The sequence below is a fragment of the Rhodococcus sp. IEGM 1318 genome, assembly GCF_033142465.1.
Classification (GTDB): domain Bacteria; phylum Actinomycetota; class Actinomycetes; order Mycobacteriales; family Mycobacteriaceae; genus Rhodococcus_F; species Rhodococcus_F qingshengii_B.
Genome location: NZ_JAWLSC010000001.1, coordinates 1 through 57,671, shown reverse-complemented (window position 1 = coordinate 57,671; position 57,671 = coordinate 1). Strand labels below are relative to the sequence as shown.

51 protein-coding genes and 1 pseudogene (1 of these 52 running past the window's edge) are annotated in these 57,671 nt (G+C 62.6%); 29 read left to right on the top strand and 23 right to left on the bottom strand.

Annotated features, from left to right (window positions below; all coding sequences use genetic code 11):
• Positions 1–926 carry the 5' portion of a dipeptidase gene (locus R4P65_RS00260; RefSeq protein WP_230816857.1) on the bottom strand. The gene continues 61 nt to the left of window position 1, outside the view, so 926 of the gene's 987 nt are visible here — the first part of the coding sequence; its start codon is at positions 924–926; its stop codon lies beyond the left edge, outside the window.
• A gap of 232 nt (positions 927–1,158) precedes the next feature.
• Between R4P65_RS00260 and R4P65_RS00255 the strand changes: the two genes are divergently transcribed.
• From R4P65_RS00255 to R4P65_RS00245, 3 genes are all read left to right on the top strand, one after another.
• Positions 1,159–2,208, top strand: a complete 1,050-nt coding sequence (locus R4P65_RS00255) for an alpha/beta hydrolase (protein WP_070159955.1) — start codon at positions 1,159–1,161, stop codon at positions 2,206–2,208.
• Positions 2,209–2,451: 243 nt separating this feature from the next.
• Positions 2,452–3,468 carry an alpha/beta hydrolase gene (locus tag R4P65_RS00250; RefSeq protein ID WP_230816855.1) on the top strand — a complete coding sequence of 339 codons (1,017 nt, stop codon included), beginning with the start codon at positions 2,452–2,454 and terminating at the stop codon, positions 3,466–3,468.
• Between the two features lie 84 nt (positions 3,469–3,552).
• Positions 3,553–5,604 carry a prolyl oligopeptidase family serine peptidase gene (locus R4P65_RS00245; protein ID WP_317825062.1) on the top strand — a complete coding sequence of 684 codons (2,052 nt, stop codon included), beginning with the start codon at positions 3,553–3,555 and terminating at the stop codon, positions 5,602–5,604.
• Between the two features lie 4 nt (positions 5,605–5,608).
• On the opposite strand, the gene R4P65_RS00240 is transcribed toward R4P65_RS00245, so the two are convergent.
• Both R4P65_RS00240 and ppk2 read right to left on the bottom strand, forming a co-directional pair.
• Complete coding sequence (locus R4P65_RS00240; RefSeq protein ID WP_054827775.1) at positions 5,609–6,442, bottom strand: alpha/beta fold hydrolase; 834 nt, start codon at positions 6,440–6,442, stop codon at positions 5,609–5,611.
• 51 nt (positions 6,443–6,493) lie between these two features.
• Complete coding sequence (gene ppk2 / locus R4P65_RS00235; protein WP_007733731.1) at positions 6,494–7,408, bottom strand: polyphosphate kinase 2; 915 nt, start codon at positions 7,406–7,408, stop codon at positions 6,494–6,496.
• 145 nt (positions 7,409–7,553) lie between these two features.
• Here ppk2 and R4P65_RS00230 point away from each other — a divergent pair, with 145 nt between their 5' ends.
• The gene (locus tag R4P65_RS00230; protein ID WP_003941534.1) at positions 7,554–7,757 is read left to right on the top strand and encodes a PspC domain-containing protein; all 204 of its coding nucleotides are present in this window, start codon (positions 7,554–7,556) and stop codon (positions 7,755–7,757) included.
• 290 nt (positions 7,758–8,047) lie between these two features.
• Here the strand turns inward: R4P65_RS00230 and R4P65_RS00225 are convergent, their stop codons facing one another.
• The 4 genes from R4P65_RS00225 to R4P65_RS00210 form a co-directional block, all read right to left on the bottom strand.
• Positions 8,048–9,493: a wax ester/triacylglycerol synthase domain-containing protein gene (locus R4P65_RS00225; RefSeq protein ID WP_283310018.1), complete on the bottom strand. Its 1,446-nt coding sequence runs from the start codon at positions 9,491–9,493 to the stop codon at positions 8,048–8,050.
• A gap of 282 nt (positions 9,494–9,775) precedes the next feature.
• Positions 9,776–11,401 carry a chaperonin GroEL gene (gene groL / locus R4P65_RS00220; protein WP_003941476.1) on the bottom strand — a complete coding sequence of 542 codons (1,626 nt, stop codon included), beginning with the start codon at positions 11,399–11,401 and terminating at the stop codon, positions 9,776–9,778.
• Between the two features lie 273 nt (positions 11,402–11,674).
• Positions 11,675–12,232: a DUF6764 family protein gene (locus tag R4P65_RS00215; RefSeq protein WP_317825058.1), complete on the bottom strand. Its 558-nt coding sequence runs from the start codon at positions 12,230–12,232 to the stop codon at positions 11,675–11,677.
• Between the two features lie 81 nt (positions 12,233–12,313).
• A complete protein-coding gene (locus R4P65_RS00210) occupies positions 12,314–13,099 on the bottom strand; it encodes an HAD-IIA family hydrolase (RefSeq protein WP_317825056.1) in 786 nt (261 codons plus the stop codon).
• Between the two features lie 82 nt (positions 13,100–13,181).
• Between R4P65_RS00210 and R4P65_RS00205 the strand changes: the two genes are divergently transcribed.
• A complete protein-coding gene (locus R4P65_RS00205; protein WP_007733721.1) occupies positions 13,182–14,330 on the top strand; it encodes a PucR family transcriptional regulator in 1,149 nt (382 codons plus the stop codon).
• A gap of 1,428 nt (positions 14,331–15,758) precedes the next feature.
• Positions 15,759–17,219: a wax ester/triacylglycerol synthase domain-containing protein gene (locus R4P65_RS00200; protein ID WP_317825053.1), complete on the top strand. Its 1,461-nt coding sequence runs from the start codon at positions 15,759–15,761 to the stop codon at positions 17,217–17,219.
• Positions 17,220–17,430: 211 nt separating this feature from the next.
• Here R4P65_RS00200 and R4P65_RS00195 read toward each other — a convergent pair whose 3' ends face one another.
• The gene (locus R4P65_RS00195; RefSeq protein ID WP_147307994.1) at positions 17,431–18,138 is read right to left on the bottom strand and encodes a hypothetical protein; all 708 of its coding nucleotides are present in this window, start codon (positions 18,136–18,138) and stop codon (positions 17,431–17,433) included.
• Between the two features lie 786 nt (positions 18,139–18,924).
• On the opposite strand from R4P65_RS00195, the gene R4P65_RS00190 reads away from it, so the two are divergent.
• Complete coding sequence (locus tag R4P65_RS00190; RefSeq protein WP_317825050.1) at positions 18,925–20,178, top strand: NAD(P)/FAD-dependent oxidoreductase; 1,254 nt, start codon at positions 18,925–18,927, stop codon at positions 20,176–20,178.
• Here R4P65_RS00190 and R4P65_RS00185 read toward each other — a convergent pair.
• A complete protein-coding gene (locus tag R4P65_RS00185; RefSeq protein WP_317825048.1) occupies positions 20,150–21,541 on the bottom strand; it encodes an amino acid permease in 1,392 nt (463 codons plus the stop codon). The genes R4P65_RS00190 and R4P65_RS00185 overlap by 29 nt on opposite strands.
• 189 nt (positions 21,542–21,730) lie before the next feature.
• On the opposite strand from R4P65_RS00185, the gene R4P65_RS00180 reads away from it, so the two are divergent.
• From R4P65_RS00180 to R4P65_RS00145, 8 genes are all read left to right on the top strand, one after another.
• Positions 21,731–22,201: an SRPBCC family protein gene (locus R4P65_RS00180; protein ID WP_230816847.1), complete on the top strand. Its 471-nt coding sequence runs from the start codon at positions 21,731–21,733 to the stop codon at positions 22,199–22,201.
• Positions 22,202–22,235: 34 nt separating this feature from the next.
• Positions 22,236–22,688 carry a hypothetical protein gene (locus tag R4P65_RS00175; RefSeq protein WP_317825045.1) on the top strand — a complete coding sequence of 151 codons (453 nt, stop codon included), beginning with the start codon at positions 22,236–22,238 and terminating at the stop codon, positions 22,686–22,688.
• Complete coding sequence (locus tag R4P65_RS00170; protein WP_317825044.1) at positions 22,678–23,682, top strand: MerR family transcriptional regulator; 1,005 nt, start codon at positions 22,678–22,680, stop codon at positions 23,680–23,682. The genes R4P65_RS00175 and R4P65_RS00170 overlap by 11 nt, the downstream gene beginning before the upstream one ends.
• A 110-nt stretch (positions 23,683–23,792) precedes the next feature.
• A complete protein-coding gene (locus R4P65_RS00165) occupies positions 23,793–24,506 on the top strand; it encodes a phosphatidylserine decarboxylase (RefSeq protein WP_003941540.1) in 714 nt (237 codons plus the stop codon).
• A 59-nt stretch (positions 24,507–24,565) separates the two neighbouring features.
• Complete coding sequence (gene pssA / locus R4P65_RS00160; RefSeq protein ID WP_317825531.1) at positions 24,566–25,396, top strand: CDP-diacylglycerol--serine O-phosphatidyltransferase; 831 nt, start codon at positions 24,566–24,568, stop codon at positions 25,394–25,396.
• 21 nt (positions 25,397–25,417) lie between these two features.
• Complete coding sequence (locus R4P65_RS00155; RefSeq protein ID WP_317825042.1) at positions 25,418–27,595, top strand: AAA family ATPase; 2,178 nt, start codon at positions 25,418–25,420, stop codon at positions 27,593–27,595.
• Positions 27,596–27,604: 9 nt separating this feature from the next.
• Complete coding sequence (locus R4P65_RS00150; protein ID WP_317825040.1) at positions 27,605–29,227, top strand: amidohydrolase; 1,623 nt, start codon at positions 27,605–27,607, stop codon at positions 29,225–29,227.
• Positions 29,228–29,292: 65 nt separating this feature from the next.
• Complete coding sequence (locus tag R4P65_RS00145) at positions 29,293–30,531, top strand: HNH endonuclease signature motif containing protein (RefSeq protein ID WP_317825038.1); 1,239 nt, start codon at positions 29,293–29,295, stop codon at positions 30,529–30,531.
• 88 nt (positions 30,532–30,619) lie between these two features.
• Here R4P65_RS00145 and R4P65_RS00140 read toward each other — a convergent pair whose 3' ends face one another.
• Genes R4P65_RS00140 through R4P65_RS00130 form a run of 3 tightly spaced genes read right to left on the bottom strand, consistent with a single transcriptional unit; the run spans position 30,620 to position 33,709 of the window.
• The gene (locus R4P65_RS00140) at positions 30,620–31,639 is read right to left on the bottom strand and encodes a DUF2804 domain-containing protein (protein WP_317825036.1); all 1,020 of its coding nucleotides are present in this window, start codon (positions 31,637–31,639) and stop codon (positions 30,620–30,622) included.
• Positions 31,640–31,641: 2 nt separating this feature from the next.
• Positions 31,642–32,394, bottom strand: coding sequence for an isocitrate lyase/phosphoenolpyruvate mutase family protein (locus R4P65_RS00135; RefSeq protein WP_317825035.1), 753 nt, complete (start codon positions 32,392–32,394; stop codon positions 31,642–31,644).
• A 46-nt stretch (positions 32,395–32,440) separates the two neighbouring features.
• Positions 32,441–33,709, bottom strand: a complete 1,269-nt coding sequence (locus tag R4P65_RS00130; protein WP_003945041.1) for a cytochrome P450 — start codon at positions 33,707–33,709, stop codon at positions 32,441–32,443.
• Between the two features lie 128 nt (positions 33,710–33,837).
• Here R4P65_RS00130 and R4P65_RS00125 point away from each other — a divergent pair, with 128 nt between their 5' ends.
• The 4 genes from R4P65_RS00125 to R4P65_RS00110 are packed head-to-tail and all read left to right on the top strand — an operon-like array spanning position 33,838 to position 38,752.
• The gene (locus R4P65_RS00125) at positions 33,838–34,473 is read left to right on the top strand and encodes a TetR/AcrR family transcriptional regulator (RefSeq protein WP_317825033.1); all 636 of its coding nucleotides are present in this window, start codon (positions 33,838–33,840) and stop codon (positions 34,471–34,473) included.
• A 9-nt stretch (positions 34,474–34,482) separates the two neighbouring features.
• Complete coding sequence (locus R4P65_RS00120; protein WP_317825031.1) at positions 34,483–35,898, top strand: hypothetical protein; 1,416 nt, start codon at positions 34,483–34,485, stop codon at positions 35,896–35,898.
• A 13-nt stretch (positions 35,899–35,911) separates the two neighbouring features.
• Positions 35,912–37,324, top strand: a complete 1,413-nt coding sequence (locus R4P65_RS00115) for a hypothetical protein (RefSeq protein ID WP_317825029.1) — start codon at positions 35,912–35,914, stop codon at positions 37,322–37,324.
• A 48-nt stretch (positions 37,325–37,372) separates the two neighbouring features.
• Positions 37,373–38,752 carry a hypothetical protein gene (locus tag R4P65_RS00110; RefSeq protein WP_317825028.1) on the top strand — a complete coding sequence of 460 codons (1,380 nt, stop codon included), beginning with the start codon at positions 37,373–37,375 and terminating at the stop codon, positions 38,750–38,752.
• Here R4P65_RS00110 and R4P65_RS00105 read toward each other — a convergent pair.
• The gene (locus tag R4P65_RS00105; RefSeq protein WP_317825027.1) at positions 38,709–39,134 is read right to left on the bottom strand and encodes an NUDIX domain-containing protein; all 426 of its coding nucleotides are present in this window, start codon (positions 39,132–39,134) and stop codon (positions 38,709–38,711) included. The two genes, R4P65_RS00110 and R4P65_RS00105, sit on opposite strands and share 44 nt — an antisense overlap.
• Before the next feature lie 190 nt (positions 39,135–39,324).
• Here R4P65_RS00105 and R4P65_RS00100 point away from each other — a divergent pair, with 190 nt between their 5' ends.
• From R4P65_RS00100 to mnhG, 6 genes are read left to right on the top strand one after another with little or no spacing between them, the layout of a single operon-like run.
• Positions 39,325–42,162, top strand: coding sequence for a Na+/H+ antiporter subunit A (locus tag R4P65_RS00100; protein ID WP_317825026.1), 2,838 nt, complete (start codon positions 39,325–39,327; stop codon positions 42,160–42,162).
• Positions 42,159–42,791, top strand: coding sequence for a Na(+)/H(+) antiporter subunit C (locus R4P65_RS00095; RefSeq protein WP_230816834.1), 633 nt, complete (start codon positions 42,159–42,161; stop codon positions 42,789–42,791). Before R4P65_RS00100 ends, R4P65_RS00095 begins: the two co-directional genes overlap by 4 nt.
• Positions 42,788–44,473, top strand: a complete 1,686-nt coding sequence (locus R4P65_RS00090) for a Na+/H+ antiporter subunit D (RefSeq protein WP_317825024.1) — start codon at positions 42,788–42,790, stop codon at positions 44,471–44,473. The genes R4P65_RS00095 and R4P65_RS00090 overlap by 4 nt, the downstream gene beginning before the upstream one ends.
• Positions 44,470–45,042, top strand: coding sequence for a Na+/H+ antiporter subunit E (locus tag R4P65_RS00085; protein WP_230816832.1), 573 nt, complete (start codon positions 44,470–44,472; stop codon positions 45,040–45,042). Before R4P65_RS00090 ends, R4P65_RS00085 begins: the two co-directional genes overlap by 4 nt.
• Entirely contained in the window at positions 45,039–45,308 is a 270-nt protein-coding gene (locus tag R4P65_RS00080) for a monovalent cation/H+ antiporter complex subunit F (protein WP_269068655.1), read from the top strand. Before R4P65_RS00085 ends, R4P65_RS00080 begins: the two co-directional genes overlap by 4 nt.
• Entirely contained in the window at positions 45,305–45,649 is a 345-nt protein-coding gene (gene mnhG, locus R4P65_RS00075) for a monovalent cation/H(+) antiporter subunit G (protein WP_058038511.1), read from the top strand. Before R4P65_RS00080 ends, mnhG begins: the two co-directional genes overlap by 4 nt.
• On the opposite strand, the gene R4P65_RS00070 is transcribed toward mnhG, so the two are convergent.
• From R4P65_RS00070 to R4P65_RS00050, 5 genes are all read right to left on the bottom strand, one after another.
• Positions 45,615–46,982 (bottom strand): phosphatase PAP2 family protein, encoded by a 1,368-nt coding sequence (locus R4P65_RS00070; protein WP_317825023.1) that lies wholly within the window; start codon positions 46,980–46,982, stop codon positions 45,615–45,617. The two genes, mnhG and R4P65_RS00070, sit on opposite strands and share 35 nt — an antisense overlap.
• A gap of 107 nt (positions 46,983–47,089) precedes the next feature.
• Positions 47,090–48,214: a glutamate--cysteine ligase gene (locus R4P65_RS00065; RefSeq protein WP_230816830.1), complete on the bottom strand. Its 1,125-nt coding sequence runs from the start codon at positions 48,212–48,214 to the stop codon at positions 47,090–47,092.
• Between the two features lie 89 nt (positions 48,215–48,303).
• A complete protein-coding gene (sodC, locus tag R4P65_RS00060) occupies positions 48,304–49,005 on the bottom strand; it encodes a superoxide dismutase[Cu-Zn] (protein ID WP_230816829.1) in 702 nt (233 codons plus the stop codon).
• A 95-nt stretch (positions 49,006–49,100) separates the two neighbouring features.
• The gene (locus R4P65_RS00055; protein WP_317825021.1) at positions 49,101–49,697 is read right to left on the bottom strand and encodes a LytR C-terminal domain-containing protein; all 597 of its coding nucleotides are present in this window, start codon (positions 49,695–49,697) and stop codon (positions 49,101–49,103) included.
• 53 nt (positions 49,698–49,750) lie between these two features.
• On the bottom strand, positions 49,751–50,101 hold the full coding sequence (locus R4P65_RS00050; protein WP_007730120.1) for a DUF3263 domain-containing protein: 351 nt from the start codon (positions 50,099–50,101) through the stop codon (positions 49,751–49,753).
• A 244-nt stretch (positions 50,102–50,345) separates the two neighbouring features.
• On the opposite strand from R4P65_RS00050, the gene R4P65_RS00045 reads away from it, so the two are divergent.
• The 3 genes from R4P65_RS00045 to R4P65_RS00035 are packed head-to-tail and all read left to right on the top strand — an operon-like array spanning position 50,346 to position 52,714.
• The gene (locus tag R4P65_RS00045; RefSeq protein WP_230816827.1) at positions 50,346–50,945 is read left to right on the top strand and encodes a peptide deformylase; all 600 of its coding nucleotides are present in this window, start codon (positions 50,346–50,348) and stop codon (positions 50,943–50,945) included.
• A 40-nt stretch (positions 50,946–50,985) separates the two neighbouring features.
• Positions 50,986–51,897: a GNAT family N-acetyltransferase gene (locus R4P65_RS00040; protein WP_317825019.1), complete on the top strand. Its 912-nt coding sequence runs from the start codon at positions 50,986–50,988 to the stop codon at positions 51,895–51,897.
• A gap of 16 nt (positions 51,898–51,913) precedes the next feature.
• Positions 51,914–52,714 (top strand): exodeoxyribonuclease III, encoded by an 801-nt coding sequence (locus R4P65_RS00035; protein WP_317825018.1) that lies wholly within the window; start codon positions 51,914–51,916, stop codon positions 52,712–52,714.
• Between the two features lie 44 nt (positions 52,715–52,758).
• On the opposite strand, the gene R4P65_RS00030 is transcribed toward R4P65_RS00035, so the two are convergent.
• Positions 52,759–53,190 (bottom strand): GNAT family N-acetyltransferase, encoded by a 432-nt coding sequence (locus R4P65_RS00030; protein ID WP_317825017.1) that lies wholly within the window; start codon positions 53,188–53,190, stop codon positions 52,759–52,761.
• A 167-nt stretch (positions 53,191–53,357) separates the two neighbouring features.
• Between R4P65_RS00030 and thiD the strand changes: the two genes are divergently transcribed.
• Positions 53,358–54,200 (top strand): bifunctional hydroxymethylpyrimidine kinase/phosphomethylpyrimidine kinase, encoded by an 843-nt coding sequence (gene thiD, locus R4P65_RS00025; RefSeq protein ID WP_317825016.1) that lies wholly within the window; start codon positions 53,358–53,360, stop codon positions 54,198–54,200.
• 18 nt (positions 54,201–54,218) lie between these two features.
• Here the strand turns inward: thiD and R4P65_RS00020 are convergent, their stop codons facing one another.
• The 4 genes and pseudogenes from R4P65_RS00020 to R4P65_RS00005 all read right to left on the bottom strand — a co-directional run.
• A complete protein-coding gene (locus R4P65_RS00020; RefSeq protein ID WP_317825015.1) occupies positions 54,219–55,070 on the bottom strand; it encodes an adenylate/guanylate cyclase domain-containing protein in 852 nt (283 codons plus the stop codon).
• Between the two features lie 121 nt (positions 55,071–55,191).
• Positions 55,192–56,643, bottom strand: a complete 1,452-nt coding sequence (locus tag R4P65_RS00015; protein WP_317825014.1) for a M28 family metallopeptidase — start codon at positions 56,641–56,643, stop codon at positions 55,192–55,194.
• Positions 56,644–56,775: 132 nt separating this feature from the next.
• Positions 56,776–57,546 carry an ABC transporter permease gene (locus R4P65_RS00010; RefSeq protein WP_317825013.1) on the bottom strand — a complete coding sequence of 257 codons (771 nt, stop codon included), beginning with the start codon at positions 57,544–57,546 and terminating at the stop codon, positions 56,776–56,778.
• Positions 57,546–57,671: pseudogene (locus R4P65_RS00005) on the bottom strand (ABC transporter ATP-binding protein); the annotation flags it as partial. The gene R4P65_RS00010 and the pseudogene R4P65_RS00005, both read right to left, overlap by 1 nt.

Below are 57,671 nucleotides of genomic sequence, written 5' to 3'. Positions count from 1 at the left end.
TCGATCGAAGGCTCGTCGAACCCCCGGTCACGCAATATCTGATCAAGTGTCAGCACGTCCTCCGGAGGAGTCCACTGCAACGGCCCCCACGCGGTGTACGCCTCGGAGAACGACGACGGGTTCTGCTCGATCTCTTCTCGGAAGTCGTCGGCGTCGAAGGAGAAGTCGGAACCGATCCCGACGTGATCGATGCCGACGAGTCCGACAGCCTCTTCGATGTGCTCGGCCATCGCGGACAGCCGAGCCTGGTTGTCATCCGGTCCGTTGACGCCGAGGAATATGCCCACGCCGTTGATCCCGATGACGCCGCCGGTCTCCGCACACGCTCTGGCCTGATCGTCGGTGATGTTGCGCGGATGCTCCCACAACCTTCGGAGGTTCGAGTGGCTGTAGATCATTGCTCGCTGGGTGATAGCTGAGATGTCCAACCCCGTCTGTACCGAACAATGTGAGCCGTCGACCGTCATTCCGACGCGATTCATCTCGGCAACCAGGTCACGACCGTATCCGCTCAACCCCGTGTCCGCCAGATCCAAGCAGCCGCAGCCGGCAGCGTTCATGTAGTTGTACGTCGGCAACATCGAGCGGACTCCGAGGTCGTAGAAGTACGAGACGTTGACTAGGTCTCCCTCCAGCGGATTCGAGTCCTCCAGGTCGAAGGCCAGGGCAATTCCGCCGGACTCCTGAATCTCGACGACGTCGTCGACAGTGAAGACAGGGGTTATCTCCGGAAACTCGACCCGCGCCTGCCACGCGAAACTCTTGGCGATTGCCGTCGAGTCCGCGCGAGTCTGCGGCGAGTAACCGACGTTCACCGAAACGTAACTCCCCGCTGGGCGCTGATATCGGAGAAGATCTTCGACAGACGCGTTCGACTGCAGAGGTAGGCAACAGTGTTGTTCCCATAGTGGATATGTCCGGTTCACTCACTAATCCCGTCGATGATCAGGGAAATTCACCTGAAACTGGTCGTACGTTCAGCAAATCTCTGGTTCACTGGCGGATAACGCACCGATGCGGTAGAACTTACAAGACTCACACGCCCTGTATCTATCGGCAGAGCATGTACCAGCAGGAATTCCCGCACGGGAACAGCAACAAAGGACCGTTCACTCCTGGGCGGATTCGAAGGAATTTTAGGTGGAGGTTTCTGAACGTATGCGTGCTCGCACTTTCAAGCGTGGCCGTCTGGTCGCCGCTGTAGCCGCAGTATCCGTGCTGCCGATGCTGATCAGCCCTGCCGTCTCATCCGCAGGTGGAGATCCGTCGACCACCACGGCAACTGTAGCCAAGGCAAACACAACGGGTTCCAAGCTCTCGAGCCGCACGGACAACGGGCGCATCGCCACCATCAAGGTGTACTCCCCTTCCATGGAACGCGATATTCCGCTCGAGGTCATCGTCCCAGCAGACGGCAGCGAACCCCGCCCGACGCTCTACCTGCTCAACGGTGCAGGCGGCGGCGAAGACCGGGCGACCTGGCAGCGTCAGACCGACGTCAACGAGTTCTTCGCTGACAAGAACGTCAACGTCGTGACCCCGCTCGAAGGCGCATTCAGCTACTACACCGACTGGGTGAACGACGACCCGTCCCTCGGCCGTCAGAAGTGGCAGACGTTCCTGACCCAGGAACTCCCGCCCGTCATCGACGCCGAGTTCAACACCAACGGCGTCCAGTCGATCTCCGCGATCTCCATGACCGCGACCTCGGTCCTCAACCTCGCCATCGCAGCTCCGGGCCTCTACAAGGGCGTCGGCGCGTACAGCGGATGCGCTGAGACCAGCACACCGGTCGGCCAGTCCTCCATCGAACTGGTCGTGGGCATGCGCGGCGACGCTGACGTGACCAACATGTGGGGCCCCCTCGACGGCCAGGGCTGGATCGACAACGACCCCGTCGTCAACGCCGAGAAGCTCCGCGGCACCGAGCTCTTCATCTCCACCGGCTCCGGACTCCCCGGCCCACACGACACCCTGAACAACGAGGCGATCAACGGACAGGTCGGCACACTCGCCAACCAGGTGATCGTCGGCGGCATCATCGAGGCAGCAGTCAACTACTGCACCCACAACCTCGCCTACCGCCTCAACGATCTCAAGATCCCGGCCACCTTCGACTTCAAGCCGACCGGCACCCACTCGTGGGGCTACTGGGAAGACGATCTTCACAACTCCTGGCCGATGCTCGCTCGTTCGATGGGCATCTGACCGAAATCGTTCCGGCTCGACCCCGCTCCCTGCACTTCCGGGAGCGGGGTCGAGTCCTTGTCTGGGCCGATTCGGGGGTTAATTCCGGGGCCAATTCAATTGTCAGGCAATCGAATCGCGTCACTTTCTGCGCCCGCTCTGCTTTACTGACACATAACAAAAAGTGAACCTGTTCCAGTAAGGGCTCACAGGCACTTCGATCCGTTCCGGATCCGAAGACATTCAGGTGGAGGATCCGAACGTATGCGTGCTCGAATTTTCAAGCGTGGCAGTGTGATCGCAGCTCTCGCAGTGGCCACGGTGCTGCCGATGCTGGTCAGTCCGGCGACAGCTTCTGCGGGCGGTGACACGTCCGGATCGCACGTCGTGAGCAACACCAAGACCGGCGACCGCAAGGTCACCATCTCGGTCTTCTCCCCGGCGATGGATCGCAACATCCCGCTCGAGGTCATCCTCCCAGCGGATGGCAGCGAACCCCGCCCGACGCTCTACCTGCTCAACGGTGCAGGCGGCGGCGAGGACTCGGCGACCTGGCAACGCAAGACCGACGTCATGAACTTCTTCCAGGACAAGAACGTCAACGTCGTCACACCGCTCGAAGGCGCATTCAGCTATTACACCGACTGGGTGAACGACGATCCGGTTCTCGGTCGTCAGAAGTGGCAGACGTTCCTGACCAAGGAACTCCCGCCCGTCATCGACGCCGAGTTCAACACCAACAAGGTGCAGTCCATCTCCGCGATCTCCATGACCGCGACCTCGGTCCTCAACCTCGCCATCGCGGCTCCCGGCCTCTACAAGGGCGTCGGTGCATACAGCGGATGCGCCGAGACCAGTACTCCCGTCGGTCAGAGTGCGATCGAACTTGTCACAGGTACCCGCGGCGGAGCTGACATCACCAACATGTGGGGCCCGCTCGACGGTCAGGGCTGGAAGGACAACGATCCGGTCCTCAACGCCGAGAAGCTCCGCGGCACCGAGCTCTACGTCTCCACCGGCTCCGGACTCCCCGGCCCACACGACACTCTCGCCAATCCCGCGATCAACGGTCAGGTCGGTGCGCTCGCCAACCAGGCGATCGTCGGCGGCATCATCGAGGCAGCGGTCAACTACTGCACCCACAACCTCGCCTACCGCCTGAGCGACCTGAAGATCCCGGCCACCTTCGACTTCAAGCCGACCGGCACCCACTCGTGGGGCTACTGGCAGGACGATCTCCACAACTCCTGGCCGATGCTCGCTCACTCCCTGGGCGTCTGACCCGATTCGTTCTCACTCGACCCCGCTCCAGTGTTTCGGGAGCGGGGTCGAGTGCTGTCGGGAGCGAGCAGTAAGAATGGACGTATGACTTCCGATCAGCAGCCCACCACCGGCGACGACCCCTACCTCTGGCTCGAAGACGTGACCGGTGAGTCTGCACTCGATTGGGTCCGTCAGCACAATGCCGTGACCGAGGAGCAGCTCACCGACAACGAGCGCTTCGATCGACTGCAGAGCGACGTGCGCGAGATCCTCGATACCGACGCGCGAATCCCCTACGTCCGCCGTCGAGGTGAGTTCCTCTACAACTTCTGGCGCGACAGCACCCACGTTCGCGGATTGTGGCGACGCACGACGTTCGATCAGTACGTCACCGACGACCCGGAATGGGACGTCCTGGTCGACCTCGACGCCCTGGCCGAGGCCGAGGGCGAGAACTGGGTCTGGAAGGGCACGCAACTTCTACGGCCACACCGCAACCGTGCATTGATCAGTCTCTCCCGCGGTGGGGCAGACGCGGCGGTCGTTCGCGAGTTCGACATCGACAAGCGCGAGTTCCTCGCTCCCGAGGGCGAGAATCCCGGCTTCTACCTTCCCGAGGCCAAGACCGACATCGACTGGATCGACATCGATACCGTCTACGTCGGAACGGATATCGGACCGGGGTCGCTCACCGATTCCGGATATCCCCGTCTGGCCCAGCGGTGGAAGCGCGGCACTCCCCTCTCCAGCGCCGAGACCGTCTACGAGGGCCAGGCCACGGACGTGGCCATCTCGGCTTCGCACGATCCGACGCCCGGATTCGAACGGGACTTCGTCACTCGCTCGGTCGATTTCTACAACTCTCAGCATTTCGAAGTTCGCCCCGACGGTGAACTGGTGCTCGTGGACGTCCCCGAGGACGCCGGTATCTCGATTCACCACGAGTGGTTGTTGATCCGCACCAAGTCCGTGTGGGTCGTCGAGGACACCGAATATCCGACCGGCGCACTGCTTGCCATCCGCTACGACGATTTTCTTGCCGGCTCACGAGCACTGACATCGATCTTCGAACCCGACGCACATTCCTCGCTCGAGCACTACACCTGGACGCGCGATCATCTGATTCTCGTGGTACTGACCGACGTGCGCACCACGCTGCGCATCCTGACGCCGGGCGAAAACGGCTGGGAGGATGGACCTTTCGAAGGACTTCCAGAACTGACCAGTATCGAAATTCTCGACACCGACCCCGATGTCAGCAACGAGTACTTCGTCAATTCGAGTGGATACACCTCCCCTGCAACTCTTCTGCACGGCGTGATCGGCGAAACCGAACCCACTGCACTCAAGCAAGCTCCCGCGTTCTTCGACGCCGAGGGCATCACCACGGAGCAGTTCTTCGCCACCTCCGCCGACGGCACCCTCATCCCCTATTTCGTGGTCCGCAATCCGCGTAGCGAGCCCGGCCCCACCCTGCTCTACGGGTACGGCGGATTCGAGATCTCGCTGACGCCGTCGTACAGCGGTTCTCTGGGCCGTGCCTGGCTGACGCAGGGCGGCACCTATGTGGTTGCGAACATTCGTGGTGGCGGCGAGTACGGACCCGGTTGGCACACACAGGTTCTCAAGGCCGGGCGCCACAAGGTGCACGAAGACTTCGCTGCCGTCGCGAGGGACCTCGTCGAACGCGGAATCACGACCCCGGATCTTCTGGCAGCTCAGGGCGGAAGCAACGGCGGCCTGCTGATGGGCATCATGCTGACCAAGTACCCCGAACTCTTCGGCGCCATCGTCTGTCAGGTCCCGCTGCTGGATATGCGCCGATTCCATCTCCTGCTGGCCGGCGCTTCGTGGATGGCCGAATACGGTGACCCCGATGTCCCGGAGGAGTGGGCATTCATCTCGGAGTACTCGCCGTATCAGAACATCGACGCCGCCGCGTCGTACCCACCGATCCTGATCGCGACGTCCACCCGCGACGACCGCGTCCACCCCGCGCACGCCCGCAAGATGGCTGCGAAGCTGGAAGAGGTGGGTAAACCGGTGCTGTATTTCGAGAACATCGAGGGTGGCCACGGCGGCGCCGCGGACAATGCTCAGCTGGCATTCAAGACCGCGCTGACCTACGAGTTCCTTTGGCAGAAACTCGGCTGATCTTTCAGCGGTCGCGCAACCACGCGACGACGCGCTCGCTCACGGCGGTGGGATTGCGTATCCAACCGTTGTGACCGAGTGGTTCGTCGATGTGCGTCATCGTCACTTGGGCCCCGGAGAGCTTGTCCACCAGGTTCTTTGCCGACCGGCGTGGAGCGAGATCGTCCCCTTCGATCGTGATCGACAGAACCGGCAAGGTCAGGCGAGCGATCCGCTCCTCGTAGTCGATATCCGCACCGATGGGTTCCATGCGACCGGTCCTGGCGAACCGTGCCCAATCGGTGATCAGTACTTTCGACTGTCGACCGAAGCCGCCGACGTTGACCCGGTCTCCCGGCCAGAAGCCGGCAATGTTGGCTGTCACCGACATCGCGGACGAACCCAGATAGAGTCCGGGCGCACGGATTCCGGGGAATCCGCGGTGATACGGCGATCCGGAGGCAACCAGGATCAGTCCGCCGAGCCGGCCCCGAATCCTCGACGCGTACATCACCCCGATCTGGCCGCCCATGCTGTGCCCCATCAGAAATGGTGTGCTGGCCGGGAACCGCTCGCGCACTACCTCGAACGTCGCCGGACAATCGATCGAGACCAGTTCCTGATATCCGAAAGCACTCGACGCGCTCGGGCGCGGTTTGCTGTCACCTTGGCCGCGCAGTTCACCGATGGCCGCGTTGAAGCCGGCTTCGACCAGGGCCTGCGCCACCGGATCGTAGAACCCGGCGGGAACTCCGAGCCCGGGCAACATCACCACCACGGGTGCGTCGTCGTTCGGTCCAGGAAACAGACGGATCGGGGTCACGGTGCCGTCGGGGAGTTGGATCGGTACGGTCTCCATTCAACTCACAGTAACCACCCACGCCGCGGATGGGCAGAGCACACGCGCCGACTATTCGAGGCTGCCCACGATCAGCGGATCCGGAGTACCCACGATCTCGTAATCCTTGTTGTCGTAATCGAACTGACTGAGCACGTGACGCATCGCGTTTATCCGCGCGCGTTTCTTGTCGTTGCTCTTGATGACGGTCCACGGAGCGGTGGCGGTATCGGTGAACCGGATCATCTCTTCCTTCGCCGCCGTGTACGCATCCCACTTGTCCAGAGAAGCGATGTCCATCGGCGAAAGCTTCCACTGCCGCACGGGATCGACCTGTCTGATCGCGAACCGCGTGCGCTGCTCCAGCGGTGAAACCGAGAACCAGAACTTGATCAAGCTGATGCCGTCGTCGACGAGCATCTGCTCGAACAACGGCACCTGGCGCAGAAATCGCTCATGCTCCTCGTCGGTGCAGAAACCCATGACCCGCTCGACCCCGGCCCGGTTGTACCAAGATCGATCGAACATCACCAGTTCCCCGGCGGCGGGAAGGTGCTGCACGTAGCGCTGGAAGTACCACTGCGTCGACTCGCGAGCCGACGGCTTCTCCAGCGCGACGACGCGAGCGCCACGAGGATTGAGGTGCTCCATGAATCGTTTGATCGTTCCGCCCTTGCCGGCAGCGTCGCGTCCTTCGAACACGATGGCGTGCCGTGCGCCGGTTTCTTTCGACCAGTTCTGCAGCTTGAGGAGTTCGATCTGCAGCAGACGCTTGGACATTTCGTACTCGTCCCGAGGCATCCGTGCGTCGTACGGGTAGCCCTCCCGCCAGGTGTCGACCTCGAAACCGTCCGGCGACGTCAGCAGCACCGGATCGTCGTCGTCATTGTCGTCGACGGTGAAGGCGGCGGTGTCGGCCAGATCGACGGCGGTCGAGAGATCCGCGAAGGCGCTGAGGAACGGTCGGCGTTCTGCTAAATCGGTCACCGCCGACAAGTTAGTCTCCCGCAGCAACCGTTCGGTGAAGCTGGGATGAACTACCGGGGTATGACACGACGGGCTCAAAAGATCAGGGTGCAGATGGGGGTCGTCCCCGATGGTTCCTGATGCGATCTCGCTTCAGAATTGAAGCATGACATTCGAAAGCAACACACCTCGCCCCTTCACCCGTTCCAACGACAAGAAAATGTTCGCCGGAGTGTGCGGCGGGATTGCAGATTACTTCGGCGCCGACGTCAATCTTGTCCGTCTACTCGCCGTTATCGCCGCTATTTGCACGGGTGGAACCGCGGCATTGGTATATCTCGCCGCCTGGATGCTCATGCCATTAGGGTGAGAATTCCGGCAATTCACATGGCGAGAATTACGCGCCGACAAAAGGTATTTCGGGGCCTACGCGCCAACACGAGCAGGCCCCGAAATCGACAATCTACTTGACGGCCAGGCCACTGACGCGGCCCAATCCTGACCGATGATCGCATCGACCGAGCCGGCAGCGTCCGCGACGGCCCCTTCAAGCATGACGTTCTCCATTAGACGTTCAGTGGTTCACTTGGGACGAGGAAATGACGCCAATCCGAAAACTCAGGGAATGACAGGCGGCGTAAAGCCGGGGGTGTCGAGAGATTATCGTTCGACCAACTCACGATTTTGGTCGGAAACTGCCTGCAGAAGCGTCGTGAACCCCACCCGCAATAATTCGATGTAGTGCTCGATATCCGGCATCGTCTCTCGCGAGACGATGACATTGAGCGTCAGAGAACCTCCACGCGCAGCAATGAGGAAGTGGCGCAGAATGTCTCCGTCGACCGGCGCCTGCCCACCGAGAACTGCCACCGCCGGCGCACCTTCGAAGACATTGCCGTCGACCGATACCGGGACATTGCTGATCGTCGTGTTCTGAATGACCTTGTGCGAAGGGTCAAGCTTGTTGATCCGACGCGAGAGACCGGTGAGTCTGAGCAGAGCCGCGGGCGACGTTTCGATGCGTGTGCCGTATCGACGGACGGCTGGGTGCAAACTCCGCCCCTTTGCCATCAGCGCCGAATCCCTGATTCGTGTCAGCCGCTCGACCGGATCTTCGACGTCCGTGTGCAGATCGACCGTCAACAGCGCCAGTTGGTTGGCCGATTCCCATTCGGCGATCTGCCGCATCGATCGGGGAACCATCGCCGCCAACCCACTGCCTGATTTCTCGCCCTTCTCCGACAGGTATGCGTCGAGAGCGCCGGCGACGACGGTCAGGAAGATGTCGTTGACCGTCACGTCCGGAACGGCCGCTCGGATCGCTTTGATGTCTGCGCCGTCCAGCGTCAGGAAATCGATCGTGATGTCTCCGCCCAGCATGCCGTTGAATCGGGTCGGCAGGCGGTCGGCCGAGTACGTAGGCAGCTCTCCGGCCTCTTCCGCCTCCCGAACCGTCTCGGCCGCAACCTTTGTCACGGACAGACCCCGGCCGAAACGGATCGCCTGGCCGGGCAAACCCACGACCGTGCGCCCGATCAAATCCAGCGACGAAAGCCCCGAACCGACACGCTTCGTCTCCGGCTTCGGCGGACCGGAGAACAGAAGGTTGGTCAGATCGCGGATCGCCAGACCGTCACCGGCCCCGTGGTGGGTCTTGAGCATGATCAGCGTCAGATTGCCCGGTAGCTCGTCGATCCCGTGCACTCCGGTCATGACGTGCAACTCCCAGGGCGGCCGGGACAAGTCCATCGGCTCACCGAGCGAGCACCCGAGCAATTCACGAACCGGCGCCCAACCGGCAACCGGGGCACGATGGACGTGCACGTGATCATCGACGTCGAAATCGGCCGGGACCCAATAGGGATAGTCCAGATCCAGCGGAACTCGCTGGAGTCGACTCGTGAACAGTGGCCAGTATCCGAATCTTTCGGTGATCCACCGAACCGCGTCGTCGTGCGTCATCTCTGCGAGCGGATGGCCCGTCGTGTCGAAGAAGTAGGCGCAGACCATGTGGCTCAGATGTCCGCCGGACTCGTTGTAGACGAACTCCGCGTCTCGCGGCCCCATCTGAGATACCGCGGCTGGCAACGAGTTCCGAAAGATCATGCATGCCCCTCAATTCCGACGCTGAACGAATGTCCGAATTGTAGCGAGCTGACATGCCGATCCTCTGGGTTCTGCTCGGAATCGTTGGGTATCACCGGATCCAGCAATCGGAAAAGGTGCCTGTGATTCCGATCGATCAGGAGGCAACCTCTTGGTTAGGTGAATCCGCAATCTGCATCGCGGCTGCCGCTGCCAAGTCATCGAAACTTGCCTCCCCCGCACGAGCAAAAGCCCGGCCCACCGAATGGTGGGCCGGGCTCTAGGAGCTAGGTGGAGATGGACTCAGAAGTCCATGCCGCCCATGCCGCCGGTCGGATCGCCTGCAGGCGCTCCGGCCTTCTCGGGCTTGTCAGCGACAACGGCTTCGGTCGTCAGGAACAGAGCCGCGATGGACGCTGCGTTCTGCAGTGCCGAGCGGGTGACCTTGACCGGGTCGTTGATGCCTGCAGCGAGCAGGTCGCCGTACTCGTTGGTCGCAGCGTTGAGGCCGTGACCTGCGGGCAGGTTGGAGACCTTGTCCGCAACAACGCCGGGCTCGAGGCCTGCGTTGAATGCGATCTGCTTGAGCGGAGCGGACAGTGCAACGCGAACGATGTTCGCGCCGGTTGCCTCGTCACCTTCGAGCTTGAGGTCGTCCAGTGCGGGAGCTGCCTGGAGAAGTGCAACGCCACCACCGGCGACGATGCCCTCTTCGACGGCTGCCTTTGCGTTACGCACTGCATCTTCGATGCGGTGCTTGCGCTCCTTGAGCTCGACCTCGGTAGCAGCGCCGGCCTTGATGACTGCAACGCCGCCGGCCAGCTTGGCCAGACGTTCCTGCAGCTTCTCACGGTCGTAATCCGAGTCGCTGTTCTCGATCTCGGCGCGGATCTGGCTGACACGACCGGCGATTGCGTCGGCGTCGCCGGCACCCTCGACGATGGTGGTCTCGTCCTTGGTGATGACGACCTTGCGTGCCTGGCCGAGGAGCTCGAGGCCTGCGGTCTCCAAGGAGAGTCCGACCTCTTCGCTGATGACCTCGCCACCGGTGAGGATGGCGATGTCGGCGAGCTGAGCCTTACGACGGTCACCGAAGCCGGGAGCCTTGACGGCAACAGACTTGAAGGTGCCACGGATCTTGTTGACCACGAGGGTGGAGAGAGCTTCGCCCTCGACGTCCTCGGCGATGATCAGGAGCGGCTTGCCGGACTGGATGACCTTCTCCAGCAGGGGCAGCAGGTCCTTGACCGTGGAGATCTTGGAGCTGACGAGCAGGATGTACGCGTCTTCGAGGACGGCTTCCTGACGCTCTGCATCGGTGGCGAAGTACGCCGAGATGTAGCCCTTGTCGAAGCGCATGCCCTCGGTGAGCTCGAGCTGCAGGCCGAAGGTGTTGGACTCCTCGACCGTGATGACGCCTTCCTTGCCGACCTTGTCCATAGCCTCGGCGATGAGCTCACCGATGGACGGGTCACCGGCGGAAATACCGGCGGTAGCAGCGATCTGCTCCTTGGTGTCGATCTCCTTGGCGGTCTCGAGCAGGCGAGCTGTGACAGCCTCGACAGCCTTCTCGATGCCGCGCTTGAGGCCGAGCGGGTTCGCGCCGGCTGCGACGTTGCGCAGACCTTCACGGACCAGTGCCTGTGCGAGAACGGTAGCGGTGGTGGTGCCGTCGCCAGCGACGTCGTCAGTCTTCTTGGCGACCTCCTTGACGAGCTCGGCGCCGATCTTCTCGTACGGGTCGTCGAGTTCGATCTCCTTGGCGATGGAAACACCATCGTTGGTGATCGTGGGGGCGCCCCACTTCTTTTCGAGAACGACGTTGCGACCCTTGGGGCCCAACGTCACCTTGACAGCGTCGGCGAGGGCGTTGAGGCCTCGCTCGAGGCCACGACGTGCCTCTTCGTCGAACGCGATGATCTTTGCCATTGCGAAGTGATCCTCCGGATAGGGGGTGACACACAAGGTGACCGCTCGTCGGGTCACCTCATCGGCACAAGGCGACCGTTTGACCGGTCACCTCATTACACGGGCGACCGATTTGCCTGGTCACCCATCTACGCCTGTGGTCTAGTCAGTGCCCGCGACGGACGACCGGGGGTGTCTATGGTTCCCGGTCTCACTGCCTCGACCTGGCACTCACGGTTCGCGAGTGCCAACTGCATTTTTAGCACTCGAGCGTGCCGAGTGCAAGGTTGAGCCTCAGCCCGCGATGCAGAACTGTCCGTTACTCAAATTGACCGCAAACGAGAGCACTCCGACGCAGTCGACGCCGTTGGCATCGGCCGTAGCGCCCGCCCCGTAACCGGCGATGGCGAAGGTGACATTTCCGTCAGCCGCCCCGGCCCGCGCGATACCGCCGCCGAGCGCGAATGCCTGCGCCTGACCGTTACCGCGAGAAGCCCCCAGCGCGGTTCCGAATCCGTTTGCATATGAATTGGAGTAGCCGTTGTCGGCGGCAACGCTCACTGCCGTACCGCTCTCGGCAGCACCGGCCTGCGAACGGCCGGCTCCGACGGACTGCGCGCCGCAGCTCGCGGTCTCTGAGACCTGGATGTCATTGGCCGACGGCGGCGAGACACACGTGACGGGGGCTGCCGAAGCAGCTCCCGCACCGGTCAGTGCCAGCCCGGCGGCGAGCCCCATACCTACAGTCATCACAGCCCCTGTTCTCGCCAGGCGGCCCCCCAACCGACTACTGGAAATTCCGCTGACTCGAGAGGATGAGCGACGGAACCAGACTGACGAGGTCAAGGGCATAGAAAACTCCTTCGTGGAACAGGTTCATTGGATTCGGGCGCGAGAGTACCCGCTCGAGTGAAGTCCGTCACCCCCGGCTGGTCAAGCCTCGAGGACGACCCCGAGAAGGGCCGGAAGATTCGCGACCGAATCGATGACGTGGTCGGGCTTCTGAACAGAGAGGTCGAGCACTGTTTGCCGAAACTTGCCTGTGCGCACCAGAACTCCGGTCAGGCCGACCCGCTGTGAGGAGAGGACGTCCCCGATCAAATCGTCGCCGACCATCACCGTCGCCTCAGGTTCGACATGCATCAGTTCCGTGGCTGTCAGGAACCCCGTGAGAGACGGTTTACCGACTGCGGCGATATTTACACCTGCCACTTCCTCGAAGCCCGGCAAGTACGTCCCGGTGTCGATCCGAAGGCCGTCTACGGTCTCCCACATCATCCCTCGGTGCATCGCGACGACGGGCACACCGGCGAGCAGTAGTTCGAGCACTCGGCTCAGCGCCTCGTGGGTGAACTCCGGGCCGGCGCCGCCGAGAATCACGACCTCGGGATCGGCGTCGTCGAATTCGATTCCCTCGAGATCGGCGGACACGTCACCGTGATTGAGTACCCACGCCCTCGCGTCCGGGTACGTCGCCCGCACGTACTCCCCCGTGAGCCTGGCGGCAGTAACTATCTGGCTCGCCTCCACCTCGATACCGGCGTCGCACAACCCCTGCGCGATGAGTGTCGAACTGCGCGAGGTGGTGTTGGTCAGAAACCCACAGGCCAATCCGCGCCGCCGAACTTCGCGTACTGCTTCCCCTGCTCCCTCGATCGGCTGCCAGGACGTGAGCAGGACTCCGTCGATATCGAACAGAACACCTTCGATGTCGGCCATTGCACCAGCCTATATTCGCCATCGAGGTCCTGCCGAGGCGTCGAAACCCGAAATCCGTCCATCGCTCAGTAGGCTCCCACCCATGGACCTGCGCGACGACGACCTCTTCTCCGTTGCCGGTTCTCTGGCCGAATTGCTCGGCGCTCCCGTCACGATCGAGGACGAGAACTCGACGGTTCTCGCGTACTCCGGCGGCGAGCAGGCCGTAGACGAAGCTCGCATCGGCACGATCCTCGGTCGGCAGGTACCCAGCCGATTCCGCCAATTACTCTCCGATGCAGGAGTATTCGATCGGCTTCACCGAGAGAGCGATCCCATCTACGTCGACCTCGAAGACCCCGCGATCACGCCGCGACTGGTTATCGCAGTTCGCGAGAACGATCACCCCGTCGGCTCGATCTGGGTCGCACTGGCCGGAACACCGACGCCCACACAGGAATCGATACTTCGTTCCGCGGTATCTGTCGTGGCCGAGAGAATCGCCTCGGAGCGTGACCGGGTCGACAGCACACGTCGTCGCCAATCCCAGCGCGTCCAAGCACTGATCGGCGGTGGCGAACCCGCATTCCGCGCCGCCGACGACTTGCGGTTGGCAGGTCCGCTCACGGTGGTCGCGGTCGGAACCGTCACGGGACCACTGCCGGCGGGATTGGTCGCCTCCTTGAGCTTGTACCTGGACACTCTGGCCGTCGACGCCGTGATCGCACAGTTGATCGACTCGACGTACCTTGTTGTCGGCGCTGACGAAGCGAACGCCCGCCGACTGTTGGAGGACTTCCTCAGCCGCGCCCGCACACGAGCACAACTTGCCGTTGCGGTGGGCCGCACCGTGAAATCAGCCAGCGAATGCCATTTGTCACGCGCCGACGCCGACCATGTTCTGGGCGCGCTGCGACACAACCGGTCCGGCGGGATTGTCGCGGGTATGAACGACACCTTGGCGTCGGTACTGGCCTTACATGTTGCCGACATATTCGACGGACTGAGCACCGCCACACCTATGCACGCCCTGGAAGGGTACGACCGTCGACATGGAAGCGAACTCGTCGCAACGGCCCACACCTTCCTCGACAAGGGCGGTGATGTCGCGAGTTCCTCCGCAGCATTGCATGTTCACCCCAACACTCTCCGCAATCGATTACGCCGCTGCAAGGAGATGTGCGGGGTTGACCTGAGCGACGCGGACACTCGACTGATCCTGATGCTTCAGTTCAAACTACGAAGTTCCTGAGCCGGCGAAGAAGGTATCGGAGCATCTCCCGTGCCGCTCCACTTTGGGAGGTATTCGACAAAATATCACCCAAAAGTATTAACGACCAGTCCACCAAAAGTCATAATTACCGGCCACGATTCCCAAAACCCAGCAATTCGGCAATCATCAATCTTGCAATCTGGTTAGCGTTCCGCAAGATCTTCCTCTCACGGCCCAAATAGGCCATTTTGGTTGCCTGACCAGCATAAATGAAACACGTTTCAGTTTGGTTCTACAAATTCCTAGTCAAAGTGGACTTGCTCGAGCTAACCTCATTCTCGTCACGCCACATAAGACCCCGAACGCCACACGGATCTCTTAGCAGAACGATCGCAAGGGTCCGTGCACTAGTCGAACCTGCTCTTTGTGGAATGCAACAAGCATGCGCCGATGTACAAAAAGTCTTCCAGATCTATCGAAAGGATGGAACTTCATATGATCGCAATGTTCCTTCAAGCAACGGCTGCGTTGTTCACCGGATTACTGGACAATGTATGGAGCGGATCCCTAGTGCCCGGCGTCGAGGGCGCCACCGGCTCGCTAGCCGGATTAATCGAGACCGGCTCATCGCAACCCTGATCCATTTCAGAACATCACCCAACGACAGGAGTAAACGATGGATCTAGGATCGATGGTGCCTTACCTCAAGGAACCGATAATTTTGCAGATCATTTCATTGCTCGTATACAGAGGCTCCATGGCGTCAGTCGACTTCGACTGGCAACCCCCACTCGGCTGACTTCAACAGAATTTCCTACCGTGATAAAAATCTACCGCAAGGAGCGTTAGCATAGTGGATACAGCAAGTATCATCGACGCAGTCACGAGCATTGATTCGCAATCATTGCTTCCCCCGTTCGTTTATGTGCAGGCAATAGTCGACGGCATCTTCAAGTCTATCTCCGCAGCCATCAACCTAATGGCTAGCGGTTCCGCAGGTATTGGTGGAAGCATTCAGACCGCCCTCGGCTCGACCGTCGCCCCGTAGTCGGGAGAGGAGACAATAATGTTCGATCTTTCAATGAGCTATCTGTCGGATCTGGTGGGATTTGGCTCAATCGACCTAGTAGGTACGTTCGCGAAGTATCTCAACACCCTGTCCGCGTACACGCCGACGCCGCTCTAAGGAAAGGTGATTTACAATGCTGCAAAGATATATCACCAGTTTGATCGCCTGGGCTACTGGGACCATAGAGTTGACCGGCCTGGGAAGTACCATTCTGCAGAAGTAAATTCTCTGGTGCAACTTCTCTACTCTGAACTTCGATGATCCCCGAGGCTCCAATTCGCCTCGGGGGTCATTTCGCGTTCCAAGTACGAGAGTTTTCCAGGCACGAGAGTTCCGGGCCACGAGAGTTCCGGGGCACGGACACTTTGATCCGGCACCCGCCACGTGAGGAGTTCGACATGAGACTGCCCAGCCTGCTGGATGCGGCTGTCACACAGGTGAATCCGCGAGACGCGGACTTCGTCTACAACGAGTCCGCCGGCCACCTGAAGCATCTGGTCGGCGTGTACTTCTTCGAAACATCTCAGCACCCAGCCGCAGAATTCACGCAGGCGCAAGCCGTCGATTGGGTCACCGCCAGGCTCGGACACAATCGCATGTTCACCCACCGCATCCAGCACACGCCACTGGGACTCGGCCATCCGTACTGGGTTCCAGACCCCAACCTGGATGTGGGCGACCACGTGCGGGTCGCCGCGATTTCCGAGCCGGGTTGGGCACCATTTCAAGAAATGCTCAGCGCCCTGCTGACCTCGAGAATGGATCTCAGCCGCCCACCGTGGGAACTGCACTTTTTCACGGGGATCGAGGGGCTTGACGCTCTACCCGGCAGGCTGACGGCGGTTGTGCTCAAGTCTCATCACAGCGCGGCCGACGGAATCGCCATCCGAATGCTGGGTGAAGCCATATTTTCGGATGCGCAACGGCCGAGGAAATCAGCACCTGCAATACGGTTCCTACGGGGACGTCTCTTCACGCGATCAGTGCTGAGTTTCCCCGGCCAACTTATCCAGTTCGCCAAGAGCATTCCGGGCAATCGGGCTGCTGCCCGTGCGGTAGTCGAGGCGAAGAGTGCTGGAGAATGGGACGAGTGCATCTACGAAAGTACTAGCACCCGCTTCAACTGCAAGGTAAGCGGGTCGGCATTGGTGGAGCCGATCATCCTCGCAGGCAACGAGGTTCGGCATGTGAAGAACGCAGTCCCCGGAGCGACTGTCAACGACGTCCTTCTGGCTGTGGTCGGTTGCGCGATGGCGCGATACCTTACCGAGAAGAGCGAAGCGCCTCGAGGTTCTCTGTTCGCGATGGTTCCGCGGTCCATGCGCAAGCAAGAGGAGTGGGAGTCCGCAAACCAATTGGTGAATCTGTCCGTGAACATGCACACCACGATCACGGATCCGCTGAAGAGACTCGCTCTCATCGCAGAGTCTGCACGCTCGGAGAAGGCCCGTACGTCCCACACAGCGGTCCGGCGGATGAGCACAGTGTTGGAGACCCTACCCGCTCCGATAGCGCGGTTGATGGCATATTCACGTCACCATGACGACTACAGCCCGGATGGGCCGCGGTATCAGCACACGATGGTGAGTAACATTCCGCTCTCGGTCAACGGACTGACCCTGAACGGGGCAACTGGCACTGCCGTACTCGCTAATCAAGCACCGGTCGACGGTGACGGGCTGCGGCACTTCATGGTAGCTGCGAGTGGCGGCAACCTAGCGCTGAACGTGATTGCAGACGCCGCAACGATGCCAGATCTAGGCCACTACCTGGAGTTGCTTCGCGCGAGTTTCGAGGAACTGAAGGAAGCCGCAAAGACGCGTGAGCTCGAGAGCAACTCGACCGTCATCGCATCCTGATCCCTTATTCACCAAGACATTACGAGCCCGGCCTACCACTGCGGTAGGTCGGGATTCTTGTCGAGCGGGTAATTCTGCACGTAACTCGCATCCACATGGTCTGGATGCGCCTCCCGGCACACACTTCTGGCACTCACGCACAAGACTACGCAAAACAGCGCTGCCTGAGTGGGGTGTCAGGCAGCGCTGCTAATCACCGGGTCCGGATTGACTATGGATGCAGAACGCCCGCACCCGAATTCAGTGCCGGGTAACTACCGGTCGCACCCACCGCATTGGCGGGAATGCATGAGGTCGGCGCACTGACTGTCCCGAAGATAGGCACTGACGCCTTCGATGTGAAACGGAAGTAATTCGCCGAGAAGTTATACATCTGGGCCGCGGTGCCCTGAGTGTCGAACTTCACGTCCAACGCACTGTTCCGAGTTTGGAAACTAATCTTCGGAAGCTGGTATGTCACGCCTACGCCGACATCCGCACCGTCCACGATCAGTTGCGATCCGGTATCGGTGAGAGTGACCGTGCCTGTGTAGCCCGAACCGGAACCGGCCACCAGTGCGGCCGATCCTGCGACGAACGTCGCTGGGTCATAGCGGTAGACAAGCCTGACGTCATCAATGCCGAGGAATGTGACACCCGAGACGCCAGAACTGCTGGGCGTCGTCGCTGAACCGGGCTGAAGGGTGTATGAATTTACCCCGGGCGTGGCATTCACAGTGACGTGGTTAGCCGTGACCGAGGTTGGAACTACCTGATCCACGGTCTGCCCAACACTTACAGCGCGGCACGCCTGGTTATAGCTCGTCACCGTCGTACCTGCAGTTGCCGACGCCGGTGCAACTGCTGCGAATACCATGCCCGCCGAAGCAGTTACTACTGCTAGAGCGGCCACCGTACGTTTTGCCGTTGAAACATGCATATCTTCTACTCCTCATTCCCTTTCGGGATCGGTTTATAGCGTTGATAGCACTTCCTGCCAAAACGCAGTTCGAGTAAAGTTGAACTACTGCATTGACAGCCTCCGCATCACCGGAAGTTTCGCGGCGAAGGGGAAGTCTTTGAGGCCGTGCGCAGCACGATAGGATTTGTTCACTACCGATGCACGACCGAAATCTTGACAACGGAGATTAGCGATACGACATCACCCGGGAATCATGTCTCGATTCCGAAAAAGATGACGTCCGACCGTGAGAAACCACCTCCAATCAGCTGGTTTGGTAGCACTAATTCCACTGGATGCTCACACCGAGCGGTAAGTTGGAACAGCTGATCGACGATTGAAGGCCATTCACGATTTGCCGCTTATGTGATGACCGTCACCATACCTCAATTACTAGAACTTGTAACAGTTTTTGAAAGAAATCTCTCGAAAACTTGAAATGGCGCCCCCACTTACATCCAGGATTTGCACGCGACTAATACCAAGGAACTAACATTCAGCGAAACATTAATACTAAAGTATTAACAACGCAGCTCATTCCAGAGATGGTTAATACTTTAGTATTAATTCAAAAGTTCCAGCGCATTTACGAACCGACTCACTGTGATTCGCTTCCCAAGCGAGGGCTGTGCACTCGCACAACGCATTCCCCGAAGCTGTGGCCGAACGGCCAGTCCTTTTGCCGCCCCCGCGATTCATGCTTGGGAGAAGAGCCGGATGTGACCGGCGTCTCGGTTCGAGCAGAGTCTGTAGAAGGAGTGCGTCATGGGAACTCGTCAAAGCCCCGATCGTGTGGTCGTGGTCGGTGCGGGTGTTGTCGGATTGTCGACGGCCTGGTTCTTGCAGGAACGTGGAGTCGAGGTCACCGTCGTCGATCGCGACGGCGTCGCAGCCGACGCGAGCTGGGGCAACGCCGGTTGGCTTGCGCCCGCATTGACGCTTCCGCTACCCGAACCCGCGGTGCTCCAATACGGCTTGCGCGCGATGCTCAGCCCGTCGTCACCGGTGTACGTGCCACTGACCACCGACCTGAAACTGATTCGGTTCCTGGTCGGGTTCGCGCGCCACTGCACTCCGTCGAAGTGGCAGGAAGCGATGTCGGTCTACACCGAGGTCAACCGAACAGCCTTGGGCGCGTACGACGAACTCGCCGACGGTGGCGTCAAAGAGCTGACCCGCCTGGCCGATCCTTTCCTCGCCGCGTTTGCGTCCGAGAAGGACCGACAGACCTTGGTGGACGAGTTCCATCACGTCGAAGCTGCCGGCGGCGAGGTCGACTTCGACCTCCTCGACTACGACGCGATTCATTCGCTCGAGCCTTCACTCGGCCAGGGTGTGAAAGCCGGTTTGCGTCTGCGTAATCAGCGTTTCATCGATCCCCCGTTGTTCGTGAACTCGTTGGCGGACGCGGTTCGTGAACGTGGTGGAGAAATCGTCAGCGGTTTCGACGTCACGCAGATCGACGATCGGGTCGGCGGAGTCAGTGTTCGCAGTGCACACGGTGATTCACGCGACGGTGACTCCGTAGTCATCTCGAGTGGTGCCCGCTTGAACAAGCTCGCCGCACCGTTCGGTGTGCGCAAACTGGTGCAGGCCGGACGCGGATACAGCTTCAGTGTCAAGCCTGAGCACCTCCCCAAGAACCCTGTGTATTTCCCCACCCAGCGCGTCGCATGCACGCCGTTGCACGATCGCTTCCGAGTCGCAGGAATGATGGAATTCCGCAGCCCTGACGCGCCGCTGGATCCGCGCCGGGTGCAGGCGATCATCGATGCGGCCAAGCCGATGCTCAGCGGCATCGACTGGACTGCACGGGAAGAGGAGTGGGTGGGCTCACGGCCGTGCACTACCGACGGTTTGCCGTTGATCGGCGCCACGCGCTCGTCGCGCGTGCACGTCGCCGGTGGTCACGGAATGTGGGGAATCGCCCTGGGTCCGTTGACCGGAAAGATGGTGGCCGACTCGATGACCGGCGCTCAGACGCCAACCGTCATGCGCCACTTCGATCCGCTGCGCTGACAGCCGGTTTCACCCACTTGTAGTACGCGCCCGTCAGCAGAACCAGCCATCCGGCACCGACGAGCAAGGCAACTCGGGTATCGACGATGACGCCGAGCAACACGATGACAAAAGCCAGGAACACGATCGCGAAGATCTGACCGTACGGCCACAGCGGCACTGGAAACTTCAGTGCCGCTGTTTCGTCTGCACTCATCTGAGCGCGGGAACGGAACTGCGAGAGCAGGATCATGATCCAGACGAAAATCGTGGCGAAGGTGGCCAGCGAGGCGATGACGAGGAATACCTGGTCCGGGATCAGGTAGTTGAGCAGGACTCCCACCAACAGGGCAACGGTCATGATGACAACGGTCATCCACGGAACACCGTTGGCGGAGACTCTCTTCATCACCTGTGGAGCCTGGCCGGCGTGCGACATCCCGAACATCATGCGACCGGCACCGAAGACGTCGCTGTTGATGGCCGACAGGGCCGCGGTGATGACAACGATGTTGAGGATCGAAGCGGCCGTTCCCAATCCGAGATTCTCGAAGATCTGGACGAACGGGCTGTTGTCGGAGTTGATGGTCTGCCACGGAATGATCGCCATGATGACAGCCAGGGTGCAGATGTAGAAGAGAATGATGCGCACCGGGACAGTGTTGACGGCTTTCCTGATGGTCTGCGCCGGATCCTCGGCTTCGCCCGCGGTGATACCGATGATCTCGGTGCCACCGAACGCGAACATGACGATCGCAAAGCACGCGACGAATCCGCCGAAGCCCGTCGCGAAGAACCCACCGTCCGACCAGACGTGGCTGATTCCGGCATCGGTGTCGTGAACGCCGAATCCGAACACGATGATCGCGATGCCCCCGGCGATCATCGCGACGATGGCGGTGATCTTCACGAGCGTGAACCAGAATTCCAGTTCACCGAAAACCTTGACGCTCAACAGGTTTATCGCGCCGATGAAGAAGACGACAGCCAGAACCCAGATCCATCTCGGTACGTCCGGGAACCAGAACTGCATGTAAAGGCCGAAGGCGGTGACGTCGGCGAGGCACACGATCACCATCTCGAACGTGTACGTCCACCCGGTCATGAAACCGGCGAGTGGTCCGAGGTGCTTGCTCGCGTACTCGCTGAACGAACCGGAGACCGGGTTGCGGACCGCCATCTCGCCGAGCGCTCGCAGCACCAGATAGACCGCGATTCCGCCGATCAGATAGGCCAGGAGCACCGACGGACCGGCCCGTTTGATGGCCTCGGCGCTGCCGTAGAACAGTCCGGTTCCGATTGCTGATCCGAGGGCGATGAAGCGGATGTGGCGTGCCGTCAGCCCTCGTTTGAGACCATCCTGCGTCGCGGCGTCGCTGTTCACTTCTCGGTACTCCAGTCGGATGGATCGTCATACGTGCGCGAACCATTGTCCGCTACCACCGCGCGTGTTCCCGCACGACCCTGTTGGACGGCCGTACAGTGACCTGACACACATGGTCCATTGACGGATCGCTTACGATCGACAAAAGTGTTTGTAACTTTACGTAGCATCAACTCGACTGGAGAGACTGTGTCCAACACCCTCGAAGCAAGCATCGACATCGACGCATCACCGCAGGATGTGTGGGCAATCGTCGCCGACCTGCAACGCATGGGCGAATGGAGCCCACAGTGCAAGGTGATGAAGGTGATCGGCGGGACCGTACGTGAGGGTGCCAAGACCATCAACATCAACCGCAAGGGCCTGCTGGTCTGGCCGACGTCGTCGAAGGTCGTCCGCTTCGAACCCAACAAGTCGGTGGCGTTCCGTATCGCGGAGAACCGCACGATCTGGTCCTATGAACTCGAGCCGACCGCTACCGGCACCAAAGTGACCGAGCGTCGTGAGGCTCCCACCGGAACGTCGAAGGTCTCGCAGTTCCTCGTCAAGACCGTCCTGGGCGGAAACGCCGACTTCGAGGTCGAGCTCGTCGAAGGCATGAACGCCACCTTGAAGCGTGTGAAGAGCGAGGCCGAGGCGGCCGCACGCACCTCTGCTTGACCCTCGACCTGGTCGAGGCATCAGGATCCGTTCCATGGATCCCGTGATGACACAGATAGCGCAGGCACAAGAATTGGCGAGCTCCGGCGATCGAGCCGGGGCTCGCTCTGCGTTCGAGAAGGTGTGGGAAGAGATCAGCGTCGCCCCAGACGCGCTCCACGTCGTCTCCCTCGCGCACTACATGGCCGACGTTCAAGACGATCCCGCTCAGGAGCTCTGCTGGGACCTGCGCGCCCTCGACGCTGCCGATTCGTTGACCGACGCGCGAGCCCAGGAACACCACGCATCGCTGCAGGTCGCCGGTTTCTATCCATCGCTGCACCTCAACCTGGCTGCCGACTACCGCAAACTCGGACGCAACGCCGAGGCCGTCGAGCATCTGACGAAGGCCGAGGCGTCGGTCGGCACACTCGCCGACGACGGTTACGGCCGGATGATCAGGGGCGCCATCGAGCGACTGCGGGCAGAATTGATCCGTGACCACTAGTTCCGCCCTCCTGACGATCGGCGAGATGTCCCGGGCGTCGGCGCTCCCGATCAGCGCGCTGCGGTTCTATGACAAGGAAGGCGTGCTCGTGCCGCATTCCGTCGATCCGCACACCGGTTACCGCTGGTACACCGACGACCAGCTCCGCAACGCACGTGTGATCGCCGGTATGCGACGCGTCGGTGTTCCGATCCGCGACATGATGGCCGTCCTGACCGGGCCGGAACCCCATTCGTGCCTGGACGCCCATCTGCGCAACCTCGAGGACGGTCTCGCCGACGCCCGCGCCGAACTGGGGCGAATTCACCGGCTGATCGACTCGCTACCTGCCTCCGGCAGCGTAGACATCGACTCCTGGGATCTACGACGCGCACTCGACGCCGTGCTGTTCGCCGTGAACGAGGAATCGGACTTCCCGATACTTCGCGGCGTCCACCTCGACATTCACGACGGCGTCGCTGCGTTTGTCACCACTGATCAGTTCCGGCTCGCGGTCGCCGAGGTGAAAGTTCACTCCGCTCTGACAGTGTCCGCCGTCGTTCCCGTGGCCTTCGCGCGATTGTTACGCGACGTCGCCGGCGTCGTGACGTTGACTTTCTCCGCGCGCACGGTGAGTGCGTCGTATCCGGGAGGAGAGGTGTCCAGCCCGCTGATCGAGGACGGCGAGTTCCCCGATCACCGAATCCTGCGCGAGCACCACGACGCGGTCGAACTGAGCGGCGACCACCTTGCCGCCCTGCTCAACGGCACCGGACACGGCGCCGTCGTCAGCATCGACGAAGACGGCGGTGCCCGGGTGGATCCGGGTGCAATGGATCCCCGTGAGAGGTTCCGAGTACTGGTCGACCGGCAGCGACTGCGCGACGCCGCAGCGGCCCAACCGGGGCGGCAACTGGTGATCCGAGTAAGCGGCGCGACGCTGCCGCTGGCGATACGCACGGGCGACTGTGTCGGGTACTACTCGTACTTGATGCCACTGCAGGGACGTGCATGATGTGGCAGTAGCCCGTAGGAGAGAAGGCATTCACGTAATCTATGGATGCTCTACCACCCCGTACTGTCAGTGCGACCAGCAGAAGACCTACCGAGTAGTTAGAGGAGCCTGTGGCACGCCGACCCACACCCCCCGGAACCCCGCAACCCACCGGGATCGGACATATCGTCGATCTGGTTCGCCATGCGATTCCGCCACTTCATCCCGCCGGCCTGCCGTTCGTGCTGGCCCCGCTGGGAGTTGCAGCTCTGGGCCGCAACCGTAAGTGGGTGCGCCGAGCCGGTCTGACCACCGCCGCCGCATGCGCCACGTTCTTCCGTCACCCGCACCGGGTGCCGCCCAACCGCATCGGCGTCGTCGTCGCACCCGCCGACGGCGAGGTGGCGCTGGTCGACAACGCCGTTCCGCCCGCCGAGCTCAATCTCGGAAGCGAGCCGCGCCCGCGCGTCAGCATCTTCCTCTCGGTTCTCGACGTGCATGTCCAGCGCAGCCCTGTCGGTGGAACGGTCAAAGAGGTCGTTCACCAGGCAGGCAAGTTCCTCTCCGCAGATCTCGCCGACGCCAGCGAGGTCAACGAGCGCAACAGCATGCTCATCGAAACCGCCGATGGTCACGACGTTGCGGTTGTCCAGATCGCGGGACTGCTCGCACGCCGCATCGTCTGTTACGCCGGTGTCGGTGACGTCCTGCCGATCGGCGACACGTACGGACTGATCCGTTTCGGCTCGCGCGTCGACACGTACTTCCCCGCCGGAACCACACTCCTGGTCGAGCCGGGACAACGCACGATCGGTGCTGAAACAGTTATCGCGCAACTGCCGTGAAGACGCCGAAGATGAAGTCAGCCGTGAAGAAGCCGGGAGCAGCCCAACCCGGCGCGAAGATGCCCAAACGCACCCAGGCGGTGCGGTTGCTGCCGTCCGTCATCACCATCCTGGCGCTGTGTGCCGGGCTGTCCGCCGTCAAGTTCGCTCTCGACGGACAACCCGGTACTTCGCTCGCGATGATCGGCGCCGCAGCCGTCCTCGATTCACTCGACGGCCGCATCGCGCGACTGCTCGACGCCACCAGCAAGATCGGCGCCGAACTCGACTCACTGGCCGACTCCATCTCCTTCGGCGTCGCCCCGGCCCTGGTCCTGTACGTGGCCTTGCTGGACGGCACCAGCATCGGCTGGATCATCGCGTTGATCTACGCGGTCAGCATCGTGTTGCGACTCGCACGTTTCAACACCCTGCTCGACGACGACGACGTCCCCGCGTACGCACGTGAGTACTTCGTCGGCGTTCCGGCTCCCGCCGGCGCACTCATCGCCCTCACTCCCCTGGCCGCGACGGCTCAGTGGGGTGACGGCTGGTGGTCTTCGCACATCGTCGTCATCGTGTGGACACTCTTCTCGGCTGCACTGATCGTCAGCCGCATCCCGACGCTGGCGATGAAGTCGGTATCCGTGCCGCCGCACATGGCGGCCGGCTTGCTCGTACTGGTGACGTTGGCTGCGGCCGCGCTCATCACCTACCCGTACATCCTGTTGATCGTTCTCATCGCGATCTACCTGGTGCACATCCCGTTTGCCGTGCATTCGAAGCGGTGGGTGGCAGCGCGTCCCGAAACCTGGGACATCAAGCCTTCCGAACGCCGCGCGATCCGACGCCAACCCAACGTCGGTGGCCGCCGCTCGGCCGCTCGTCTCGGATTGCGGCGACCCCGCTAGTCCACGACGTACTCTCGAGAGGTGACTTCGCCGGAACTCGCCCTCACCGTTCGACTCAACACCTCTGCCGCCGACCTACGCCGCGGGGTCGTGCGCTTGCACCCCGAAGCGTTGGCGGCGTTGGGCATCCGCGAATGGGATGCCATCGCACTCATGGGAGCCCGCGGCACCGCGACCGTCGCGGGCCGTGCGCCCACCGGAACCCCGGCGGGCACGATCCTTCTCGACGACGTCACCATGTCGAATGTCGGCCTGACCGAGAACTCTTCCGTCGTGGTCGGTCCGGTAACGGTGTACGGAGCGCGATCCGTCTCCGTCACCGGATCTTCCATGGCGACAAATTCGATCAGCTCGACGGTTCTGCGACAAGCCCTTCTGGGCAAGGTCGTCAGCGTCGGCGACACGGTCTCGCTCCTACCCCGCGATCTCGGTCCGGGTACGAGCACTTCCGAAGCCACCCAAGCGCTTTCCCGCACCTTCGGCGTCGCGTGGACATCCGAACTGCTCACCGTCACAGCCGTCGAACCTGCCGGTGGTCCGGTCAGCGTCCAGCCGAATTCGGCGGTCAACTGGGGTTCCGGCTCGGCGGGTGCGCTGACGCCGAGTGCGCTTGTTTCCAGTCCGGCCGCCGACGCGATCGAGCCTGCACCGTCGGTTCCGCTGGATCACCTCGTCGGCGCGCAGGCGCAGGCAGCCAAGCTGACCGAGTGGCTCGGCCTGGCACTCGACGAACCAGAACTGCTCCGTACGCTCGGCGCGTCACCCCACCTCGGCGTCCTCGTCACCGGCCCCGCCGGCGTGGGCAAAGCCACATTGGCCCGCTCGGTCCTGTCCTCGCGCAAACTGGTCGAACTCGACGGCCCGGGAGTCGGCGCCACCGAGGCGAATACCCGCCTGCAGCGAATCGTCGACGCCGTTGCTGCCGTGCGCGGCGGTGGTGTGCTGCTGATCAGTGACATCGACGCACTACTTCCTGCCACAGCCGAACCGGTGTCCGCGCTCATCCTCGAACAGTTGCGCAGCGCCGTCGCCACCCCGGGCGTGGCATTCGTCGCGACCTCCGCCCATCCGGAGACCGTCGACGCGCGCCTTCGCGGCCAGGATCTCTGCGACCGGGAACTCGCACTTACCCTGCCGGACGGCGCAACACGCAAGGCATTGCTCGAACTCCTGCTCCGCCGCGTGCCCACCGGAACCCTCGAACTCGACGCCATCGCCTCGCGCGCACCCGGATTCGTGGTCGCCGACCTCGCGGCGCTCTGCCGTGAAGCTGCTTTGCGAGCGGCTACGCGAGCGTCCAAATCCGGTGATTCTCCGGAGATCACGCAGGAAGATCTTGTCGGTGCCCTCGAAGTGATTCGGCCACTGTCCCGTTCGAGCACCGAAGAACTCTCGATCGGCAGCGTCACCCTCGACGACGTCGGCGACATGGTCGAAACCAAACAGGCGCTCACCGAAGCAGTTCTGTGGCCGCTGCAGCACCCAGACTCCTTCGCGCGTCTCGGTGTCGACCCGCCCCGCGGTGTGCTCCTCTACGGCCCTCCCGGCTGCGGTAAGACGTATCTCGTTCGCGCCCTTGCCAGCTCAGGTCACCTCAGCGTCCACGCCGTCAAAGGTGCGGAGCTGATGGACAAGTGGGTCGGCGCCTCCGAGAAAGCCGTGCGCGAGTTGTTCCAGCGCGCACGCGATTCGGCACCCTCGTTGATCTTCCTCGACGAAATCGACGCCCTCGCCCCGCGTCGCGGTCAAAGCTCCGACTCCGGGGTGTCGGATCGCGTCGTGGCCGCGTTGCTGACCGAACTCGACGGCGTCGAGCCGCTACGCGACGTCGTGGTGTTGGGCGCCACCAACCGACCGGATCTGATCGACCCGGCTCTCCTGCGCCCCGGCAGACTCGAACGACTCGTATTCGTACCGCCGCCGGATGCGGAGGCTCGCAAAGCGATTCTGCGTGCTTCCGGAAAGTCGGTACCGCTCGCCGAAGATGTCGATTTGGACATTCTGGCCGTCGATCTCGAGGGATACTCGGCAGCAGACTGCTCGGCTCTCCTGCGTGAGGCTGCACTCGCCGCCATGCGTCGGAGCATGGACGCGGCCGACGTGACGGCCGCGGACGTGGCAACCGCCCGTGAGAAAGTACGTCCCTCACTCGATCCCGAGCAGGTGGCACACCTACAGGCGTACGCGGACAACCGATAAGGACTGACCATGGCTGCTGATCTGGTTCTGTACGGCGACATCGTGACCATGCACGAGGAATCACCACACGCCCAGGCACTCGCCGTGACGGGAGGCCGGATCACAGCTGTCGGCGCGCGCACGGACGTCGAGAAACTGGTGGGGCCGGATACCCGCGTCGTCGACGTCGGAGGTGCCGCTGTTCTGCCGGGGTTCATCGAGCCGCACGGTCACCCTTTGGAAGAAGCGATCGTGCTCGGGCCTGACGTCGTCGACATCCGGCCTGTCACGATCGCCGAGGCGGACGCCGTAGTTGCTGCCGTCGTCGACACGGTTCGTTCGCGGGGTGCTGCCGGTGCTTCTCTGAACGGTTGGGACCCGTTGCTGCAGAAGGGCCTACCCGACCCGACCATCGGCTGGTTGGACTCCGTGGCGCCGGAGTACCCGCTCGTGATCATGCACAACTCGGGTCACGTCGCGTATTTCAACACGGCGGCAGCGGTACAGGTCGGCATCACCCGCGATACCCCCGATCCGATCGGCGGATCGTACGGCCACGACGCGACGGGCGCACTCGACGGAGCCGCGTACGAAATGCCTGCGGTGTTCGCAGTCGCGGGCCACGCAGTCACCATCGGTGACGACTTCCCCGCACTGGTGGCGGCCGAATGCGCCCGGCTGAACGCCGCGGGTATCACCACCATCGCCGAATTGTCGTTCGACCCCAAGATGCGACCGGCCCTTGCAGCGATAGCCGACGCCGGACTGCTCACCACGCGCTTGCGGCTCTACGAAATGTCCAACGACGCACGCACTACCGAGGCATCGCCGGGCGACGGAAACGACCTGGTGCGCCAGATCGGGATCAAGGTCTGGTCCGACGGTTCGCCCTGGGTCGGCAACATCGCCACCAGTTTCCCGTATCTCGATACCGAGGCAACCCGCGCGCTCGGGATCGCCTGCACGCACGGGCATGCCAACTACACCGGCGAACAGATCCACGACATCAGTTCCGCTTACTTCGCCAAGGGGTGGCAGATGGCGTGCCACGCCCACGGCGACGACGCGATCACCATGGTTCTCGACGCGTGGGAACGACTTCTGAAGGAGCACCCCCGGCCCGATCACCGGTTGCGCCTCGAACATGTCGGCGCGATGCGTCCGGATCAGTTCGTCCGCGCAGCGGAACTGGGCGTCACGGTCAGCATCTTCATCGACCACCTGCACTACTGGGGTGACGTTCTGGTCGATGACCTGTTCGGCCCCGAATACGGATCCGTTTGGGCCGCAGCAGGATCTGCACTCGTGGCCGGGCAACGGTTCACCTTCCACAACGACGGACCCGTCACCCCCGCCAATCCGCTACGGAACATGCAGGACGCCGTCACCAGGCTTTCGCCCAGCGGCCGCGTCGTCGCGCCCCAGGAGCGAATCCCCGTGGACGCCGCCGTTCGCGCCCACACGGTCAACGCCGCTTGGCAGCTGTTCAGCGAAGATCACATCGGGTCCATCTTCCCCGACTCCTACGCGGATCTTGTTGTGCTGTCAGCAAATCCCGTCGACGTCGAGCCGACCAGGCTGGCCGACATCACGGTGCTCGCCACCATCCTGGAGGGCCGGACGGTGTACGGAGACCTGAGCGCGATCGGCTGATCTCGAACTCAAAGTAGTCCGTTTTGTCTCTGGTTCTCGAAAGTATGTTCGATTAAACTTTGGGAATGGACAGTCGGGAAGCGTGGCAGCTGGATGGAGAGGACCTCAAGAGTGAGGTTCTCGATCTGGTGCGCGCCCGGCACGAGTTGCAGTCGCGGATGGTGTTGCTGATCGTGGAGATGTTTTCCCGTGAGGTTCTCGGCGGGAAGGGTTTTCGGGCGATCGCGCAGTGGTTGCACGGTTCGACGAATTTGGAGATCGGTGAGTGCAGCTTGCTAGTCGGGTTGGCGCGGTTGTTGATGCTCGAACCTGTTGTCGCGGATGCGTTTCACCGCGGTGATGTGGATGCGTTGAAGGCCCGGCAGGTGGCGTCATTTTGTCAGCATCCACCGAAGAACATGACCCTGGCAGATGTCGACAAGGCTCGCGGGATCTTGTTGGGGTTGGCATCGAAGAACATTGCCGATTGTGATGCGGTGCGGGCGGCGATCCGCCGGATCGAGAAGCAGTACGGAAAACGCGAGGACGGCGTCCCGGTCGGCGAAGATTCGGAGCGCAACGAGTTCTACGCCTCGAAAGGCTTGTACGGGCGCGTGACCGTGAAGGGCGACCTAGATGCTGTGAACGGGGCGCGTCTGATCACGTTGTTGTCGAGCCTGTCGGCTCCGACACCGGAGAAGGACGGCGTCAAAGACACCCGCACTCCGGCACTACGACGTGCGGACGGGTTCTGCGAACTGTTGCGCCGGTACGAGCGGGCGGGACTGGGTCCGATCGAGGGCGGGGTGAAACCGCACATCACTGTCACAGCCAGCGCAAAAGACATGACAGATATGCAGGCCTTGAAGGACTTGCTGCCGTCCACCGAGGAGCTGGGGTTTGCGTGGGCGGATTGGGTGGGCCCGATCAGCATCGACACCGCTCGGATGTTGGCCTGTGACTGCACCGTCACCCGGATTCTGTTGGATGAAAATGGTGTTCCGCTCGACTGCGGCAAGGAAGCGAGAACGGCGACGGTTCCGCAAAGGCGAGCGTTGGCGGTACGCGATGGCGGTTGTGCGTTTCCGGGGTGCGGGACACCGTCGGGGTGGTGCGATGCCCACCATATTGTTCACTGGAGTGACGGTGGCCCAACGGATCTCGACAACCTGATCTTGTTGTGCGGTCATCACCATCGGACACTGCACCACACCGAATGGCGGGTCGAGATCGGCCCCGATCGAAAGACGGTGTTCTACCCGCCGATGTCCGTTGACCCGTATCAGCATCCGATCGGCGGGAACAGCCCGCCCACAGCAGCCTGAAGTGAAACAACTCGAGACGCGAGCACCGGGGCACGATCATGCCCCGGTGCTCATGCTGCGTTCCGTCATCTTCGCGGAGACGTACGGCCTACCAGCGGTTCCGAACCTCCTCGGCAAATCCGAGGAGATCTCGAACCACCACGGAGGTACCGTCGTCGAGGATTACTGTGCCGGAGAACTTTCCGAACACCTGATGCTGAATCGAACGCAGCACCCCGACGTCGAAAGTCGCGGCACGGTCGATGATCGGCTCGAAAGTCATCTCGAAGCGACCATCGTTGCTCGAGAAGTTCCACGGAGCGCCGTCGTACGTTCCCTGTGGGATGCCGAAGTCGATCCTGTCCAGTTTGTGTGCCCGCCCTCCGACAAACACAATGTTCTCGCTGGCTGCCCTGGTATCCCCGAAGCCGTACCCGATGTTGAATCCGAACCGCTCGCCGTTCACCAGTCCGGACGCAGAACCCCAGTACCAGGTGTTGTCGTAAGTCCAGACTCCCCTGCCCCAATCGAGAACGCCGAACGAGTCCTCCGAGCGAAATGTGAAGTCGTCGCTCCCGATTCGCACGGCCCCGGCAGCGGGCAGGCAGTTGATCTTCTGGTTGTAGTAAAACGATCGGGACGCCTTTGGAAACGGTGTGGCGACCACCATCCGGTCATCGGCAGGACTCGCCAGAAACAGATCGGCATGTAGACCTCGTCCACCGTCGAAAGCCGGGTAGTCGACGATCAGGTGGCGCCCACCGTCCACATGGCGAAACTCGAAGCGAGCTTTACCTTTCGACACCACCACATCACCGTCGTCCGCGCTTTCGGGCAGACCGAGCCTTCCCATCGGAAACGGCAGCATCACGTTTTCGGTGATCTCGTGCGGTGTTCGGAAATCGAGCCAGGAGACTCCGAGCAAGCCCATGTACCCATTGTCGGCGACGGTCAACGCGATGCCGTAATCCGCAGTGAGAACGCAGTAGTAGTCCCATTCCTTGATCCGGAACTTGGGAGCGGTGATCGCAGAGCGTCGATACTTGCGAATCTCCGATGGGGCCCAACCCGTCTCGACCAGATGTCCGCGATCGTCGAGAAGCGGGCCGGGCGACATCAGTGTCTGCATTCTTACTTCCAGCGTCCCAAGATCTCGTTTGCGCGGTTGGCCAAGGCCATCTGGAAGAACGGACCGAAGCTCACCCGCGCCACTCCGAGCGGACCGAAACTTGCCGGGTCGTCCTGATCCGGGATTCCGATCGCATTGATCGGAAGTGGGAGTTCGGACGTCAAGCGGCGCTGGGTTGCGTCGTCGTGACGCCCGACGGGGTAGAGAACGTCGGCGCCGGCATCGGCTGCCAACTTGAGGCGTGCGATAGCGCGATCGACGCGATCGGACTCGTCACCGACCTGCTTCACGAACAGGTCGGTACGCGCGTTGACGACAACGTGAACTCCGGCGGCGTCGGCAGCCTGGCGAAGCCCGCCCACGAAGTCGGCGTGCTCTTGCGCCTCACGCAAGCGTCCGCCTTCACTGTGAACGGTGTCCTCGATGTTGAGTCCGACAGCGCCGGCATCGATCAGCCCGTCGATGAGAACTGCCGGCTCGAGCCCGTAGCCACCTTCGATGTCCACCGAGATCGGGGCGTCGACTGCACCGGTGATCTGCTTGATCCGGTGCAGAAGTTCGTCGAAGGTAATGCCCTCATTGTCCGGCTTGCCGATGGAATCGGAAACCGGGTGGCTGCCCACCGTCAGGGCTGCAAAACCTGCAGCCACCGCAAGATCCGCCGACCACGCGTCCCAGACTGTCGGGAGAATGACCGGGTTGCCTGGCTGGTGCAACGCCAGTAGAGCTGTTGCCTTGTCGTTGATCGAAGTCATGCGGTGGCTCCTCGAGATCGTGGGGTGTACCTCTCACCTACCGACTCTAGTGAGCGACCGGGCAGCCTGTGCTCTTGTAATCGACCTGGAACTCCTTGATGCCGTTGATCCAACCCGAGCGCAGACGGCGCGGATCACCGATCTTGGTGATGTCCGGGACGTTGTCGGCAATCGCGTTGAACATCAAGTCGATCTCCATACGAGCGAGGTTGGCACCGATGCAGAAGTGCGCGCCCGTTCCACCGAAGCCCAAGTGCGGATTGGGGTTACGAGTGATATCGAACGTCATCGGGTTCTCGAACACGTCCTCGTCGAAGTTCGCGGAGCTGTACAGCATCACCACGCGCTGCCCCTTCTTGATCGACACTCCTGCCAATTCCGTGTCCTCGAGCGCGGTGCGCTGGAACGCGGTGACCGGCGTCGCCCAACGAACGATCTCGTCGGCCGTCGTCTTGGGACGTTCCTTCTTGTACAGCTCCCACTGCTCGGGGTTGTCCAGGAACGCGATCATTCCGTGCGTGATGGCGTTGCGGGTGGTCTCGTTGCCCGCCACCGCCAGGATCAACACGAAGAACCCGAACTCCTCCGGGCTCAAGGAGTCGCCGTCGATGTCGGCCTGGACCAGTGTGGTGACGATGTCGTCTGCCGGGCAGGTACGACGCGCGTCTGCCATTTGGTACGCGTATCCGAGGACCTCGGTGGACGCGACTGCCGGATCACCCTGGTATTCCGGGTCGTCGTAGCCCATCATCTCGTTGGACCACTTGAACAGCTTGTCTCGATCGTCCTGCGGTACACCGATCAGATCCGCGATCGCCTGGAGCGGCAGCTCGCTGGCAACCTGCTTCACGAAGTCGCCCGGACCTTCGCTCACAGCAGTGTCGACGATGCTCCGTGCACGACGATCCAACTCGTCGCGCATGCCGTTGATCGCGCGAGGCGTGAACAGCTTCGAAATCAGCTTGCGGAGCTTGGTGTGCTCCGGCGCATCCTTGTTGAGCAGAAGGTGCCGGAGCATCTCGACGGCCTCACGTGGCATGTCGTCGGCGAAACGCGCGATCGCGGTGTTCTCCCAGCTCGAGAACACGTCGCTGCGCTGGCTGACCTCTTTGACATCAGCATGACGCGAGACCACCCAATAGCCCTCGTCCTGGAATCCGCCGACCGTCGGCGGCTGCTCACACCACCACACGGGTGCGTTGCGTCGCAGTTCGGCGAATTCCTCGAAAGGGATCCGCTCCCCGAGGACAGCAGGGTCGGTGACGTCGAATCCGGCCGGCAGGTCAGGTGTGCGTGTTGTGTCCGAGATGGTCATGGCGTCCTCTGATCGGTCGAATGTGCGCTACACCACAGAGTAGCTTTCACTAACGGCCTGTCAAGTGAAAGACGGGGAGTCTCGTGCAATCGTCCCGCAAGAGCCCCCGCGGCACTAGGATCCCGGTAATGACAGATACCTCCGGCAGACTGACGCTGCGAGAGAAGCAGAAGCAGCGAACCCGCGCAGACCTCGTGGATGCCGCCGGCGCGCTCTTCACCGAACGCGGATACGCGGCTGTCACCGTGGAAGACATCGCCGGCCGGGTCGGCTGCAGCCGAGCCACCTTCTACCTGCACTTCCCCGGAAAGATCGATATTCTCAAGGCCCTCGGCTCGAACACTGTCGTATCCAGCACCCTCGCCATATTCCAGGATCTCGACCATGTACTCGATTCCGGTTCGCGCGAAGAATTCGCCGGCTGGATCGCACGCGCTCTCGACTGGTGCCGCGATCACCACCACATGATGCGGGCGTGGGACGAGGCCATGATCCTCGAACCCGAGTTCCGCACACTGGCCCGCGAGGGCATCTCCGCACTGCCTAACGCGATGCCGTCGTACCTGGCCCGCTGGCCGCAGGACCGACATGACGAGGCAAAACTTCGAGTAGAGCTCCTGCTCACACAAGTCGAGCGTTTCTTCATTCGCTGGGCCGAGCAGGGCGCGATCACCGCGGGTGCGGACGTCGCAGCAGACGTTCTCACCGACATCTGGTTTCCGGCACTCACGCCGCCCGCTACTGATGGTGCGGCGCCGCGATAGGTTGGCCCGATGCCACTCGATCTTCGAGCGATCCTCACCACCGTCGCTGCGCTCCTGTCCGGGATACTCGCTGCGCTGGCCCTGACCAATCCAGTTCTTCGTGACTGGGCCATCGTCGCCTCCCCATCGGAAGTGGATCGCTGGATCAGTAGCGGACCCACTGCTGTCGGACTCGGCGCCGTAGTTGCCGTGCTTGCCTGCGCACTCTCACAGCGTCGCGGTTCCCGTCGGGCAGCCTGGATCGCGATCGCTGTCGGGGTCGCCGTCATCGCGATCATTCGGGCAGTCGTACCCGAGGTTGCGTCACTGGACCTGCTGATCGCCTTGATCATCGTCAAAAGTGTTGCAGCCGGTGCGATTCTGGGTTGTGTGGTTGCCGTCAGCTGGGATCGCACTGCCACGAAGAACGCCACCCTCCTGGGCGTGCTTGCCACCTTTCTCGCGGTTCGCACGTTCGCCGGCGGGTCTGGCCGGATGAGTACGTCTTCGGTAGGTGAGCCGTCGTGGTGGCTGATCGGCGCCACGGCCGCGGCAGCGATTGCCTGTGCAGTCACCGCGCAGGCCGGCTTCCGGATCCGCAAGCCCGACGCGGGCGAAATCCGCATCGCGCTCGTGGCGATCACCGCGCTGGCGATCGGACATCGCGTGCTCGGCGCCGTAATTGACCGCCAGCAATACGCGTCCGAGGCAACCGCCTGGATCGTCATGGTTCTGGCGGCAGGTGCTGCGCTCGCGTTGACGTGGATCGCCGCCTACCGTCTCGGTGACACCTCCGGTGCTGGTGGCAAGTTCCTCTGGGCGGCAACCGCTCTGGCCGCTGCGTCGGCTCCGTTGTTCGTCGACATCGCGAAGGGTTCCGGTCACTGGGGTCAGCTGAAGTCCCCCTGGGTACTGGTGCTTTTCGCAGCCCTGCCGGTCGCCGTCGGATTGCGACTGCACGAGCAGGTGCCAAACTTCGTGCCCATCGCCGTTCTCGTTGCGGTACCGCTGTCGGAACTACTGCCCTTCGACTCCGCGCACGGTGTCTGGGCAATCGCCCTGAAGATCGCCGCGCTGGGCCTCGCCACCGGATTGCTGTTCGGTTCCCTGGCTCCCGGCAGCTTGGTCGACGCCACACTCGGACTCGCCATTCCCTTTGCCGCGATGACCTTCTCGTCGATCGCCATTCTCACCGATCAGCTCACCGCGCCGCCAGAGTTGACAGCGGCAGACATTCAGCGATTGATGGAACTTCCCATCCCGGCGCACGTCAGCGCTGACGGAGGATTATTCGGACGCGGCATAGGCATCACCATCGACTACGTCACCCCTCAGACCGTCGGCACTGCAATCCTCTTCGCCCTGATCATCGGCTTCTGTGGTGCGGCGATCCTTCGACGATCCCACCCGCCCGTCGAGGTATCGGAACCCACCGAGACCGCCTGATCGGGACAGACCGATGACCATCGACCTCCGGTCATGCACCGGCGCCCTTGCGGCCTTTCTCTCGGGAATCCTTGCCGCCGTGGCGCTGACGAACCCAGCGCGAATGAGATGGCCTGTTACCGAACCGCAGTCGAAGATCGACCAATGGATCAGCAGCCAATCCACCAGCGTCGTGGTGGGTGCCATCGTCGCCGTAGGGGCCTGCGCGTATCTCCAGCACCGCGGTTCTCGCAGGCGTGCGTGGGCGTTTGTGTGTGTAGGCGTTGTCGTGCTGATTCTGATCAGATACCTCGTACCCGAAGAACTTGGTCTTGATCTGCTGAGCGTTTTAGGTTTTGCCAAAACCATTGCAGCAGGAATCATCCTAGGTGGCGCGGTCGCCGCCTCGTGGGACAACCGCATCGGACGCAACCTACTGATCGTGGGCGTGGTGTCGACGTGGTTGGCCGCGCAATCGTCCACCGGAGATTTGATACCCACCAGCACGTCGTCCATCGGTGAACCCGCCTGGGCACTTCTGTGGCTGACGCTGATCTGCGCAGTAGCGTGCGCCATCACGGTTGACCCCGAATCTCGGCCAGGTGAAGGCGAACCGGGCGTTGCCGCAGCCGCTCTGGCAGTTGTCGCCGGCCTCGCCGTCACCCAACGGATTCTGAGTTCGGTCGTCGACCGGCAAGAGGACCCGTCGACGTATTCGGGTTGGGTGGTCATGGTTGCGTCCACCGTCGCCGTCCTCACCCTGACCTGGTTCTGTACGGGGAAACTCGACGCCGCATCAGACAGCGGCGGATTCCTCTGGGCTGCAACCGCTCTTGTGGCCGCCGCCACGACGGTGTTCGCCGATCTGACCGACCGCTTCTTTCTCGACGGCGACCGAACTTCACCGTTGGTGATCACTGCCCTCGCGATCATCGCAGTTGTCTTCGGGTTGGCGCGTTCTCGACATGGAGATCGCAGGATCGTGGGTCTTGCTCTCCTGGCTTCGATCCCGTTGTCGGAGTTGATCTTCAGCGGCGATCACGAACTGGCTCTGTTGCTCCGGATCGTCGCGCTAGGCGTGGGATCGGGATTACTGTTCGGATCCGTCTTGCCCTCGAATCCCGTCATCGGGGCGCTGGGGTTGACCATTCCTTTCACTGCCCTGATCTTCATATCGATCGGGCAGCACGAGATCGAGACAGTGTCATCAACCTACGTCCAGCCCAACGCCCCATCGACTTACCTCGAGCGCAACTCTGAACTGCGCAGCTACATCGACGCGAGCGAGCCCGGCGCAGCGTATCGGGCGGAAGCCTCGACGATTGCCTACGCGTACGAGGAGCCACCTCGTTCCGTCGGTACCGCGCTTCTGATGTGTGTAGTTGTCGTCGCCACCGGGATCGCGCTCCGCCGACGAAACCCCGTTGACACACCGTCACCGGACTGAGACCTCCTATTGCGGTGCAACTGGTACCGGATTGACTATTTTGGAGCAGTGCCCATCGCCCGCAGGACGCTGCTCGTCGCGCTGAGTGGTGTGACGGCATTCGTCGTCACCCTCGTCGCCTTGGCACCGTTCGTCAACAGCCAGTCGACGTCGATTTCGACGGGCGACCGATTCTGGTCGATATCGACCATCGGTGCCGGCGTTCTGGCTGTCGTCGCGGTCGGGACAGCCGCGATGATGGCCCGTTGCCGGTTACGGACCGCTGCCATGACGGCATTCGGTGGACTCCTCCTCGAACTGCCCGGACTCTACGATCACAACTTCGAGGCACTCTCGCCCGTCGGTGCGGGAGTCGCCGTCGGCGCGGTCACGGTTGCTGCCGCTCCACGGGTCCGAGCCGCTTCGGTCGCGGGAACGATTGTTGCCGTGCATGTCTCGGATTCACTCCTGGACGAGGACGCAATTCCTCGGCGGTACGCGGATTACATCGCCGACAACACCAACCAGTTTCAACCACCAGTGCTGGCGGCAACACTGATCGCACTGGCGTTGACCGCCGCGTGTGTCGCCGCGTTCTGGTTCCACGATTTCGACAAGGACCACACCAAGGAACGGATGGCCGTTCGGCCGGTGACGATCGCGGCGGTGCTCACCCTCTTCGGCGTCGCGGCAAATTGGTGGTTCGAGATCACCACCGTCACGGCGGCGGTGCCCCTGCTACTCGTCGCGTTAGTGATCACGGTGATCTGCGCGCGAGTGTTGGGCGACGGCAGTCGGATCCTGCTGATGTGTACCGCTGCCGTAGCAACTCTGGCGGCGGTCTCGGCGAACCGTCCCGCAACCGAGGCTATGGAGTGGTCGAAAACCCCGGCCTCGACCGCCGTCGTGATCGGAGTCGTCATCGCCGCCGCGGCAGTAATCGGCGCGATCGCTCCCTCGCGGGTCGTCGGCTACGGATTGCTCCTGACGGTGACGGTCGCCGGGATCGTCAGCTACGCCACGTCGCCGTCGCCGAAGATCGGTGACGTTCTCACGATCAGCGATCTTCTTGTCGCCTTCACTGCAGCGATCGTCACGTACGCGATCGCCAGCGCGATGTACCGAGAGCCACCGCGGACCGGAGCGTCACGAGCCCTCGTCGGACTCGGTGTCATCTTCGGCCCGACGGCGCTGGCCCTCCTCGTCTATCCGCAGTTCGACTACGGATGGACGGCGTACACGCCGACGGACGAGAACAAGCCCTTCAATGGCATCACGACGGTAGGCCCGTTCGAGATCTCGACCGACATCCTGATACTCGACGCCGTGGCGCTGATCATCGTGGCGGTCTGCGCCTATGCGAGTCTGCGCTTGGGCCGGATCAGTCGATCCGTTCCTCCGCCGATCAGTCGATCAGATCCATCGACGCCAGGCGATGGAACACTTTGAGCGATCCCGGCGCCACCTCGTCCATCGCTGTGTACTCGGCGAGCGTGAAGTAGCGGAACTCGGCGATCTCGCTGGTCGGGCGCGGGTCTCCGGCCATCTCCGCCAGATAGCAACTCATGTGCAGGCCTGTGTCCGCGGAATGTCCGAAAGCGTGAGCCTCGAAGACATCGAGAAACGTGACCGTCCCGTCGACCAGATCGACGTCGAGTTCCTCCCGAATTTCGCGGTGCAGTGCCTGCTCGGGCGTCTCACCCGGGTCGATCTTTCCGCCGGCCATGTAGAACGCGGTCTTGCCCACGGAGCGGGTCTGGATCAGCTTGCGGTCACGAATGTGCGCGAGGGCAGCGGTACGGATGATCGTGGTGGGAGTCGACGAATTCACGTCGTCCAACCTACGTGTATCCGCGAGTGCCGAAGATGTCCGAATCGACTCGCTGCACATCGAAACTGCCACGCCCGGTAATATGTACGCAAAGACAACCTCTCCGACTAGGTGAATTGTCTCGTTAATCCGATAGGTTCGATTTTGTTCGGACACCCCGCCGCCCGCTGACAACACGACGGAGTGCCTTTTGCTCGCTATCTTGCTTGCCCATGCCGTTGCCGCCCTCTTGGCTCCGCTTGTGGTGCGCAGGTTAGGGCGAAACGGCTTCTTCCCCCTCGCGATAGTCCCCCTCGCCAGCCTCGGCTGGGTCATCGACAAATGGGGCACCGTCGAGACGCTGCACATCACCTGGGTTCCCGGCCTGTCGATGGACATCGACTTCAGGTTCGACGCGCTCTCGGCCATCATGGCCGTGCTCGTCCTAGGCGTCGGCACGCTCATCCTGGTCTACTGCGCCCGCTATTTCAACGACGACGAACCTCGACTCGGCATCTTCGCCGCCGAGATGGTCGCCTTTGCCGGCGCCATGTTCGGGCTCGTGACCAGCGACAACATGCTGCTGCTCTACGTGTTCTGGGAACTGACGACGGTCCTGTCGTTCCTGCTGGTCGGTCACTACGCCGAGCGCGCCACCAGTCGCCGCGCCGCAACCCAAGCACTGCTCGTCACCACCGCCGGTGGTCTGGCGATGTTGGTCGGCATGATCATCCTCGGTCAGGTCGGCGGCAGCTACAACCTGTCCGAACTGGTCGCGAACCCCCCGACGGGTTGGCTCCCGTCCGTCGCGATCGTCCTGATCCTGATCGGTGCGCTCTCCAAATCGGCAATCGTGCCCCTGCACTTCTGGCTGCCCGGTGCGATGGCCGCGCCCACCCCTGTCAGCGGTTATCTTCACGCTGCCGCGATGGTCAAGGCCGGTATCTACCTCGTCGCGCGCCTGGCTCCCGGATACGCCGATTCGCCGCCATGGCGCATCACCATCATCAGTTTGGGTCTGCTGTCGATGATCCTCGCCGGTTGGCGAGCCATGCGCGCGTACGACCTCAAACTGGTCCTTGCCTTCGGAACCGTCAGTCAACTCGGCTTCATGATGGTCCTTGTCGGCATCGGCACGCGTGACGCTGCCCTGGCCGGCATGACGATGGTCGTGGCGCATGCGATGTTCAAGGCCGCACTCTTCATGGTCGTGGGCATCATCGATCACACCACCGGCACCCGTGACCTGCGCAAACTTGCTCACCTGGGTAAAGCTGCACCCGCTCTCGCAATCATCGCGAGCCTCGCTGCCGCCAGCATGGCCGGTCTACCACCGCTACTCGGCTTCGTCGGCAAGGAAGCCGCACTCGAATCGGTGCTCGAAACGAACGCGCTCGGCCACTGGTCGTCCATCGCCGTCGTGACGGTGATCGTGTTGGGCTCGATCCTGACCGTCGGCTACAGCATTCGGTTCATCTGGGGTGCCTTCGGACGCAAGACCCTGGGCAAGCCGAGCCCGGCCGTGAGCAAGATGCACAAGCCGGGTTGGCTGTTCCTGTTCGCGCCCGGCCTACTCGCGGTTCTCGGTCTGGCCGCCGGCATTCTCTCGCCCCAACTCGAGAAGCTGCTGACGCCGTACTCCACCACTCTGGCCCCGGGGCCGCACGCCGACTACCACCTCGCGCTGTGGCACGGATTCAACACTCCGCTGCTGCTCACCAGCATCGTCATCGCCGGCGGTGTCGCGCTCTACATCGCGCAGCGTCAGATCAGCCGCCTGCACTTCGAGCACCCGCCGCTCGGCAACGCCGACCGTATCTACGACGCGACCCTGCGCGGCATGGACACCATCTCGATGCGCCTGACCGGCGCCACTCAGCGTGGTTCGCTCCCCCGCACGCAGTCGACGATCCTCGCGACGCTGGTCGTCGTTCCACTGTTCTTGCTGATCATCGACACCAAGGGCGGCGGAGTCGACCTTCGGATGTGGGATTCGCCCATCCAGTTCACTATCGCGCTGATGATGATCTCGGCCGCCATCGCCGCGACGCTGATGCGCAACCGCCTCGCCAGCGTCATCCTGGTCGGACTCACCGGCTACGGCTGCGGTGTGTTGTTCGCGCTGCACGGTGCTCCAGACCTGGCTCTGACCCAGTTCCTCGTCGAAACACTGACGCTGGTGATCTTCGTACTCGTACTCCGAAAGTTCCCCGCCGAAGTCGACGAAAGCAAGGCGATCGGCTTCAAGTGGCCGCGTGCCGCACTCGCCGTCGCCGTCGGAATCACCGTCACCACCATCGCGGCATTCGCCACCAACGCCCGGAACACTCGTCCGATCTACGAACTGCTTCCCGACGCGGCCTACGACCTGGGCAACGGCAAGAACGTCGTCAACGTCCTACTCGTCGACATCCGCGCATGGGACACGCTCGGTGAGATCTCCGTGCTGCTGGTCGCAGCGACCGGCGTCGCCAGCCTCGTGTTCCGCAACCGCCGCTTCGGTATCGCGCCGCGCGTCGCCGACGCTCCCTCCGTCATCGTCGACAAGGCGGCCGCCAACTCTGACACGACGTGGTTGCGCGGCGGAGACCTGATCGATCCGCGCCACCGTTCGCTGGTTCTGGAGGTCACCACGAGGTTGATCTTCCCGACCATCATGGTGTTGTCGATCTACTTCTTCTTCTCCGGTCACAATGCTCCCGGCGGCGGTTTCGCCGGCGGCCTGACGGCGGGCCTGGCGCTGGTACTTCGTTACCTCGCCGGTGGCCGCTACGAACTCGGTGAAGCTGTACCCATCGACGCGGGCAAGATTCTCGGCCTCGGTTTGGCGCTAGCCGCGGGCACCGCCCTGGTGTCGCTGTTCCTCGGCGCCCCGGCTCTCTCGTCCGCCGTCTTCGAGTTCACCCTCCCGCTCATCGGCCACGTCAAACTGGTCACCGCTCTGTTCTTCGACCTGGGCGTCTACCTCATCGTGGTCGGTCTGGTCCTGGACGTACTCCGAAGTCTCGGCGCCCGCCTCGACGCAGAAATCGAGGTGAAAGCACCATGAGCGCAAACATCGGAATGCTGATCCTGATCGGCGTCCTCACGTCGGCCGGTGTCTACCTGCTGATCGAACGAAGCATCACCCGGATGCTGCTCGGCTTGCTCCTGTTCGGCAACGCCATCAACCTCTTGATCCTGACCGTCGGTGGATCGGACGGGAATCCGCCCATCGTCGGCCGAGATTCGGTCCACGAAGAGATAGCGGATCCGCTCGCCCAGGGCATGATCCTGACGGCCATCGTGATCACGATGGGTATCGCCGGCTTCGTTCTGGCACTGGCGTACCGGTCATTCAAGATCAACACCGCCGACGCCGTCGAGGACGATCCCGAGGACACCAAGATCCTCAAGCGTCGCCTGCCCGCCGACGCTCCCGACCACGACCGCTCCGACGACCCGCTCACCGGTGCCCCGAGCATCGGCGGCGACGCATTCGACAAGGACGGCAACCCAATTCCCCTCGAACAACTGGTCAACCTCGAGGACATCGAATGCTACGACGACCTCCACGACGGCGACTTCGAGGACGAACCGGTACCCGACTGGGCCACCGACCTTGCTCGTAAGAAGGAATCCGAGAAGCGGCGCAAAGACGCTCGCCAGACCAAGATCGAGGGAGGTGGAGGCGCATGACCATCTCGGACAACCTGATGGGAGCCCTTGCGCCCCTGCCCGTCCTGATCCCGATGTTGGCCGCAGCCGCGACGTTGGTAGTCGGCCGACGTCCGCGCTTCCAGCGTGTGATCACCCTGATCGCGCTCGTCGGAGTCGTCGCGGTGTCGGGCCTGCTTCTCTACCTCGCCGACCGCGACGGTACGACGGCTGTTCAGGTCGGCGGCTGGGATTCACCCATCGGTATCACGCTCGTGGTCGACCGTCTCTCGGCGATGATGCTCGTGGTCTCGTCGGTGGTGTTGCTCGCCGTCATGATCTACGCGATCGGTCAGGGTATTCGCGACGGCAGCGAGGCCCAGCCGGTCTCGATCTTCCTGCCGACCTATCTGGCATTGACTGCCGGTATCTCCAACGCGTTCCTCGCCGGTGACCTCTTCAACCTGTACGTCGGTTTCGAGGTCCTGCTCGCCGCGAGTTTCGTGCTCCTGACGCTCGGTGCCAGCGCCGACCGCGTCCGGGCCGGCATCTCGTACGTGATGGTCTCGATGGTGTCTTCATTGATCTTCCTGGCGGGCATCGCCTTCGCCTACGCTGCGACCGGCACCCTCAACATGGCCGACATGGCCCTGCGCTTCGACGACATTCCGCCAGGAACACGAACCGCCATCTTCGGTGTCCTCCTCGTGGCATTCGGCATCAAGGCTGCGGTTTTCCCGCTGTCGGCGTGGCTCCCGGACTCGTATCCGACCGCGCCCGCACCGATCACCGCCGTCTTCGCGGGGTTGCTCACCAAGGTCGGTGTGTACGCGATCATCCGGGCGCACTCGCTGCTGTTCCCGCAAGGAGAACTCGACAACGTACTGATGGTGTGTGGCCTGCTGACGATGGTGGTCGGCATCATGGGTGCCATCGCGCAGAGCGACATCAAACGTCTGCTCTCGTTCACCCTGGTCAGCCATATCGGTTACATGATCTTCGGTATCGCGCTGTCCACGACGTCCGGACTGTCCGGCGCGATCTACTACGTCGCCCACCACATCATCGTGCAGACGACGCTCTTCCTCGTCGTCGGTCTGATCGAACGACAAGCCGGGTCGTCGTCGCTGCGCCGTCTCGGTGGTCTCGCGGCGGCCAGCCCGATCCTCGCGATCGTCTTCCTGATCCCGGCCCTGAACCTCGGTGGCATCCCGCCGTTCTCGGGCTTCATCGGCAAGGTCGCACTCCTGCAAGCCGGTGCGTCCGACGCCAGCGCGCTGGCCTGGATCCTCGTCGCCGGCGGCACGATCACCAGCTTGCTGACGCTCTACGCGGTAGCCCGCGTGTGGACCAAGGCATTCTGGCGAGCCCGCGCCGACGCGCCTGAAGGTGACCTCGCCGACGTCAGCCCGTCAGCGTTGATCGACGAATCCGAAGAGGACATCGCGTTCGTCGACCGCGAGGACGTCGGCAAGATTCCGATCTTCATGCTGATTCCGACGGTCGGGCTCGTCATCGTCGGCCTGGGGCTGACGGTGTTCGCGGGCCGGATCATCGACATCAGCGACCGAGCGGCGAAGGATCTGCAGGACCGGTCAATCTACATCGACGCGGTTCTCGGCAACCACCGACCCGTTCCGGTCGACGAGGCTCCCGTCGCTGCAGACGACCCTGCTCTAGCTCCCAGTACCGATGCCCCGAACACCGAGGAGGCTCCGCGATGAAACGCGAACAGGTACTCCGCGTCGGGATCCTGCTGTGGCTGATGGTCGTGTGGATCCTGTTGTGGGGCAACATCAGTTTCGGAAACATCTTCGGCGGACTCGCCGTCGGCCTGATCATCATGGTCCTGCTTCCCCTCCCCCGCGTACCGGTCGAGGGCCGGGTGCATCTGCTGTCGATCCTGCGTCTGTTGTGGATGATCGTGTACTACGCGATCCAGTCGAGTATCCAGGTCGCTTGGCTGGCGATCCGTCCGTCGCCGCCGCCGGTCACCGGGGTTCTGCGGTACCAGCTCGGGATCAAGTCGGACCTGGTTCTCACGCTGTGCATCGACGTTCTGAACCTGATCCCGGGCACGATGGTTCTCGAGATCGACCAAAACCGGCGCATCGTCTACGTCCACGTGCTCGACGTCGGCTCGCAGAAAGCCGTCAGCGCGTTCTACCGCTCTGTGGAGGACCTCGAGCGGTTGTTCATCGCGTCGTTCGAACGTGATTCGGACTGGCGGCCCAGCCCGTGGCACCAGCGCGACTACGAATTCGATGCACCCCGGCAGGAGGACCAACCATGAACGGGTTCATCACCACGATCCTGATCATTTCGGGAGTGATTCTCCTGATCGCCGCAGTACTGACCACGTTCCGATTGCTCGACGGGCCGAGCTCACTCGACCGCCTCGTCGCCCTGGACACGATCATTGCGGTCTCGATGTGTGGGCTCGCGGTCTGGGCCGCGTACAGCGAAGACACGACCATCGTTCCCGCGATCGTCGCGCTGGCACTGGTCGGCTTCATCGGTTCGGTGTCCGTCGCGCGCTTCCGGGTGAGTGACCAGTGATCGGCAACATCCTCGACACGATCGGGGCAATCTCCATCTTCCTGGGCGCGCTGCTCGCGCTGACCGCGGCGGTGGGAATCGTTCGCTTCCCCGACACCCTGCGTCGTATGCACGCGGCCACCAAGCCTCAGGTCGTCGGGCTCATCCTTGTTCTGATGGGTGCCGTGTTCCTGCTTCGTGGGAGCGTCGACATCTGGATGCTGGTACTGGTCGGCATCTTCACGTTGCTGACCGCGCCCGTCATCGCACACAGCGTCGGCCGCGTCGCCTACCGCGAACAGCGCGAGGAGGACGACCTCATGAAGATCAACGAACTGGAAGACCCGGACTCTCTCCGGTAGCGGCATCCCACTCACCGTCGCGCTCGCCCCACACTGCAAGAGCGGTGCCGGGGCGGGCGAAGAAGGTGCCGAAGTACGCCACCGACATGAGAACCAGAACAGCCAGCAGCAGCGGACCGAAGATCGCCGGGTACTCGGCCATCTGCACCGAAGCGAATCGGTACGAGAGCAACAACCCCGCGAGCAGTGCCGAGCCACCGATCAACAGACGCACTCGGAACCAACCCCAACCGCGCTCCGGATCCCGCAGCGCGGCATCGAGGGTCAAGCACAGAACCGCGCCGGCAATGAGGTCGACGCCGTAGTGGAATCCGAAACCGAGCGTCGCCGTCAGGGTCGCGACGAGCCAGAACGATCCCAGGCTGCGAATCCACCACGGGCCGCTGCGCGAGTGGATGAACAACGCGACTGCCCACGCGGTGTGCAGGCTCGGCATGCAGTTTCGTGGCGCGGCGTCGTCGAACGGCAGCGACGACGGTGACGCGAAGTCGAAGTTGGGCACGATGTTCGGCCAGTAGTCGCCGATCTGGAATCCGAAACCACGCGGACCGAAGGCGAACACCGGACCGACCACCGGGAACAGGACGTAGAAGATCGGGCCGATCAACCCGATGAGCAGGAACGTACGCAGCAGGTGATGCGACGGCCACCCCTTGCGTACTTGATAGAGAGCAACCACGATCACCGCGACGGGTAGTTCGACGTAGATCCAGTCGAGCGCTGCGGCGCCGACGGGGCCCATGGCGTCGACGATCTGGCCCATCACCCACGACGGGTTCCCGAGAGCCTGGTCTGCGAGGAAGACGTACTCGTCCCACACATCGGTGCCGACGAGAATGGTGATCTCCAGCCACGTCTCGGCAACCTTGGCCGCGATGATGAGCAACGCGCCCAGCGCAACGCCGTGCAGAACGCTGAGTCGACGCTCACCGGTCAACTTCCACACCGCGTACACCGCGATGGCCGTCAGCACCCAGGTGCCGCCGGTGCCCATCGTCAGCGGTCCACCGGAGAACCAGCGGATCGTGCCGACGACCACGTCGATCACGACCGCCGCGGATACCGCGTAGATGCGTTCTTTGTTGTTCAGTCCGACCAGTGCGAGAGCGAGGCCCACCCAGGGCATCGTCGCGGAGCGGGGAACGAGGAAGTAGTCACCGAACAGGCTTTCCACCGGGCCGAGATAGCCCTTGTGCGACGCGAACGCCTGCACGCCCAGGACCAGCACGGTCAATGCTGCTGTGCCGATCAGAAGGCCTCGATGAGAACTCGACCACGAACGATCCGATTGTCCGGGCGCGTCCCCTCGTTGGGACCAACTGTCTATCAACACCGGACAATAGTAAACGGCGTGTGAACCGAATATGGACACCCACTGGACAAACGGTTGGTATGCCCGGATTTCCAGCGCGCGAAACAGCCCTTTGAGCGTTGAGCCTGCTAGGTGCCCAACTCCGCGACCAGGGCGTCGACGACCGCAACCAGATCGCCGCCGGTCGCTTCCGCAACACGGCGTTGGCGCTGGTAAGACGCGCCACGACGGGGAATGTCCGCTACCGACGCCAACTCGTCCGCGCACCCGAGTGAGACCGCAATCGGCGCCAGGTCGTCGAGCAAGCGATCCAGATCGTCAGTGACGAGGCACTCGTTCGAGTCGGAGTCGAGGATGATCTCGGCGTCCAGTCCGTATCTCGCTGCGCGCCACTTGTTTTCCTTGACGTGCCACGGCTGCATGTTCGGCAGAGTCTCACCGGCGGTCAGTCTTCGGTCCAGGTCGACGATGAGGCAGTGGACCAGAGCAACGAGTGCGCCGAGTTCTGCGCGCGTCGAGACGCCGTCGAACACCCGGACCTCGATGGTTCCCCACTTCGGTGCGGGACGGATGTCCCAGTGCATGCCACCGATCTTGGTGATCACACCGGTCTTCATCTGGTCGTCGATGAACGACTCGTATTCGGCCCAGTTCTCGAATTGGTACGGAAGGCCCGCGGTGGGCAGTTGCTGGAACATCAACGCGCGATTTGACGCGTATCCGGTATCCACACCGGCCCACATCGGCGAGGACGCCGACAGTGCCAGCAGGTGCGGATAGCGCTGCAGCAGTGCATTGATGATGGGGAACACGCGGTCCGCGGACGAGACACCCACGTGAACGTGCACGCCCCAGATCAGCATCTGCCGACCCCACCACTGCGTGCGTTCGATGAGTTCGTCGTAGTCGGGCGTCCGCGTGACCAACTGCGTCGACCATTGCGCGAACGGATGTGTGCCCGCGCTGATGAGGTCGACGCCGAGCGGATTCGCCGCGCGACGCAGCAGATCCAGTGACCTGTCGAGATCACTCATCGCCTCGCCGACCGTCGAGTGAATACCCGTGACGAGTTCGACGGTATTTCGCAGTAGCTCCTTGGTGATGTGCGGGGTCTCGGAGCCGGCAAGCTCTTCGACCGCCGAAAACACCTCGGCTGCTGTATTGGAGAGGTCTCTGGTCTTGCGATCAACCAGCGCGATCTCCCACTCCACGCCCAGCGTCGGGCGCGGCGAACCTGGAAATGGAACTACCACGCAGAGAATCCAATCACAGTGTCGGTAAAAACACCGTGCTGGCTACTGCGTGGTAGTCGCCGGAAGTGATGCAAAACTCAAGTGAGTTGTCAGCTCTTGGCGATGACACCGCAAGCAACGCGTCCGCCTGCGTCACCGGTGTCGAGTGTCTGCTGATCCGGTGCCGGCGCGTAGCGCGTCGGGATGTTGCCGAAGTTGTCCGCACCGGCATGGATCATGACGGAAGTTCCACCGTTCGCGACCAGTTCGTCGACGGTGAATGCATCGGTCGTGGTGACCAGCGTGGCGGTGCCGTCTTCGAGGACCTGGACCGAAGTGAGGTCACCGCTGGCCGGATGGCCCGTGTGGCCCTCGGCCTGGAAGTGTCCGCCTGCCGAGAGGAAGTTACCCGGCTCTCCGCCGCTCGGAGCTACGGAATTGGTCTCGCACTTGGCAACCTGGTGAACGTGGAATCCGTGGAATCCGGGGGTCAGGCCTTTGGCGTCGAGGGTGACCTTGACGTCGCTACCTTCCTGCGCGAACGTGACCGTTCCGACCTTGGCGCCGTCGGTGCCGTTCAGTGTTGCGGTGACCGTTTCGGCAGAAGCGCCGGCGTGAGCCGTCTCGGAACCGTGGCCGCCCGCGCTTTCATGCGCGCTGGGATCGGCTGCACCGGTCCACACCGGAGGAGTCGTGCCGGGGACGCTGCTGGGCTCTTCGCTGTTACTGCAAGCGGTCAAGCCGAAAGCGGCAATCGCGACTACAGGGGCAACGACGCGCCAGGACATACGCCGGGTGCTGCTGGGGGCCATCGAACCGCTCCTTTGAGGTGGCGAGAAAGTGCTTCTGATCATAACGGCGCGTGTAGTAGCTGGAACCGACGGGTCAGTTCCACCTTCACGACCGGTCAGTTGGAGGTCACGATCACGATCACGCCAGGTGACGCGTTCGCGATGCCGGCGAATCGAGGTTCTGCGGTGACTCCGAGTTCAGCTGCGATCTTCTGCGCCGCTGCCTTCTCCGCCGCGGACGATCCGTAGTACACCGTCGTCGTACTGACGGTGCCCTCGCTGTAGTTACCCGTCTCCTCGACGTTCCAACCTGCTGCCGTCAACTCCTCGGCAGTGCCTGCTGCCAGGCCGGAGACGGTGCTGTTATTGAGAACTCGAACGCTGACATTCGACGTGTCGGTGCCGCTCGCGGAGCTGGAAGTCGTGGTCGTCGCAGTTCCCGAGGGTCGCGACGTGGTGGTGGTATCGCCCGAAGCGGGTTGCGTCGTCGCTGCCGGCTTGGAGGTGGCAGGGGCCGCAGCGGGAGCACTCGTCGTGGCAGGCGCCGATGATTCGGTCTGCTCTGCTGCGGTGTTCTCGTCCCCCGATCCACCGTCACCCGATCCACCGAGAGAGGCTGCTCCGAGACCGATGAACACGATCGCCAGAGCGATCAACACCATGGCGATTGCGCGAAGCGGAGGTCCGGACGGCTGCTCTTTCGGGGTACTCACGATGTCGACCTTATCGCCAGTACGTGGACAGTCCGCTCATATGTACGCGTGATTCAGGTGACCTCGAAGCCGAGGCGCCGAGCGGCCCTGGCCTTCTGACGGCTGGCACGCAGACGACGCAGGCGCTTGACCAGCATGGGATCAGCCGCCAAGGATTCGGGGCGATCGACCAAGGCGTTGAGAACCTGGTAGTAGCGGGTTGCCGACATGTCGAACAACTCCTTGATGGCCTCTTCCTTCGCGCCGGCGTACTTCCACCACTGGCGCTCGAAAGAGAGGATGTCGTGTTCCCGGCGGGTGAGGCCGTCTTCGCCGACCTCGTGCATGCCAGCTGTATCTACTACCGAATCGTCGGCGCCAGTGCCTTCGGACTGGTTCCGACTACGCGCGGTTGCGCCGTCCATGTCACTCCTCGACTGCTGTGCTCGGCGTCAGCGAAACTCGTATGCCCGGTGTTCTTGTTCCGACCGAATTCTCGCGGCCGTGAGTTTCCCGGTCCCCTGGCCCGAAGGTAACTCACAATTTCCCCCGCGGCCCACGTTCCGACCGAGCAACGAATTACATCGCTGTTCTTCAGCAACCATTGAACCATGATCGAGTGTGCGGGCCGTGATAACTACGCGGGCGCGCCGCACTATCCTTGTCCGCATGGCTATCCTCCCCATCCGAATCGTCGGCGACCCGGTACTGCACAAAGCGACAGAGCCGGTCACTCAGTCCCCGGCCGAGATCGCCGAACTGATCGCAGACATGTACGAGACGATGGACGCCGCCAACGGCGTCGGTCTGGCGGCCAATCAGGTCGGTGTTTCACTCCGAGTCTTCGTCTACGACTGCCCCGGTGACGACCGCACCAGCGAGCGTCGACGCGGTGTCGTCGTCAATCCAGTACTCGAGACCTCCGAAATCCCCCAGACGATGCCCGATCCGGACGAAGACTTCGAGGGTTGCCTTTCCGTCCCCGGCGAGCAGTTCCCGACGGGCCGCGCCGATTGGGCGAAGGTCACCGGCACCGACGCCGACGGCAACCCGATCGAGGTCGAGGGCACCGGATTCTTCGCACGGATGCTCCAGCACGAGACGGGCCATCTCGACGGCTTCCTCTACACGGACGTGCTGATCGGGCGCAACGCGCGCGCCGCCAAGAAAATCATCAAGCGTTCCGGTTGGGGCAAGCCCGGTCTGACGTGGACGCCGGGCACCGTCGACGATCCGTTCGGTCACGACGACGACGATTACGAAGACTGAGAATTCTGCTCTGAACGGCAACATTTCGATCGGTAGCCGGGTGGTCCTGCGATACAAGCTCCCACCCGGCTACTCGCATCCCATGACCGACGTCATCGGCATCCTCGAGGGCGCCGATCCCATCGCCGTCCGCGCCGGCGACGGTCGTCTGGTCCAAGTCTCCGCCGATCAGGTGATTGCACTCAAGACTCTCTCGGCCCGTCCGATTCGCATCGGCGAGATTCGAAACCTCGAAACAGCGGCCGCGGCGGCATGGCCGGGGGTCGAGCAGGCCTGGATCGACGGTTGGTTGCTGCGCGCCGGTCACGGGTTCACGGGTCGCGCCAATTCGGCTTTGCCACTCGGCGGTTCGGGGACGGTGGCAGGCTTCGACGCGAGCACTCTCGAACGGATACGCCAGTGGTTCGGTGACCGCGATCTGCCCACCCTGCTGCTCCTCCCCGATCGGCTCGGCACCGCGCCGGACGGGTGGATCTGCGAGAAGGAAACCATCGTGATGGCGGCCGATCTGGGCAACGTCACGCTGCCGCCAGGCCCACCGGTCACCTCTTTCTCCTACCGCCCCGACCACAACTGGTTGTCGATGTACGACGCCAACGCCGATCCCACACACGTCGAGGCGGTCCTCACCGCCGTGGTGGGCAGCGCAACTTTCGCCGCGATCGGAAACACCGATACGACGCTCGCCATCGGGCGCGCAGCGCTCACCGAAGCGCCCGACCACAAGCGCTGGATCGGGCTCACCGGTATTCACGTCGACCCCGAACACCGTCGTCACGGAATCGGGTCGCTGATCTGCGGGGATCTACTCTCCTGGGGTTGCGAGAACGGTGCGACGCACGCGTACCTCCAGGTTTCGGCCGGGAACTCCGCGGCGATCGCGCTGTACGAGCGGCTCGGGTTCGTCGAACACCACCGCTACCGATACGCCACCGATCCTGTCGGCGGCTGACGCTAGGCTTGCCCTCGTGCGCATCGCTACTTGGAACGTCAACTCTGTCCGTGCCCGTACCGACCGGATCATCGACTGGCTCGGTCGATCCGACGTCGACGTCCTGGCAATGCAGGAAACCAAGTGCAAGGACGAGCAGTTTCCGTACGAACGCTTCAAGGAGATCGGCTACGAGGTCGCCCATGTCGGGTTGAGCCAGTGGAACGGTGTCGCGATCGCTTCCCGCGTCGGCTTGGAAGACGTGCAGATCGGCTTCGAGGATCAGCCCGGGTTCGACAAGGACCCCGAGGCCGATCCGGTCCGCGAGGCACGCGCGATCGGTGCGACCTGCGGCGGTGTGCGGGTGTGGAGCCTGTACGTCCCCAACGGCCGTGATCTCGAAGACCCGCATTACGCCTACAAGCTGGATTGGCTGGCCAAGCTGCGCGACGACGCGGAGGGCTGGCTCGAGCAGGATCCCGAGGCGCAGATCGCCTTGGTCGGCGACTGGAACGTCGCTCCCACGGACGACGACGTGTGGGATCCCGCATTCTTCGAGGGCAAGACCCATACGTCGGAGCCGGAGCGAGCGGTCTTCACGGCGTTCACCGAATCCGGGTTCGCGGACGTCGTCCGCCCGTACACCCCCGGCCCCGGTGTGTACACATACTGGGACTACACGCAGCTTCGCTTCCCGAAGAAGCAGGGCATGCGAATCGACTTCATCCTCGGTTCACCGGCATTCGCAGCGCGCGTCGAGGCGGCCGAGATCGACCGGAACGAGCGAAAAGGCAAGGGCGCCAGCGATCACGCTCCGGTGATCGTGAGTCTCGGGTAATCGTAAATCTCGGAGCGTGGTCGTCTGTTCGTAGTTGCCGGCGGTCAGTCCTCGACGAGCAGTTCCAGATACTCGGGATGCTCGCCGAGGTACCGCTGAACGTAGGTGCACACGGGACGTACCGACCACTCACGGTCACGGGCACAGTCCATCGCGAACTGCACGAGTACCGCTGCCAGCCCCTGCCCGCCGTACTCTTCCTTGACGACGGTGTGCATGTACGCGACCACGTCGCCGGCTTCGGCTCCGCTGCCCAGAATCTCGTCCTCGTCGCGATAACCGAGGATGCCAACCAACTCGTCGCCGGAGAGCAGTTCGAATCGTTCGTGCGACGGATTGTCCACGAGCGTCACTTCCGGTGAGGTTCCGGCTTTCGAGTTTTCGATGTCGTTCATAGCGGCGACCTCCACGGCACGATGTGCACCTGCGCGATCGGCGACAGCTGCGTTCGCACGCTCTCCATAACTGTGATCCATGCCACTCATAGAATCAGCTACCGACGACGCTGTCCCGGATTCGACTAATTTTTGCACCGGAAGCGACCGGATCGCAATCGCCGTTCGCGCGGTCGTTCGTACCGTCGTTCGTGCAATGGATGGACCGAGCTGCCGTTTCCCCAGGTCCGATCGGTAGGCTCGTCGTCGTGAAGCTGCTGCCCCTGACCCCCGCCGGACAGACCCCGATTCGGGCATTGACCATCGCCGGAACCGATTCCGGCGGTGGAGCCGGTATCCAAGCCGATTCCCGCACGATGGCGATGTGTGGAGTGCACGCCTGCGTGGCCGTCGCCGCCGTGACGGTCCAGAATTCGGTGGGTGTCAGCGGTTTCCACGAGATTCCGCCGGAGATCGTCGCCGACCAGGTACGCGTCGTGGTCTCGGACATCGGTATCGGCGCAGCGAAGACGGGAATGCTGGCATCGACGACGATCATCGAAGCGGTGGCCGCGGTGGCCGCCGAGGTGGGGATCGGGCGCGACCGACCGATCCCGCTCGTGGTCGACCCGGTGTGCGCGTCGATGCACGGTAATCCGCTGCTGCACGAAGAAGCGCTCGACGCGGTCCGCAACACCTTGATTCCGGCTGCCACGGTGGTCACTCCGAACCTCGACGAGGTTCGGTTGATCACCGGCATCGAGGTCGTCGACGACAAGAGCGCCCGCCGGGCGGCAGAAGCGCTGCACGCGCTCGGCGCTCAGTGGTCCATCGTCAAGGGCGGTCACCTTCGAACGTCTGAGTTGTCCACCGACCTGCTGTTCGACGGCGACCGCTTCCTCGAATTCAGCAGTGCCCGGATCGACACCGGCAATGATCACGGTGGTGGTGACACATTGGCTGCTGCGATAACTTGCGCTCTCGCACACGGCTATTCCGTTCCGGACGCAGTGGCATTCGGCAAGGAGTGGGTGACCAAATGCCTCGAGGCGTCGTACGACCTGGGCGCCGGCCACGGTCCGGTGTCCCCGCTCTGGCGGCTCCAGGTCTAGCACTCGGGGTCTAGTGCGCTAGTTCCGTCGTACGCGCCAGATTCCCAGATCGACGGGAACTCCGTTGGGCGTGGTCGCGAAAAACCCTCGCCGCCATGGCCGAATCGTGAGATCGAGATCCTCCAGGGTGCCGGCTTCGAGTTCCTCGAGAGTTGTCGCCGACATCATGACGTTGCCGTCGCCGCCCAAGCCCATCATCCGGGCGGCAATGGTTACGTCGACACCGAGCCAGTCGTCGCCGATCTGACGCGGAGTTCCCGTATGAAGGCCGACGCGCATGCGTGGGGTATATCCGTCGAGGTCGACTCCCGCGAGCGCGTCCTGTGCGTTGAACACCGCCTTCAAGGCCGCATCCGGGCGAATGAACACCGCCATCAGGCCGTCGCCCATCCGTTTGACGACGTGTCCGCCGTTGTCGGTGATCGGGGTTTCCACGGCCTGCGCCACTGCGCGCAGAAGTGTCAGCGTGGCGCCGTCACCGGCTTCGAGCGACCAGGTGGAGAAGCCGACCAGATCGGTGAAGACGATGGTCAGTTCTTGATCCCCGCGGCCGCGACCCATCTTTTCCAGCGCTGCCTGCCATACCTGCAGTGCTCCGAGGCTCACTTCGCGAGTGGCTGCCGGCTTCTGATCGAGCAATCTGTCAGCGACGCGGGCCACGGCGCGGGCACCGCCGGGGCCGGCGAGCGAGAGCGGATCCCCGAACCCGGGATCGCCGGGTAATGCCCGCCTGAGCCGCCTTAGCGCGTCGATGAGCTGCTGTCGACGGTTCAGTTCTGCCGCAGAGTTCAAGACGACGTCGACGACGCCTCGAACCGAGGAGGGAGAAGCACCTGTCGTGTCGGTGCTCTCCGGGGACAGATCAGCCATAACTCAAGCGTAACTCAGAGTTACAGACAGTGTGCTGCCGCGGTTCTCGCACAGTGGCCTCCTGGTCGCTCGCGCAATCGATCAGTCAATCATTCGGTCAGTCGATCACTCGGTCAGTCGATCATTCGGTTCTGGCCTGTGTCCGGGCATCGCCTACGGGCACTCCGTTGGGCCCGCTCAAGTCCTGGGAATACGTCGCAACTCCGAAGGCTACTGCAGAAGCATTGACGGCGAGCGCTTCGCGATCGATGTTCGCAAGGTTGTCCTGGGCACTGTGGTAATTCGGGTCGAAGGTCTCCTCCGCTTCTCCGCCCCACTTCTCGGCCTGAGCCGGCGTCTTGCGTTCGTCGGCGCCGCTGAACACTCCACCAGCCGGGATTCCGATCTCGATGAACGGGCCGTAGTCGGAGCGCCCGTCGAAGTCCGTTCCGTCCGCCGCAATTCCTCGCCCGGCGAGAAAATCGACGAAAGTGCGCTCGATGCCCGCCGACCCCTCGGGCCCGGGCCCCTCCCCCACGGCATCCGAGTTGTCGCCGTCGTAAGCCAGGTACCCGGCGTTGGGCGAACCGAGCATGTCGAAATTCAGGTACAGGGCGATGTCGGCCCGATCCTGATCGCTCAGGCCCTCGACGTAGCGAGTGGAGCCGACCAATCCCACTTCTTCCGCTCCCCAGAATGCGAAGCGCACGGCATTTTCGATGCTCGGTGAGCCTCCCATCTGCAACGCGGTTTCCAGTACGGCGGCGGTACCGGTTCCGTTGTCGTTGATTCCGGGACCTTCCGGCACGCTGTCGAGGTGGGCGCCCACGACAACCACGTTGTCGGTCGCGCCGGTCTTGGTCTGTGCAATCACGTTGCGCGACTTCGTCGTTTCCGTCGACGTGTCGAGAATCAGCGTGAGGTCTCCGGGCGCTGCCGCAAGAGCCTCTCCCGACGCCTTACTCACCCCGCCCGTCGGGATGCGGGCGTCTTCGGGTTCACCCAAGGTAGCCCCGCCCAGCATTGCGTCTTCGTTGTTCGCAACCAGCAACGCTGCCGCGCCGCGGTCTGCGGCGATCTTCTGCTTGTCGCCGAACGGGCACACTCCGCGGGTGACCAGCACGATGGCACCGTTCACGTCGCGGCCGTCGTAGTCGGTGGCCTCGCAACCGGGAGTCTCGTCGGCGGGAATCGCCACCAGACGCGCCGTGATTCCTGTCGGTCCCGTGGACGTGGAATACGTCAACGCCCGCACCGGAACATCCGAGCCGTCAGCGGCTTTCAGGGATTCGGTCCCGGGATCGAAGGAGCTGAAGTCGAATTCCGGGGTGCTGACGTCGAAACCCTTGTCTTCGAGCAGGTTTGCCACGTAGTCGACGCTGGCGTCGTAACCGGGGGTTCCGGCCGATCGATTGCCGTCGTTGTTAGCGGCGATCTTCTCGAGTTGCTCCAGATGCCCGGTCACGGCGTCGACCGTGACGGTCTCGGAGAATGCAACCGGGTCTGTCGGGACTGCCGCTTCACTTCCCGACGAGCATCCACTCACCACGAGCGCTCCAGCCATTCCGACCACAACCACACCGAAGAGTCTCATCTTCGGAGGATATCGGCCGAAGCACAGGAAAGGGACCCAGTACGAATGGTTTTTCGTACTGGGTCCCTACTCTGCTGTCACTCCTGGTTCTCGGTAGGTCTCCCGACAACACCTACCGAGGGAGCGACAAGATCAGGCGTCGCGACGATTCACGATGACGATACTTACTCCGAAAATCACCAGAACGAAGGCCGCGAAGTAAATCAGGCTGCCCCAGGGTCCCCAGTGGAAATCAAGGCTTCCGCCGCCAGGGCTGAGGAAGTGGTTTGCATTCGCGAACGGCAGGAACGGAGTGATCTTCTCGCCGACACTGCCGAACAGTCCGAACAGGCTCTCGATGAGCAGCGGCCAGAGCAGGAGCAACGCAATAGCGCCGGCCGACTGACGGATGATCGATCCGACGCCGACAGCGAGGATCACGCACAGGAAGGCGTAAACCGGGATGCCGTAGATCGCACGCCAGTCATCGCCGGTCGACAGGGTCAGACCCGAGCTGGCCTCGGAACCGGCCATGGCCTTGGCCACCGCGTAGGACCCGAAAGCGAGGACAAACGTCAGCACCGCACCGAAGGCACCGATGAGACCGGCCTTGGCGATCAGAACCGAGGCACGGTTCGGAACTGCCTGGAAGGTGGTGCGGATGGTCCCGAAGCGGTACTCACTGGTGACCGCGAGGGCCGCCATGATCATGAGAACCATGATTCCGAAACCCGAGATCCCGGCTGTGGCGACGGCGGTGTCGAGGTCGGGTGCACCCTGGACGTCCGAAGACGTCAGAGCCGACTTGGCAACGGCGCCCATGATGGCTGCGAAGCCGAGCGCGAGCACAACGATGATGACCGAGCACCACAGCGGCGACTTGGTCGTGGTGATCTTGATACGTTCAGCACTGAGAACAGCCATTACAGTGCACCTCCCATAGCCTGCTGTGTGTTTGTGTGGTGGGCTCCGGCACCCGGATCGACACCGGACGCGTGGTACTGGACATCGTCTCCGGTCAACTTCATGAACGCATCCTCGAGCGACCC

Bases quoted from the DNA above. Each gene is read 5' to 3' on its own strand.
- R4P65_RS00255 (WP_070159955.1), top strand. From the start codon at position 1,159: ATGCGTGCTCGCACTTTCAAGCGTGGCCGTCTGGTCGCCGCTGTAGCC.
- R4P65_RS00250 (WP_230816855.1), top strand. From the start codon at position 2,452: ATGCGTGCTCGAATTTTCAAGCGTGGCAGTGTGATCGCAGCTCTCGCA.
- R4P65_RS00245 (WP_317825062.1), top strand. From the start codon at position 3,553: ATGACTTCCGATCAGCAGCCCACCACCGGCGACGACCCCTACCTCTGG.
- R4P65_RS00240 (WP_054827775.1), bottom strand. From the start codon at position 6,442: ATGGAGACCGTACCGATCCAACTCCCCGACGGCACCGTGACCCCGATC.
- R4P65_RS00230 (WP_003941534.1), top strand. From the start codon at position 7,554: ATGACATTCGAAAGCAACACACCTCGCCCCTTCACCCGTTCCAACGAC.
- R4P65_RS00225 (WP_283310018.1), bottom strand. From the start codon at position 9,493: ATGATCTTTCGGAACTCGTTGCCAGCCGCGGTATCTCAGATGGGGCCG.
- groL (WP_003941476.1), bottom strand. From the start codon at position 11,401: ATGGCAAAGATCATCGCGTTCGACGAAGAGGCACGTCGTGGCCTCGAG.
- R4P65_RS00215 (WP_317825058.1), bottom strand. From the start codon at position 12,232: ATGCCCTTGACCTCGTCAGTCTGGTTCCGTCGCTCATCCTCTCGAGTC.
- R4P65_RS00210 (WP_317825056.1), bottom strand. From the start codon at position 13,099: ATGGCCGACATCGAAGGTGTTCTGTTCGATATCGACGGAGTCCTGCTC.
- R4P65_RS00205 (WP_007733721.1), top strand. From the start codon at position 13,182: ATGGACCTGCGCGACGACGACCTCTTCTCCGTTGCCGGTTCTCTGGCC.
- R4P65_RS00200 (WP_317825053.1), top strand. From the start codon at position 15,759: ATGAGACTGCCCAGCCTGCTGGATGCGGCTGTCACACAGGTGAATCCG.
- R4P65_RS00195 (WP_147307994.1), bottom strand. From the start codon at position 18,138: ATGCATGTTTCAACGGCAAAACGTACGGTGGCCGCTCTAGCAGTAGTA.
- R4P65_RS00190 (WP_317825050.1), top strand. From the start codon at position 18,925: ATGGGAACTCGTCAAAGCCCCGATCGTGTGGTCGTGGTCGGTGCGGGT.
- R4P65_RS00175 (WP_317825045.1), top strand. From the start codon at position 22,236: ATGGATCCCGTGATGACACAGATAGCGCAGGCACAAGAATTGGCGAGC.
- pssA (WP_317825531.1), top strand. From the start codon at position 24,566: ATGCCCAAACGCACCCAGGCGGTGCGGTTGCTGCCGTCCGTCATCACC.
- R4P65_RS00150 (WP_317825040.1), top strand. From the start codon at position 27,605: ATGGCTGCTGATCTGGTTCTGTACGGCGACATCGTGACCATGCACGAG.
- R4P65_RS00145 (WP_317825038.1), top strand. From the start codon at position 29,293: ATGGACAGTCGGGAAGCGTGGCAGCTGGATGGAGAGGACCTCAAGAGT.
- R4P65_RS00140 (WP_317825036.1), bottom strand. From the start codon at position 31,639: ATGCAGACACTGATGTCGCCCGGCCCGCTTCTCGACGATCGCGGACAT.
- R4P65_RS00135 (WP_317825035.1), bottom strand. From the start codon at position 32,394: ATGACTTCGATCAACGACAAGGCAACAGCTCTACTGGCGTTGCACCAG.
- R4P65_RS00130 (WP_003945041.1), bottom strand. From the start codon at position 33,709: ATGACCATCTCGGACACAACACGCACACCTGACCTGCCGGCCGGATTC.
- R4P65_RS00125 (WP_317825033.1), top strand. From the start codon at position 33,838: ATGACAGATACCTCCGGCAGACTGACGCTGCGAGAGAAGCAGAAGCAG.
- R4P65_RS00120 (WP_317825031.1), top strand. From the start codon at position 34,483: ATGCCACTCGATCTTCGAGCGATCCTCACCACCGTCGCTGCGCTCCTG.
- R4P65_RS00115 (WP_317825029.1), top strand. From the start codon at position 35,912: ATGACCATCGACCTCCGGTCATGCACCGGCGCCCTTGCGGCCTTTCTC.
- R4P65_RS00095 (WP_230816834.1), top strand. From the start codon at position 42,159: ATGAGCGCAAACATCGGAATGCTGATCCTGATCGGCGTCCTCACGTCG.
- R4P65_RS00090 (WP_317825024.1), top strand. From the start codon at position 42,788: ATGACCATCTCGGACAACCTGATGGGAGCCCTTGCGCCCCTGCCCGTC.
- R4P65_RS00085 (WP_230816832.1), top strand. From the start codon at position 44,470: ATGAAACGCGAACAGGTACTCCGCGTCGGGATCCTGCTGTGGCTGATG.
- R4P65_RS00080 (WP_269068655.1), top strand. From the start codon at position 45,039: ATGAACGGGTTCATCACCACGATCCTGATCATTTCGGGAGTGATTCTC.
- sodC (WP_230816829.1), bottom strand. From the start codon at position 49,005: ATGGCCCCCAGCAGCACCCGGCGTATGTCCTGGCGCGTCGTTGCCCCT.
- R4P65_RS00050 (WP_007730120.1), bottom strand. From the start codon at position 50,101: ATGGACGGCGCAACCGCGCGTAGTCGGAACCAGTCCGAAGGCACTGGC.
- R4P65_RS00045 (WP_230816827.1), top strand. From the start codon at position 50,346: ATGGCTATCCTCCCCATCCGAATCGTCGGCGACCCGGTACTGCACAAA.
- R4P65_RS00030 (WP_317825017.1), bottom strand. From the start codon at position 53,190: ATGGATCACAGTTATGGAGAGCGTGCGAACGCAGCTGTCGCCGATCGC.
- R4P65_RS00020 (WP_317825015.1), bottom strand. From the start codon at position 55,070: ATGGCTGATCTGTCCCCGGAGAGCACCGACACGACAGGTGCTTCTCCC.
- R4P65_RS00015 (WP_317825014.1), bottom strand. From the start codon at position 56,643: ATGAGACTCTTCGGTGTGGTTGTGGTCGGAATGGCTGGAGCGCTCGTG.
- R4P65_RS00010 (WP_317825013.1), bottom strand. From the start codon at position 57,546: ATGGCTGTTCTCAGTGCTGAACGTATCAAGATCACCACGACCAAGTCG.